The 47,627-nt window shown below is 63.8% G+C and carries 39 protein-coding genes and 1 pseudogene (1 of these 40 running past the window's edge); 19 read left to right on the forward strand and 21 right to left on the reverse strand.

Annotation, left to right across the window (positions count from 1 at the left end; genetic code table 11):
* A protein-coding gene (locus tag PCO31110_RS06195; protein WP_174979329.1) for a serine hydrolase domain-containing protein crosses the window boundary here: on the reverse strand, positions 1 to 956 show its 5' portion. The gene continues 319 nt to the left of window position 1, outside the view; only the first 956 of its 1,275 coding nucleotides appear in the window; the start codon lies at positions 954 to 956; the stop codon falls past the left edge of the window.
* A 474-nt stretch (positions 957 to 1,430) separates the two neighbouring features.
* Here PCO31110_RS06195 and mprF point away from each other — a divergent pair, with 474 nt between their 5' ends.
* From mprF to PCO31110_RS06210, 3 genes are all read left to right on the forward strand, one after another.
* Positions 1,431 to 4,181, forward strand: coding sequence for a bifunctional lysylphosphatidylglycerol flippase/synthetase MprF (gene mprF, locus PCO31110_RS06200; RefSeq protein WP_246189737.1), 2,751 nt, complete (start codon positions 1,431 to 1,433; stop codon positions 4,179 to 4,181).
* Positions 4,178 to 5,941: a virulence factor family protein gene (locus tag PCO31110_RS06205; RefSeq protein WP_217427262.1), complete on the forward strand. Its 1,764-nt coding sequence runs from the start codon at positions 4,178 to 4,180 to the stop codon at positions 5,939 to 5,941. Before mprF ends, PCO31110_RS06205 begins: the two co-directional genes overlap by 4 nt.
* 162 nt (positions 5,942 to 6,103) lie before the next feature.
* The gene (locus PCO31110_RS06210; protein ID WP_150689859.1) at positions 6,104 to 7,411 is read left to right on the forward strand and encodes a solute carrier family 23 protein; all 1,308 of its coding nucleotides are present in this window, start codon (positions 6,104 to 6,106) and stop codon (positions 7,409 to 7,411) included.
* A 53-nt stretch (positions 7,412 to 7,464) separates the two neighbouring features.
* Here the strand turns inward: PCO31110_RS06210 and PCO31110_RS06215 are convergent, their stop codons facing one another.
* Positions 7,465 to 8,376, reverse strand: coding sequence for a LysR family transcriptional regulator (locus tag PCO31110_RS06215; RefSeq protein WP_150584104.1), 912 nt, complete (start codon positions 8,374 to 8,376; stop codon positions 7,465 to 7,467).
* 361 nt (positions 8,377 to 8,737) lie between these two features.
* On the opposite strand from PCO31110_RS06215, the gene PCO31110_RS06220 reads away from it, so the two are divergent.
* The 8 genes from PCO31110_RS06220 to PCO31110_RS06255 all read left to right on the forward strand — a co-directional run bounded on the left by PCO31110_RS06220 (position 8,738) and on the right by PCO31110_RS06255 (position 18,071).
* Positions 8,738 to 10,384 carry a DEAD/DEAH box helicase gene (locus tag PCO31110_RS06220; protein ID WP_010807587.1) on the forward strand — a complete coding sequence of 549 codons (1,647 nt, stop codon included), beginning with the start codon at positions 8,738 to 8,740 and terminating at the stop codon, positions 10,382 to 10,384.
* Between the two features lie 287 nt (positions 10,385 to 10,671).
* A complete protein-coding gene (panS, locus tag PCO31110_RS06225; RefSeq protein WP_036664237.1) occupies positions 10,672 to 11,625 on the forward strand; it encodes a ketopantoate/pantoate/pantothenate transporter PanS in 954 nt (317 codons plus the stop codon).
* A 278-nt stretch (positions 11,626 to 11,903) separates the two neighbouring features.
* Positions 11,904 to 12,464, forward strand: coding sequence for a DapH/DapD/GlmU-related protein (locus PCO31110_RS06230; RefSeq protein ID WP_010807585.1), 561 nt, complete (start codon positions 11,904 to 11,906; stop codon positions 12,462 to 12,464).
* Positions 12,465 to 12,543: 79 nt separating this feature from the next.
* Positions 12,544 to 13,305: a peptidylprolyl isomerase gene (locus PCO31110_RS06235; protein WP_150689860.1), complete on the forward strand. Its 762-nt coding sequence runs from the start codon at positions 12,544 to 12,546 to the stop codon at positions 13,303 to 13,305.
* Between the two features lie 377 nt (positions 13,306 to 13,682).
* Positions 13,683 to 15,068, forward strand: a complete 1,386-nt coding sequence (locus PCO31110_RS06240; protein WP_150689861.1) for a protoporphyrinogen/coproporphyrinogen oxidase — start codon at positions 13,683 to 13,685, stop codon at positions 15,066 to 15,068.
* Positions 15,069 to 15,156: 88 nt separating this feature from the next.
* On the forward strand, positions 15,157 to 15,726 hold the full coding sequence (locus PCO31110_RS06245) for an AfsA-related hotdog domain-containing protein (RefSeq protein WP_150689862.1): 570 nt from the start codon (positions 15,157 to 15,159) through the stop codon (positions 15,724 to 15,726).
* Between the two features lie 42 nt (positions 15,727 to 15,768).
* The gene (locus PCO31110_RS06250; RefSeq protein WP_150689863.1) at positions 15,769 to 16,575 is read left to right on the forward strand and encodes a fatty acid desaturase family protein; all 807 of its coding nucleotides are present in this window, start codon (positions 15,769 to 15,771) and stop codon (positions 16,573 to 16,575) included.
* A gap of 11 nt (positions 16,576 to 16,586) precedes the next feature.
* The gene (locus PCO31110_RS06255; protein WP_051126519.1) at positions 16,587 to 18,071 is read left to right on the forward strand and encodes an NAD(P)/FAD-dependent oxidoreductase; all 1,485 of its coding nucleotides are present in this window, start codon (positions 16,587 to 16,589) and stop codon (positions 18,069 to 18,071) included.
* A gap of 82 nt (positions 18,072 to 18,153) precedes the next feature.
* Here the strand turns inward: PCO31110_RS06255 and PCO31110_RS06260 are convergent, their stop codons facing one another.
* On the reverse strand, positions 18,154 to 18,972 hold the full coding sequence (locus PCO31110_RS06260; RefSeq protein WP_150689864.1) for a class I SAM-dependent methyltransferase: 819 nt from the start codon (positions 18,970 to 18,972) through the stop codon (positions 18,154 to 18,156).
* Between the two features lie 132 nt (positions 18,973 to 19,104).
* Here PCO31110_RS06260 and PCO31110_RS06265 point away from each other — a divergent pair, with 132 nt between their 5' ends.
* Positions 19,105 to 19,941, forward strand: a complete 837-nt coding sequence (locus PCO31110_RS06265) for a helix-turn-helix transcriptional regulator (RefSeq protein WP_246189738.1) — start codon at positions 19,105 to 19,107, stop codon at positions 19,939 to 19,941.
* A gap of 34 nt (positions 19,942 to 19,975) precedes the next feature.
* Here the strand turns inward: PCO31110_RS06265 and crcB are convergent, their stop codons facing one another.
* Positions 19,976 to 20,374, reverse strand: a complete 399-nt coding sequence (crcB, locus tag PCO31110_RS06270) for a fluoride efflux transporter CrcB (RefSeq protein ID WP_150689865.1) — start codon at positions 20,372 to 20,374, stop codon at positions 19,976 to 19,978.
* Between the two features lie 102 nt (positions 20,375 to 20,476).
* Complete coding sequence (locus tag PCO31110_RS06275) at positions 20,477 to 21,166, reverse strand: orotate phosphoribosyltransferase (RefSeq protein WP_010806896.1); 690 nt, start codon at positions 21,164 to 21,166, stop codon at positions 20,477 to 20,479.
* A gap of 358 nt (positions 21,167 to 21,524) precedes the next feature.
* Here PCO31110_RS06275 and PCO31110_RS06280 point away from each other — a divergent pair, with 358 nt between their 5' ends.
* Both PCO31110_RS06280 and PCO31110_RS06285 read left to right on the forward strand, forming a co-directional pair.
* The gene (locus PCO31110_RS06280; protein WP_010806895.1) at positions 21,525 to 22,763 is read left to right on the forward strand and encodes an MFS transporter; all 1,239 of its coding nucleotides are present in this window, start codon (positions 21,525 to 21,527) and stop codon (positions 22,761 to 22,763) included.
* 322 nt (positions 22,764 to 23,085) lie between these two features.
* Entirely contained in the window at positions 23,086 to 25,365 is a 2,280-nt protein-coding gene (locus PCO31110_RS06285; protein ID WP_150689866.1) for an NADP-dependent malic enzyme, read from the forward strand.
* Positions 25,366 to 25,495: 130 nt separating this feature from the next.
* Here PCO31110_RS06285 and PCO31110_RS06290 read toward each other — a convergent pair whose 3' ends face one another.
* Positions 25,496 to 29,062, reverse strand: coding sequence for an indolepyruvate ferredoxin oxidoreductase family protein (locus PCO31110_RS06290; RefSeq protein ID WP_150689867.1), 3,567 nt, complete (start codon positions 29,060 to 29,062; stop codon positions 25,496 to 25,498).
* Between the two features lie 597 nt (positions 29,063 to 29,659).
* Here PCO31110_RS06290 and PCO31110_RS06295 point away from each other — a divergent pair.
* Together PCO31110_RS06295 and PCO31110_RS06300 are read left to right on the forward strand one after the other, a co-directional pair.
* Complete coding sequence (locus tag PCO31110_RS06295; RefSeq protein WP_010806892.1) at positions 29,660 to 29,869, forward strand: hypothetical protein; 210 nt, start codon at positions 29,660 to 29,662, stop codon at positions 29,867 to 29,869.
* A gap of 219 nt (positions 29,870 to 30,088) precedes the next feature.
* Positions 30,089 to 30,577: an Lrp/AsnC family transcriptional regulator gene (locus PCO31110_RS06300; protein WP_010806891.1), complete on the forward strand. Its 489-nt coding sequence runs from the start codon at positions 30,089 to 30,091 to the stop codon at positions 30,575 to 30,577.
* An 86-nt stretch (positions 30,578 to 30,663) separates the two neighbouring features.
* Here the strand turns inward: PCO31110_RS06300 and PCO31110_RS06305 are convergent, their stop codons facing one another.
* From PCO31110_RS06305 to PCO31110_RS06370, 14 genes are all read right to left on the reverse strand, one after another.
* A complete protein-coding gene (locus tag PCO31110_RS06305; protein ID WP_370855818.1) occupies positions 30,664 to 31,251 on the reverse strand; it encodes a GNAT family N-acetyltransferase in 588 nt (195 codons plus the stop codon).
* Positions 31,252 to 31,561: 310 nt separating this feature from the next.
* The gene (locus PCO31110_RS06310; RefSeq protein WP_010806889.1) at positions 31,562 to 32,218 is read right to left on the reverse strand and encodes a TetR/AcrR family transcriptional regulator; all 657 of its coding nucleotides are present in this window, start codon (positions 32,216 to 32,218) and stop codon (positions 31,562 to 31,564) included.
* 9 nt (positions 32,219 to 32,227) lie between these two features.
* Entirely contained in the window at positions 32,228 to 33,016 is a 789-nt protein-coding gene (locus PCO31110_RS06315; protein ID WP_010806888.1) for a DUF1835 domain-containing protein, read from the reverse strand.
* A 202-nt stretch (positions 33,017 to 33,218) separates the two neighbouring features.
* Complete coding sequence (gene paaE / locus PCO31110_RS06320; RefSeq protein WP_010806887.1) at positions 33,219 to 34,307, reverse strand: 1,2-phenylacetyl-CoA epoxidase subunit PaaE; 1,089 nt, start codon at positions 34,305 to 34,307, stop codon at positions 33,219 to 33,221.
* Between the two features lie 85 nt (positions 34,308 to 34,392).
* Positions 34,393 to 34,968: a 1,2-phenylacetyl-CoA epoxidase subunit PaaD gene (gene paaD, locus PCO31110_RS06325; RefSeq protein ID WP_051126531.1), complete on the reverse strand. Its 576-nt coding sequence runs from the start codon at positions 34,966 to 34,968 to the stop codon at positions 34,393 to 34,395.
* A 44-nt stretch (positions 34,969 to 35,012) separates the two neighbouring features.
* Entirely contained in the window at positions 35,013 to 35,816 is an 804-nt protein-coding gene (gene paaC, locus PCO31110_RS06330) for a 1,2-phenylacetyl-CoA epoxidase subunit PaaC (protein WP_010806885.1), read from the reverse strand.
* Between the two features lie 59 nt (positions 35,817 to 35,875).
* A complete protein-coding gene (gene paaB / locus PCO31110_RS06335; RefSeq protein WP_010806884.1) occupies positions 35,876 to 36,172 on the reverse strand; it encodes a 1,2-phenylacetyl-CoA epoxidase subunit PaaB in 297 nt (98 codons plus the stop codon).
* 41 nt (positions 36,173 to 36,213) lie between these two features.
* Positions 36,214 to 37,221 (reverse strand): 1,2-phenylacetyl-CoA epoxidase subunit PaaA, encoded by a 1,008-nt coding sequence (gene paaA / locus PCO31110_RS06340; RefSeq protein ID WP_010806883.1) that lies wholly within the window; start codon positions 37,219 to 37,221, stop codon positions 36,214 to 36,216.
* Positions 37,222 to 37,486: 265 nt separating this feature from the next.
* Positions 37,487 to 38,743 carry an acetylornithine deacetylase gene (argE, locus tag PCO31110_RS06345; protein WP_150689868.1) on the reverse strand — a complete coding sequence of 419 codons (1,257 nt, stop codon included), beginning with the start codon at positions 38,741 to 38,743 and terminating at the stop codon, positions 37,487 to 37,489.
* A 25-nt stretch (positions 38,744 to 38,768) separates the two neighbouring features.
* Entirely contained in the window at positions 38,769 to 40,112 is a 1,344-nt protein-coding gene (locus tag PCO31110_RS06350) for an MFS transporter (protein ID WP_150689869.1), read from the reverse strand.
* Positions 40,113 to 40,223: 111 nt separating this feature from the next.
* Complete coding sequence (locus tag PCO31110_RS06355) at positions 40,224 to 41,414, reverse strand: glycine C-acetyltransferase (RefSeq protein ID WP_150689870.1); 1,191 nt, start codon at positions 41,412 to 41,414, stop codon at positions 40,224 to 40,226.
* Positions 41,404 to 42,351: an aminotransferase class IV gene (locus PCO31110_RS25980; RefSeq protein WP_246189739.1), complete on the reverse strand. Its 948-nt coding sequence runs from the start codon at positions 42,349 to 42,351 to the stop codon at positions 41,404 to 41,406. The genes PCO31110_RS06355 and PCO31110_RS25980 overlap by 11 nt, the downstream gene beginning before the upstream one ends.
* A gap of 11 nt (positions 42,352 to 42,362) precedes the next feature.
* Positions 42,363 to 42,905: a peptide deformylase gene (locus PCO31110_RS25985; protein ID WP_010806878.1), complete on the reverse strand. Its 543-nt coding sequence runs from the start codon at positions 42,903 to 42,905 to the stop codon at positions 42,363 to 42,365.
* Positions 42,902 to 44,029 (reverse strand): branched-chain amino acid ABC transporter substrate-binding protein, encoded by a 1,128-nt coding sequence (locus PCO31110_RS06370; RefSeq protein WP_150689872.1) that lies wholly within the window; start codon positions 44,027 to 44,029, stop codon positions 42,902 to 42,904. The genes PCO31110_RS25985 and PCO31110_RS06370 overlap by 4 nt, the downstream gene beginning before the upstream one ends.
* A 123-nt stretch (positions 44,030 to 44,152) precedes the next feature.
* On the opposite strand from PCO31110_RS06370, the gene PCO31110_RS06375 reads away from it, so the two are divergent.
* Both PCO31110_RS06375 and PCO31110_RS06380 read left to right on the forward strand, forming a co-directional pair.
* A complete protein-coding gene (locus PCO31110_RS06375) occupies positions 44,153 to 44,635 on the forward strand; it encodes an Lrp/AsnC family transcriptional regulator (RefSeq protein WP_010806876.1) in 483 nt (160 codons plus the stop codon).
* Between the two features lie 310 nt (positions 44,636 to 44,945).
* Positions 44,946 to 45,487, forward strand: a pseudogene (locus PCO31110_RS06380) (TonB-dependent receptor domain-containing protein); the annotation flags it as partial.
* Positions 45,488 to 45,537: 50 nt separating this feature from the next.
* On the opposite strand, the gene PCO31110_RS06385 reads toward PCO31110_RS06380, so the two are convergent.
* Positions 45,538 to 47,181: a phospholipase D-like domain-containing protein gene (locus PCO31110_RS06385; protein ID WP_150689873.1), complete on the reverse strand. Its 1,644-nt coding sequence runs from the start codon at positions 47,179 to 47,181 to the stop codon at positions 45,538 to 45,540.
* A gap of 165 nt (positions 47,182 to 47,346) precedes the next feature.
* On the opposite strand from PCO31110_RS06385, the gene PCO31110_RS25865 reads away from it, so the two are divergent.
* A partial coding sequence (locus PCO31110_RS25865; RefSeq protein ID WP_217427263.1) for a hypothetical protein occupies positions 47,347 to 47,627 on the forward strand: 281 nt, incomplete at its 3' end.

The following is a 47,627-nucleotide window of genomic DNA, read 5'->3' on the forward strand; positions in this document are numbered from 1 at the left end:
TGGCGAATGTCGAATACCTGCCACACCTTGAGCAGTGCGCCCGTCGACATCTGCCATCCGGCGAACGGCGCCAGCAGACGCCAGCTATCCGGCAGCTTGGCCTCTGTCACGCCGAGCGGTGCGAAGATGTTCTTCTCGCAGAAGTCCTTGTAATCCTCACCGGAGACGGCTTCGATCACCATGCCGAGCAGCAGGTACGAGACGTTGGAGTAGACGAAATCCGACTTGCCGCTGGAGTGCCCGGCTTCGCCCGCGTCGAGATAGTTGAAGAAATCGGCGCTGCCGCCGACGCGCCGGATCGCGAGCCCGCTGAACAGACCATTGACGGGATCGTTGAAACCGTTCGTCGCCAGACCTGCGCGATGCGCGAGCAAACGTCTCACGGTCAACTCGCGCAGCGACGGATCGAGGGGCTTGCCGTGTTGCTTCGAATAAGCGTCGAGCAGATCGCCGAGTCTGGCGTCGAGCGAGAGCTTGCCCTGTTGCACGAGCAAGGCAATGCCGATGGCCGTCACCGATTTCGACAGACTGGCGACGGGCAGTAACTGTTGAACCTCGTCGCCCGGCGTTGCCGCTTCGAGCACGCCTCCGGCATCCGATTCTGTGCGTAACCAGACGTGCGACAGGTTGTAGCGCTCCTTGAGTTGCGCGACACCCTGCGCGAGGGTCGATTGACCGATTGGGACGGCCGGTTGGATCGGCACGGCCATGCCGGACGACGGTAGCGCGACGACTGTATTGCCGGCGCTCGCAGCGCTCGCCTGTGAAGTGGATTGTGCGAGCGCATGGCTCGCGATCATCAGCGTGGCAGCGCCCAGCAGGACACCCAGGACAGCACGGCGCACAGACGCACCGCATCGGCCCATAGCGCGCACGACGGCATGCGAATTGCATCGCAATGCCAACGGCGTATTCAGACGTGCCCCTGCCGGACGGCTATGCCGTTCGACGTTCATGACAACTCCCCCCGCGCACGATGCTTCGAACCGCGAAGCGACTCTCTTCGGAGTCGGAATGGTTCGGTGTGCGCACGTGCCGCATTGCGGCGATCTTCGAAATCGAAGTTTAGGAAAAACTTCGTTCAAATGGCTATTAAAAACCCGGTATTTTACATTAAGTTGCACATATCGCGGCCTGCCGCTCATGGCTATGCGCAATCGTGCGGAGGCAACCCGCCGAGGCGGAGCACGGCGCGCCGGATGTCACCGGTATCGGACCGCCGCCATTCCCTCGCATCGCAAGAGATCGGGCGGGATCTCTCGCCACACGGGGCTCTCCGGGGACGACGGCCGTTTTGTCAGCCGTCACGGACAAGACCTGTCACGCATCGGGGTGTAAGCTATCGCCCAAACAGGCTCCGACTCGCCCATAGGCCGTAGGGGCGGCGTCCCGAAGATGGCGTCGTGCCGGCCCAAAGGCTCGACCGATACATGACTGAACCCTCCCGCGCGCGCCCGAGCCGGCCCGCAGATGCTCCTTCCCCGGTGGCGTTGCCAATGACCACCGGCGGACCCCATGCTGCGGCACCTGCCGCCGGCGGGGCGAGTGGCAGCCCGCCCGGGCCGCCCCCCATTCCACCGCTGCCACCCGCCGAGGCCGCCTGGCTCGCACTGCCAGCCCCGTTGCGCTGGCTCCGGCGTGTTCCGTGGAGCGCCGCACGGCCCTGGCTGATCGTCGCCGGTATCGCGCTGCTCGGGCTCTTCGTCTTCGACGCGCTGCATCACATGCTGCGCCATGTGCATTACGACGATATCGTTGCCGCGATTCACAACACGCCCCTGACGCGCCTGGTGCTTGCCATGCTGGCAACCCTGGCGAGCTACGCGGCGCTGACCGGTTATGACATTTCCGGGCTGCGCTTCGCCGGGGCGACGGTCAGGCGTTCGACCGTCGTACTTACCTCGTTCATCGCTTACGCGTTGGGCAACTCCGTCGGCCTTGGGGTGCTCACGGGCGGCACCGTACGGATGCGGATGTATGCGGCCGCCGGCATCGATGCGTCGAAGGTCGCGCACGCCGTGGCGTTCAACACCGGGGCGTTCGGGCTAGGCATGACGGTGTTCGGTTCGCTCGGCATGTTGTGGGGCGCATCGCGCGTCTCGGCGCTGGTGCCGATTCCGGCTTGGATGCTGCAGGCATTCGCCGTGCTGCTGCTGGCCGGGGCGGTCGCCTTTCTCATCCTGTGCGCCCGTAGGCGCACGGTGTCTCTGTTCGGCCGTTGGCCTGTGCCGCTGCCGCCCATTGACCTCGCATTGCGCCAGTTGCTGATCTCCGCCGCCGATCTGGGCATGGCCGCTGCCGCATTGTGGTGCCTGCTGCCTGCGGGCGTGGTGGATCTGCCGACCTTCGTCGTCTTCTATGCGATTGCCATGGCACTCGGTGTGCTCAGTCATGTGCCGGGCGGCGTAGGGGTGTTCGAGGCCGTGATTCTTCTCGCGACGCACGGCCACGCCCCCGTCAGTCAGGTGGCCGGGGCGCTGGTGCTCTATCGCGGCATCTACTACCTGCTGCCGTTGATGCTCGCGGCGTGCCTGCTCGCCGGTTTCGAACTGCGTCAGGGTCCGGCGGTACCGATCGGGCGAGCGGCCGTGCGGCTCTTTCCCGGCCTGCTGGCGGCGCTCACGCTCGTTGCCGGGGTGATGCTGCTGATCTCGGGCGTGACGCCGGCCACCCGCGATGCGGAAGACTTCCTGCGCGCTCATGTGCCGCTGTTCCTTGTGGAGCTGTCGCACTTGCTCGGCAGCGTGGCTGGGCTGGCGATGCTGTTCCTCGCGCGTGGTCTGCTGCACCGGCTCGATGCGGCATGGTGGGGCTCGCTCGGCCTGACGATCGTCGCGGCGGTGCTGGCAATTCCGAAGGGCATCGCGCTGTCGGAGTGCTTCGTGCTGGCCGTGCTCGCCACGTTGTTGCTCGTCTCGCGCAAGCAGTTCGACCGGCGCTCGTCGCTCTTCACGCAGACGTTCGAGCCGGGCTGGATCATTGCGGTGCTGTCGGTGCTGGGCGCGTGTACATGGCTGATGTTCATGGCGTACCGCCGCGTGGGCTACGCGAATCAGCTCTGGTGGCAGTTCACGTTCGACGGCGATGCGCCGCGCTCCATGCGTGCGTTGATGGTGGTGGCCGTGATGGGTCTGGGGCTGTCGCTGTGGCAACTGCTGCGTCAGTCCCCCGGCGCGGTGGTGCCGGCAAGCGAAGAAGAACTGGCGCGCGCGCGGGCCGTCATCCGCAAGCAAGCGGCTGCCGACGCCTGTCTCGCGCTCATGGGCGACAAGAGCTTTCTGTTCTCGCCATCGGGCAACGCGTTCATCATGTACGCGAAGCATCGCCGCTCGTGGATATCGCTCTCGGACCCGGTCGGCGATCAGAAGGAGTGGCCCGAACTGATCTGGCGCTTCATCGAACTGGCCGACGCACATGGCGGGCGCGCGGCGTTCTACAAGACGCGTCCGCAGGCGCTGCCGCTGTATATCGACGCCGGACTGCGCGCTTTCAAGCTCGGTGAGGAGGCGTTTGTCTCGCTGCCGGAGTTCAGCCTGCAAGGCTCGCGTCGCGCGAATCTGCGCCATGGGGTGACGCGCGGCGAGCGCGACGGGCTGACGCTGGAGATCGTGCCGCCCGAGGCAGTAGCGCCGTACATCGCGGAGATGCGGCGGGTGTCGAATGCATGGCTCGCGCGACAGCACACGCGTGAGAAGGGCTTCTCGCTCGGCGCGTTCGACGATGCCTACGTCGCACGTCAGCCGGTGGCGCTCGTGCGTCGCAACGAGCGGCTTGTGGCGTTCGCCACGCTAATGTGCCCCGACGTACAGCGCATCGAGGCGAGCATCGACCTGATGCGACAAGTCCCCGATGCGCCGCCGGGCACGATGGACTTCCTGTTCGCGAAACTGATGCTGCATTTCAAAGCGCAGGGCTATCAGCGTTTCGGTCTGGGCATGGCGCCCATGTCGGGCATGCAGACGCATCAGCTCGCGCCTCGCTGGCATCGCTTCGGCCGCATGATGTTCGCGCACGGCGCGCGCTTCTACAACTTCCGGGGGCTGCGCAGCTTCAAGGACAAATTCGATCCGCAATGGGAAGCGCGTTATCTGATGACGCCGGGCGGTATCGCGCCGATGTTCACGCTGGCCGACGTGGCGGCGCTCGTGGGCGGTGGCTGGAAAGGGATGATTACCAAATGACGGGGAACACGATGGTGACGCGCGGCAAGGCGGACGAAAAGCACGCGAGATCGCGTAATCGCGCGTACGACACTCACGCCCCGCGCTGGGCGCGTCGCATCGGTGTCAGTGTCGCCGCATGCGCGGTGACGATGACGTCCGCCGCCGCACTGGCCCAGGTGTCGACCCCGATGGCATCCACGGCATCGATGGCGACTGCGGCGGCAGCGGCAACGCGCCCCAATGTGCTCAAACCCGCCCCCAGGCCGGGGCCGGTCGCACAGCCCCCGGCCGCAGCGTCGAGCGTGCCTGCGCAGGTGTTGCCCCAGGCTGCCGCAGCCTCCGGCGCAGGCAACGCCGCGCCGGAGATCATGACGCATGGCCGCTTCGAGTCTGTGCCCATCTTCCGTCCGCAAGGCGAGCCGAATGCGACGGTGCTGTTCTTCTCTGACGACGACGGCTGGACGCCGCGTGCCGAACGCATGGCCCGCGCGCTCGCGGACACCGGGGCGCTCGTAGCTGGCATCGACACCGCCCGGTTGATAGCCAACTACACCAAAGACGACATTGCCTGCGTCTACGCGGCGGGCGATCTCGACAACTTTGGCCGATGGGTCGAGGCGGCGGTGAAGCTGCCCGGCTATACCCCGCCGATTCTCGTTGGCGATGGCGTAGGCGGTACGTTTGCCTACGCGATGCTCGCGCAGGCGGGAAGCGACACGTTCTCGGGCGCGTTGTCCGTCGACTTCTGTCCGGTGCTGCCGATGTCCCGGCCGCTGTGCCAGGGCGAAGGCGTGCATTTCGGACGCGGCATCACGCACACGGCAGGCGGCGCGCCGATGCGATTGCTGCCCGCGCCCGTCATGAGTGCGCCGTGGATGACGATGGGCGGTCCGATGGGCGGCCCCGCCGCGCGTGCGCCGCGCTGCTCGGATCGGGTGGCGCAGGAATTCGCCGCGCGCACGCCGAACGCGACCTGGCTCGTCGGCGGGCTCGCGGGCAGTCTGGGGGCTGTCGATACCTCCGGCACGCCATCCGCCACGGGCGCCCCGTCGATCCCTGTGCTGGCCGATTGGGTGACGCAGTACAAGAACGCATTCCGGCGTCTGAACGCGCATCACGTGGCCGGCACGGCCCGTCCGCCTGCGGCGGTGGCCGACTTGCCGGTCATCGAGGTGCCGGCCACGGGCAAGCCTGCGGCGAACATGGCTGACACCTTCGCCATCCTGCTCTCGGGCGACGGCGGTTGGGCCGGACTCGACCGCGACGTCGCCGGCGCGCTCTCCGCGCACGGCATTCCCGTGGTCGGCATCGATTCGCTGCGCTACTTCTGGTCGGCGCGCACGCCGGCGTCCGGCGCGCTCGACATCGATCGCCTCATGCGCTTCTATCAAACGCGCTGGAACAAGAAGCGCGTGATCCTCATCGGCTACTCACAAGGCGCCGACGTGCTGCCGTTCATGGTCAATCGTCTGCCCCCCGTGGCCCGCGAGCGTGTCGGGTTGCTTGTGCTGATGGGACTCGGCCAGAAAGCGGATTTCGAATTCCGTATGACCAACTGGGTGATGTCGAGCCAGAACGGTCTGCCGATTCGTCCGGAAGTGGAGCGTCTGCCTGACGGGATGGCCATGTGCGTATATGGCGCCGACGAAAACGACAGCAACTGCCCGGGGCTCGATCCCAAGCGCGTTCAGGTTGTGAAGATGCCGGGCGGTCATCATTTCGACGGCAACTACACCGGGTTGGCCGACGTCATTCTCCAGGGGGTCGGCAAACGTTGACGGCGGGCTGTCGTGCCCGGCCAACGTATCGGGGTGTGCTTTTTCTCGCCTTGCCTTCCGTGCGGGCGCTCCGTACACTGCCGCCAGTTTTCCCATCGACCCACGCGCCGCTCGTTCCACACATGTCGCACGAGGTGGCACGGCACACAGGAGAAGATCGACATGGCTGAGGGTTACTTCCCGAAGTGGCAGCAACAGGACACGGGCACCGGCCGCGTGATCGCCCCGGATGAGCGTCTGCCCTGGCCGCAGACCATCGCGATGGGGGTGCAACACGTGGTCGCCATGTTCGGCTCGACCGTGCTCGCGCCGTTGCTCATGGGCTTCGACCCGAATCTCGCGATCTTCATGTCGGGCATCGGCACGTTGCTGTTCTTCGTGCTCGTGGGCGGGCGTGTGCCCAGCTATCTCGGTTCGAGCTTCGCCTTCATCGGTCTCGTCATCTCGGTGACGGGCTATGCCGGCAGCGGTCCGAACCTGAATATCCCGGTGGCGCTCGGCGGCATCATTGCGTGCGGCGTGCTCTACGCCGTCATCGGCCTGATCGTGATGGCCGTGGGCACCCGCTGGATCGAAGCGCTCATGCCGCCGGTGGTGACGGGGGCCGTGGTGGCCGTCATCGGCCTGAACCTCGCGCCGGTCGCCGTGAAGGGCGTCTCGGCCACCAGCTTCGATACGTGGATGGCGCTCGTGACGGTGCTGTGTGTGGGGCTGGTCGCGGTGTTCGCGCGCGGCATGGTGCAGCGTCTGTTGATTCTCGTGGGCCTGTTGCTCGCCTACGTGCTCTACGCCGTGCTGACCAACGGCATGGGCCTCGGTAAGCCCATCGACTTCTCCATCGTGGCAAACGCCGCATGGTTCGGCCTGCCGCATTTCGCTGCGCCGGTGTTCAAGCCGGAAGCTATGGTGCTGCTCGCTCCCATCGCCATCATTCTGGTGGCGGAGAACCTCGGTCATATCAAGGCGGTGAGCGCCATGACCGGGCAGAATCTCGACCGCTACATGGGCCGCGCGTTCCTCGGCGACGGGTTGGCGACCATTGTGTCGGGCAGCGTCGGCGGCACGGGCGTGACCACGTATGCAGAGAACATCGGCGTGATGGCCGTCACGAAGATCTATTCGACGGTGGTCTTCGCCGTGGCGGCGGTGATCGCGCTGGTGCTGGGCTTCTCGCCGAAGTTCGGCGCGGTCATCCAGACGATTCCCGGCCCGGTGCTGGGCGGCGTGTCGATCGTGGTGTTCGGTCTGATTACGGTGGCCGGTGCGCGCATCTGGGTGCAGAACAAGGTCGACTTCTCGGATAACCGCAACCTGATCGTCGCAGCCGTCACGCTGGTGCTCGGTGCGGGCGACTTCACGCTGAAGTTCGGTAACTTCTCGCTGGGCGGCATCGGTTGCGCCACGTTCGGCGCGATCATCCTCTACGCGCTGCTGCGCGGACGCAGTGCATCGACGCCGGCGGCGATGTAATACGTTTCGTTTTCGCGCCACAGGGGTGGCGCAGTGGCACAACGGCACGACGTTTATGTCGTGCCGTTTTCTTTTGTGGCGACGGGCGCCGCCAGCCGATCGAGCAGCTGCCGGGCGTAGACGGGCAGGGCGTCGCGCGCTCGCACGCACAGCACCAGCATGCGCAGCGCCCATGGGTCCGAGAGCGGCACGATGCCGATGCCCAGCACAGCCGCCGAGCGCCGGGCGGCGCTCAGTGGCACGATACCCAGCGCCGCTCCGGCGGCCACGGCCCGGCACAGGCTGTCGAAGTCGCGCAGGCGCAGGCGGTAGTGCAGGGGCCGTCCCGCACGTTTCGCGTGGCCGTCCAGATGCTCGGCCAGTGCACTCTGTTCAGGCAGGCCCACGAACTCGCCGTCCAGTACGTCGATGAATGCCACGTCTTGCTGTGCGGCCAGCCCATGACCCGGCGGCGTGACGACGACCAGCCGGTCTTGCCGGAACGGCACCGTCTCCAGTCCCGTCAATTCGATCCAGTCGGAGACGACGCCGATGTCGGCCGCCCCTTCGAGCACCGCTTGCACGACGGCCGGACTCGTCTGCTCGCGCAGTGATATCTCGACGCTCGGATGCTCGGCGAGGAACGCGCCCAGCAGATCTGGCAGGAACTCGGACATCGCAACGGTGTTGGCGGCGATGCGTACGTTGCCTTTGAGCCCGGCCGCGTATTCGCCCAATTCGCCGCGCATTTGCTCGATCTGGGCGAGCACGCGTCGCGCGTGAGCGAGCAGTGCGCGTCCCGCAGGTGTGGGAATGACCCCCTGGCGGTGACGCATGAACAGCGCAACGCCCAGCGCCTCTTCGAGACCGCGTATGCGCGCGCTGGCGGAGGCCAGCGTCAGATGGGCGCGTTCGGCGCCGCCGGTGATGCTGCCGGCGTCGGCAACCAGCAGGCAAAGACGCAGATCGGTCAGGTCGAATCGCACGGGGCAGGCGGCAGGGCGTTGGGGCAATGGCGTCAGTGTAGCGGCTCGGCCGGGGTGTTCGCACGCGTGGTGGAATATCCGAATATTGGGCCTTGCGGACGTCCAAAAACCGATGTCGACTGACTTGGGAAAGGGCACATGGTAAACTACCCGCTTTCAAGACACGGCCGTACCCGCGACGGCCTCGCCCGCCAAGCCGCTTGATTTCATCGCCGGCGGGTCGTCTTGCCGGCGTCATCCGGCGCATCGCCCCCTATGAGCGCGATGCCCGTCGCACGCCCTACGCGGGCATTCCACCAAAAATAAACAACATCGATACGCGCGGGGACACACATCGTGGAGTCCGCGCATTGGTCTTTATATGTCTTTTGAAACGCTCGGCCTATCGGCCGACATCCTGCGTGCGGTTGCCGACCTTGGCTATACGCACCCGACTCCGATTCAACTGCAAGCGATTCCGGCCGTCCTGCAAGGCGGCGACCTCCTCGCCGGAGCCCAGACCGGGACCGGCAAGACGGCAGGCTTCACGCTGCCGATTCTGCAAATGCTCGCTTCGCGTGCGCGTCCCGCGCAGGCGAACGGCAAGCGACCCGTGCGTGCCCTCGTGCTGACTCCCACGCGCGAGCTGGCCGCACAGGTCGAGGAAAGCGTCACGCAATACGGCAAGTACCTGCGCCTGACATCCATGACCGTGTTCGGCGGTGTGTCGATGGTGCCGCAGGTCAAGCAATTGGCGCGTGGCGTAGACATTCTCGTCGCCACGCCGGGCCGTCTGCTCGATCACATGCAGCAGAAGACGGTCGACCTGTCCGGCGTCGAGATTCTCGTGCTGGACGAAGCCGATCGCATGCTCGACATGGGCTTCATCCGCGATATCCGCCGGGTGCTGGCGGTGTTGCCTGCGCAGCGTCAGAACCTGCTGTTCTCGGCCACGTTCTCCGACGAAATCAAGCAACTGGCAGATGGCCTGCTCAAGTCGCCCGCGCTCATCGAAGTGGCACGTCGCAACACTACGGCCGAGACCGTCGCACAGAAGATTCACCCGGTCGATCGCGACCGCAAGCGCGAACTGCTGGAGCACCTCGTGCGCGAGCACAACTGGTTTCAGGTGCTCGTGTTCACCCGCACCAAGCACGGTGCGAACCGTCTGGCCGAACAGTTGACGAAGGGCGGCATTCCCGCGCTCGCCATCCACGGTAACAAGAGTCAGGGCGCGCGTACGCGTGCGCTCGCCGAATTCAAGAGCGGCACGCTGCAAGTGCTGGTCGCGACCGATATCGCCGCACGCGGTATCGACATCGACCAACTGCCGCATGTGGTCAACTTCGATCTGCCGGAAGTGGCGGAAGACTACGTGCACCGTATCGGCCGCACGGGCCGTGCAGGCGCGAACGGCGAAGCCGTATCGCTCGTGTGCGTGGACGAACATCAACTGCTCACGCAGATCGAGCGCCTCATCAAGCGCACGATCGACCGCGAAGTGATTCCGGGCTTCGAGCCGGACCCGCATGCCGTGGCGCAACCGATTCGCAAGACGCAACAGGGCCGTGGCGCTGGCGGTCGTGGCGGACGCAGCGGCGGTGACGACGCGCGCCAACCGGCACGCGCCCCGCGTGAAGCCCGTGAGCCGCGCGACGCGGGCCGGGGTGCACGGCACAGCGATGAGCCGAAGCCGCGTCGCGAAGGCGAGCGCGGCGGCCGTCAGGGGGGGAATGGTGGCAACGGTGGCAAGGCAGGTACCGGCATGAACGCCGGCAATGCCGGCCAAGGTGCCCAGCAACGCCAACAGGCGCCCAAGCGCCAGGGCGATGCCCAACGCGCACCAACGCGTGCCGCACAGAATTCCGCTACGCCGCGTCAAGGTCAGGAAGGCCGCAACGCACCGAACGCTCCTCGTGTACAGGGCGGCGGTGGCGAGCGCGGCGACTTCGCCCAGCGAGGTCCGCGCCCGGCGCGTCGTGACGGCGCCGGGGGCGCGCTGCTGATGGGCAAACCCAAGCGAGACTGAGCGTTCGCAAGAGGTATTAACGGTGCGCGCGCAACTCAACATTCCGATGAACTTGAGTTGCGCGTCTGGCATTCGTCTCGCCGTCATGCGAGGTCGCGGCGCGGCCCGCGATTCGCACCGGTCAGCGTCATCCGGACGGTTCCGGAAGGCCGGGTTGCGCAAAATAAGTAAAATATTAACCTTTTGCGCCCGGCGGCTCGGGTGTGGCAGAGGCGATGATGCCGGGCGTGACCCGGCCGCACCGGCTCGTCAGCGCACGCGCCGCGTACCTGTTCTTCGAGGATTTCATGATTGCCCGTGTCACCCGGCTGTTCCCGTTGTGGGCCCTGCTGCTGTCCGTTCTCGCCTTTTATTCGCCCGGCAGCTTCTCCGGCATTACGCCGCACGTCACGGCGCTCCTGACCGTCGTGATGTTCGCGATGGGCGTGACGCTCACCTTCGACGATTTCAAGCGCGTATTCACGCGTCCTGCGCCGATTGTCGCTGGTGTGGTGCTGCACTATCTTGTCATGCCGCTGGCGGCCTGGATCATTGCGCGCGTGTTGCACATGCCGCCGGATCTGACGGCCGGTATGGTGCTCGTGGGCAGTGTGGCGAGCGGCACGGCGTCGAATGTCATGATCTATCTGGCGCGCGGCGACGTAGCGCTGTCGGTCACGATCAGCGCCATGTCCACGCTCGTCGGTGTGTTCGCCACGCCGTTGCTCACGCGCCTGTATGTCGATGCCTCGATTGCGGTCGACGTCGAGGGCATGTTGCTGTCGATTCTTCAGATCGTGGCGCTGCCGATCGGCGCGGGGCTGCTCATCAACCGCTATCTCGGTCGTGCGGTACGCGCTGTCGAAGGCTACCTGCCGCTCGTCTCGATGGTCGCTATCGTGCTCATCATCGGCGCGGTGGTCGGTGCCAATCAGGGCAACATCGCCACGGTCGGGCCGTTGGTGATGGTCGGCGTGATATTGCACAACGGACTGGGTCTGCTCGGCGGTTACTGGGGCGGACGTTTGCTGGGGTTCGACGAATCGATCTGCCGCACGCTGGCCATCGAAGTCGGCATGCAGAACTCGGGGCTGGCCGCCACGCTCGGCAAGATCTACTTCACGCCGCTGGCCGCACTGCCGGGCGCACTGTTCTCCGTGTGGCACAACCTTTCGGGGTCGCTGCTCGCGGGCTACTGGCGAGGCCGTCCGACTGGCACCGCGAACGATTCGCCGGCACCGGCCGCGCGCGCGCAACACTGAGCTTCTCATGCGCCGCACGCGGGTGTGTGCGGCGCGCAACGGGTGCACGCACCGTCATCGCGTGTATTTGCCTTTCTGTCTCTCATCGCCTACAACTTCGATATACCGTTCGCGGCGGTGAGAGAATCCGCATCACGGCGCCCGTCCGTGTTCCCTTTCCCCGCTCGCCCACTGGGCGTATTCCGACGTGGTCAGCTCAGGCAGCGATGTGTCGTGCGAGATGCGCGATGTCCTGCTGCAACCCGGCGTACGAGCGAGCGGTCCGGAGTCACTGAACAATGTTGAGAAAGAACCCGCGCGGGGATTACCCCGTGGTGCACGAGACCTCGTTCGTCGATCCCACGGCCATTCTGTGCGGCCAGATCATCGTCGGGGAGAACGTCTTCATCGGACCTTACGCGGTGTTGCGTGCCGATGAGGTCGATGAGAACGGCGGGATGGAGCCGATCGTGATCGGCGCCAACTCCAATATCCAGGACGGGGTTGTGATCCATTCGAAGGACGGCGCACGCGTTTCCATCGGCGAAAACACATCGATTGCCCATCGCTCCATCGTGCACGGGCCTTGTGTTATCGGCAGCAACGTCTTCATCGGGTTCAATTCGGTGCTGTTCAACTGCGTCGTGCACGATGGCGTGGTGGTGCGGCACAACAGCGTGGTCGATGGACGCGATATTCCCGAGAATTTCTACATTCCCTCGACCACACACATCAGCCGCGAGACCGATCTCGCGACCATTCCGAAAGTCACCGTCGACGCGCGTGAGTTTTCCGAGTCGGTGAGCCGCACGAACGTGCAGCTCGCACGTGCCTACCGTCGTATTCAGAACGAGTTCTGACGGCAGGCGATTGGCACGCGGAAAGGGACCGATGCGTGCGTATGAGCGGGGGCAATGAAGGTTTTCGTGGGAGTCCGTCATGTCTTTGAGTGTCAATGGGATTGTCATCGACGCACGCCGCGTCGCCGATGAGATCGATCTGCATCGAGACGCGGCCGATCCGGAAGCGGCTGCCCAGCGCGCGCTCGTCAGCCGCGAGTTGCTGCGCCAGCGCGCGCGCGACTTGCGGCTGCTGACCGATGCCGATGACGCGAACGCGAGCGACGACGCGATCGTCGACGCGCTTTTCACCCGCGATGTGCAGGTACGTCGTCCGACCGAAGCCGAATGCCGGGCCTATTTCCACGAACATGCGAGTCAGTTTCGCGTCGGCGATAAAGTGCAGGCGAGTCACATTCTGTTTGCGCTGTCGGCGGGCGTGCCGCTGTCCACCACGTTGCAACGCGCGCAATCGGCACTGGATGCCGTGCTCGCCGAGCCGGCCTCGTTCGAGTCGGTGGCGCAATCGATGTCGGATTGTCCGTCAGGGCGCGCAGGCGGCAGTCTGGGCATGCTTGCCCGCGGTAGCGGCGCGCCGGAGTTTGAGCTGGTGCTGTTCTGCGGTGACCGTCTGGGCGTGTTGCCGAGACTCGTGAACACACGCTATGGCTTCCATGTCGTACGTATCGAGCGCCGCGTGAAAGGGCGCATGCCGCCGTTTGAGCGCGTGGCCGAGCGTATTGCCGCGCTGTTGTACGAACAAGCACGAGCGCGCGCGTTGCGCCACTATGTGGCGTTACTTGCCGGGGCCGCCGACATCAGCGGCGCCAACGATAACGAAGGGACGCCACGCGTGCAGTAGCGACGATGCTCGCATGCCATGCATGAGTGACACGCGTCGAAAGACGGCATATGAGGTGAAGCACTGAGCGCGTAACGTTCGTTTGCAAAGTCTTTCGGTCAAGGGCCGGGTTCTGTATTCCACAGAACCCGGCCCTTTCTGTTTGTGCGCGAAGGCACGCGTGCAAACCGGCATCGCGTCGTCGAACGGCCCTGGAAATTCCAACGGGATGCAAAGGACACGACGTTTATCAAGTGACTGTGACAGTTCACTATGAGTAAACGCGCTATGGGATTACAGCGGTTTGTTTCATTCACCTATGCTTAGGATGTCGTGATATTCGAGTGTCATTGTCACGACACTTGAAGCATGTCCCATGAACATGCGGGGGCTCTACGATGACATCCACTGCGGCATGCGCCGTCGTTGGCGGCGGCATATCCGGCATTGCGACGGTGCACTATCTGCGCAAGGCCGGCATTCCTGCTGAGTTGATCGAACGGCAAGCGACGGTGGGCGGCCGGATCTGTTCCGCCACGCTCGACGGTTGCCGGATCGATCTGGGCGGCAAGAACATCGGTCGGCACTACGAGCGTTTTCGCACACTCGCCCACGAACTCGGTCCATTTGCGTTCGAGCCTTTCGGCATCAACACGTCACGTATCCGGAATGGCCGGATTGTCACGCTGGACAGCACGCGTCGCCTGAGTAGTACCTTCGCATACATGCGGGGCTGCCCGCCGGCAGACGCCTTGCGCCTCGGCGGACTTTGCCTGCGAGTGTGGCTCGATGCGCGCAACCGGTTTCTTGACAGCCCGTCATTCGCAAGTCTGGCCAGACACTACGACGACTCGCCGCTCAGTTCGCACTTCAGCCCGGAATTTTGCCGCGCCGTCGTGCGGGCAATGTCGGTACGAATGAACGGCGCGGAGCCCGACGAGATCTACCTTGGCAACTTCGGCACCCACCTGGGGATGTGGCTCGATACCTACGATCAGTTCAAGGACGGCATGGGTGCCTTCGTCGACGCGGCAACCGCTTCGGTACAGGTCCGCTGCGAGGCTCGCGTCGAGCGTATCGCGGTTCGCAACGGCCGGGTCTGCGGTTTGTCGGTGCGTCACGCCGACGGCCGCACCCGTGACATGGAATACGACCACGTGGTGCTTGCGACGCCAGCGGGCGTCAGTGCCGACCTGCTTCGTGAGCACGATGCGGTACTCGCGGCAGCATTCGACGGGATTCGCTACTTCCCGGTGCTGGTTCTGGTGGCGATGTATCGCCGGCCAATATTCTCAGCCCAGGTGCGGGGCCTGTCATTTGGTCCGGACCAGGCGTTGAGCAACGCTGGCGCCTATGGCGTCGATCGGCTGGACATGGTGCGTTATACGTTCAGCGGTCGTAAGGCACGCGAGCTTATCGAACGTGCCAGGCATGCCGATAGTGTCGATGATTCGCATGCCGAAGCGTTGATGGATATCGCCGAGGCGACCCTGCGCCAATACGTCCCGGTGGAGCGCTCGGACCGGCGGGATGTCGTCGCCCATCTGTTCGACCCGGGGCTGTGCGCCTACGCGCCGCACCACTATCGGTTGCGGGCATTGCTGGAGGACCGTCGGCACATGATCGACGGTCTCTCGTTCGCTGGCGATTATTTGCGCGGCGCGTCGATCGAGGCTTGCGTGTTTTCAGCGCAGGAGGCGGCGTCTCGCATTGTCCAATCGCTTCTCGAACACCGCAGAAGCCGACCCCCCGGCGTTGGGTACAGCGGCTACGCATCGACGTAACGTTACGTCCACTCCCCCCCCAGCTCGCCCGTCGCGGTTCGCGACGACGGGCATTTCACCCCCCCGAAAGCCCTTGAACGGAGTCGCCATGAACCTTCAGCCCCCCTTGACGAGCCGTGTTGCCGGTCTGCCCGGTGGTAACGGTACCGAAGCACTCGCGATGCCCAGGACACTGGATCACACACTGGTCCACAAGTCCGATCCGGCCAATGTATTCGTGGCGTCGATCATGCGCACCGACGCCACACCCGACGGATACGACTGCTTTATCGCGACCCTTCATATCGACCCGAGTCATCCCTTCTTCTTCGAACATCCCCTCGACCATGTACCGGGTCTGATGCTGATCGAAGCGAACCGACAGGTCGGGACGGCAATCTCACACCGCTTCTATGAGGTTTCGCACGATCTGGCCTTTGTTCTGAATTCGCTGGACGTGGTATTCGAACACTTTGCCGAATTGAGCGCTCCTCTGTTGGCACGATTCGTCATTGTCGCCAAGGCCTACCGGCGCGATCACCTGTCTGCCCTGACTTGCGAAAGTCAGTGGCTGCAATTCGATCGTCCGGTCGGCACGATGAATGCGCGCTGGAGCTTCTCACCACCGGCGTTGCTCGCCCGGCTGCGCCGTAACGCCGCCGCCGGCGAAGTCCATTGAGGCGCGCTCGCCTATCGAGGTCGAGCGGCGCAAGGAGGCATCATGAGACATCTCGCCCGTTGGCTAGGGTTGCATTATCAGGAGGATCTCGCTCCGCTTGCGCTGGTGGCGGGAACCGCGGCGGCGCAGGTGACAGGTTACCTATTCGCGCATGAACTGAGAACGGCGATCGCGTGGGCGGCACTGCTGTTGCTGCCCCAGATCGCAGTATCCACTGCAGTGCATAACCAATCGCACGTGGGCATGTTCTCGAGCGGATGGCGCAATCGGGTGCTTGAACTTGTGATGTGGCTGGAAACCGGCATGTATGCCGCGAAGTTCCGGCTGCATCACAGCCGGGGCCATCACCTGCATTACACCGAGCCGGAACGCGACCCGTCACGCTGGATAGATGCCGGCGGCCGGCGGATGTCGCGGCTTGCTTACATCGCTCACTATTTCTTCACGTACAACTATCACGTGCTGCGCATCGGGCGCACGTGCAAGCGTCTGCGTCAACGTTGCCTCGGGCAAGTGGCAGCCAGCTACGTTGTGCTAATCGGGTTGCTCCTTCACGACCCGCGCAACGCGCTCATCTTCTTCGTCGCACCGATTGTGCTGGTATGGCTGAACTTCATTCACATGACGTACGACGATCATATCGATCTCTACTCGCGAGATCCGTTCAAGGCGTCGCATACGAAGGCCAACATCTGGCTCAATCTCGTGTTTTTCAACAATGGGTATCACCTCGCGCATCACGTGCGTCCGGGGTTGCATTGGAGCCGGCTTCCCGCGTTTCATCGGCAAATCGAGCATCAGATCGATGTGCCGGCATCGCAGAGCGGATTGAATCGCTGGTTCCGATAACGAGGCACGCCATGACTTCAACGACGTCGGTAGGGGCTATGCCCTGCGGCACAACGTCCGCCGCAACGCGCGCGATTGTTATCGGTGGAGGAGTGGCCGGGCTGCTTGCGGCGCGGGTGCTGACCGGGCACTTCGAAGAGGTGTGGCTCGTCGACCGCGACGAATTGCCCGGTGCACCGGGGCCGAGGGCCGGCGTGCCGCAAGGTCAATTTGTGCACCAGTTGCTCATGCGAGGGCGGCGCACGCTGGAGGCCCTGTTTCCCGAGCTTGGCCAAACGTTGCTGGACGCAGGCGCCGTGCCGCTCGACTGGTATCGGTCGGTACGCTGGTTCTCGGCGGCGGGTTGGATGCCTGCGGCGGGCGAGGGTTTCGTGACCTGGTCGACGAGCCGCGACCTGCTTGAGTTCGCGGTGCGTCAACGCGTGCTGGCCGAGCGGCGCGTCAGTGTCCTGCCAGGGTGCGAAGTCACCGGCCTGAGTCTCGACGCCGGGCAGACGCACGTTTGCGGTGTCACGATTCGACAACGTCCCGGCGTATTGGCGGGTTGTCCCGGTGGTGTCACGACACTGCCTGCCGCTTTCGTCGTCGACGCCAGCGGCCGAAATTCGCACACGCCCTCGTGGCTGCGCGCGGCCGGCTTCGACATGCCGCGAGAGACCGTTGTCGATGCCCGCGTCGGCTATGCGAGCCGCCTGTACGCGGTGCCGAAGCGCTCGCCATGGCGGGATTGGCAGGCGTTGGTGGTGCATGGCCGTCCGCCCGACTGCCCGCGCAGCGGCACGATTTTTCCCATTGAGGGAAATCGGTGGATCGTTACCTTGACGGGTGTCGGCGGCAACTATCCGCCCGGTGACGAAGACAGCTTCGTTGCTTTCGCGCGCAGTCTGCGAGTGCCGGCGCTCCACGACGCCATCGCCGCTGCCGAACCCATATCGGCGATTCGCCGATTTCGCCAGACGGAGAACCGGGTGCGGCACTTCGACGAGATGACGCGCTGGCCCAGAGGCTTCGCGGTACTGGGCGATGCCGCCTGCTGCTTTAACCCGGTGTATGGGCAGGGCATGACTGTGGCTGCGCTGAGTGCGGTGGCGCTCGATGCCCATCTGTACGTACTTCGCAGTGCTGACGCTGCGCCGGGGAGTCTGACGTTGCAACGCGTGCTGGCGCGTGTCGCACGGCATGCCTGGACGTTCTCGACCGGTGTCGATTTGCGTCAGACCGGGCAGAGAGGGGCGGCGCATTGGCGTGCGCGGCTCATGCAACGCTACGTGGAGTTACTGCTCGGGCTGGCGGTAGACGACGCGGCGATATACCGCCGGTTTCTGCACGTCATGCACATGGTGGAGCCGCCGAGCGCACTTTTTGCGCCATCGGTCGCGGCTCAGGTCGCATTCAAATTCGTCTCTCGGCAGATCGCGCCCGCTCTCGCCCCGAGGTGCGCGGCGTCACCGGGGAAGTCCGATGTGATCGGCGTCAAAAAAGCGGGACCGAAGTGACGCCAGACGGTTGGGGTGCCCGGCGTGGGTGTCGCACTCACGCCGGGCTTTGCGCTTTTCACTTTCCGATGACCCGGAATCCTCAGCCGACAACCAGTTCGAGCGTGAGCGTGTCGAGCGTGAACGATCCGTCGTCCTGAATCTTGAAGTGACGGCGCACGTCGTCGGCCATCGCCGCCTGCAACGCACGAATGGCCACTTGCATCGGCACCGGCGTGCGCATGCGTGTCGTCCAGGTCTTGAAGTCGAGTTCGAGCGTGCGCGGCGTGAGCGACGCCACCGAGAAACCCGCACTTGCTGCCATCGTCATCCATTCGCTCGCCGCGTAGTCGCGCACGTGTGACGTGTCGCGCAGCACTTCCACCGCTTGCAGATACGTATCGAACAACGGCTGGCCGGTCGAGGCGACGTCGCAGATCACCACACGACCGCCCGGCTTGAGTACGCGGCGCATCTCGCGCAGCGCCGCGCCCACGTCGGCCCAGTGATGCGCACTGTAGCGGCTGAAGACGAGATCGAAGCTGGCGTTGCCGAACGGCAGCGATTCGGCCGCGCCGAGTTGCGTGTCGACGTTCGTCAACCCGCGCTTCGCAGCCTCGCCCGCGACCACGCCGAGCATATCGGCCGACAGATCGTAGGCCACCACGCGCGCGGCATGCGGCGCGGTGAGGAAACTCACATGACCCGCGCCGCAGCCCAGGTCAAGCACCTGCGCCCCCGGGTGCGCGCGCACGATCGCAACGAGTTGCTCCAGATCGGCCCCCTGCGCGTGATTGGCGCTCGTCAGATAGGCGGACGCCTGCGGGCCGAACTGGCCGGTGACGACGGCGTTATGTGCGCTGTGCGCATTGCCGGTGTTGTGTGCCGCAGCGGAGTCGGTGGGGGGATGGGTATCGCTCACGGGGAGTCTCCTTCGTCTATGGGGTGGGGGTGTCGGATTCGGCGATGTTGGGCTCAGGGGGCTTGCGCGACATCGATGGGTCTCACGATAATGGCTCACCAATACCGGTACAAGTTGCCTATTTATCCTGGTATGAAAACTACCCCTGTGCCAACATCCGGCACCCTGCCGGCAGTGCCGTCCTCACCTGCCGATGATGCGCGCCAGCGCCGGGCGCTGGGAGATTTTCTGCGCGCGCATCGCGAGCGGCTGACCCCGGCGGCGGTCGGACTGCCGTTGCTTGGGCGGCGCCGCACGCCGGGGCTGCGACGCGAAGAGGTGGCGCAGTTATGCGGATTGTCGTCGACCTGGTACACGTGGATCGAACAGGCGCGGGAGGTGTCGATTTCGGCAGGCGCGCTGGCCTCGGTGGCCAGCGCGCTGCGGCTTTCGCGTGCCGAACGGGCATATCTCTTCGATCTGGCGGGCAAACGCGATCCCGAGCGCGGCGCGGCGCCGTTACCGCATCACGCGGCGGCGCAGGTGCAGGCGGCAGTCGCCGCCGTGGCGGCGCCTGCCTATGCGCTCGACCGGTGCTGGGACGTCCTCGCGTGGAACGATGCTGCCGCAGACATCTTCCGGGGCTGGCTCGATATGCCCGGCGCGAAAAATCTGCTGCGCTACATCTTCCTCGACGCGGGCGCACTGACGTTGATTCAGGCGTGGGAGAGCCGTGCGCGACGTGTCGTGGCGGAGTTTCGCGCCGAATGCAGCGCATATCTCGACGACACCCCCGTGCGTGCGCTCACAGACGCCCTGCAACGCGAGAGCAGCGTGTTCGCCGCGCTCTGGTCGCAGCAAGATGTCGTGGAGCGCGAGGGCGGCAGGCGCGGTTTTCATCACCCTGTGCGCGGAGACATCGACTTTGCGCAGGTCACGTTCCGTTTATCGGGGCACGACGACGTCAAGCTCGTGATGTTGCTGCCCTAGCACGACGGCCGCGACGGCAATGTCGCCAAGTCCGTCAGATGGCGGGGCGCAGCCACTGCACGAACAGTGTGGCGCTTGCCATGCCGAGCAGCGTCATGATGAGCGAGCCTCCAACGTGAACGATCACGATGAGCGATGCCCAGCCCATCTGCCCTTCGCGCAGCAGCGTGGTGACTTCGGCCGAGAAGGTGGAGAACGTGGTGAGGCCGCCGAGAAAGCCGGTGACGATCAACAGACGCGACTCGACCGGGATCGATGGAAAGTGACTGAAGAGCGTGACGGCGATCCCGATCAGATAGCCGCCGCCGAGATTGGCCGCGAGGGTGCCGAGCGGGAGTGTCGGCAAGATCGCATTGAACTGCACGCTGAGTGCCCAGCGCAACAGCGCGCCGAGGGCAGCCCCGATGCTGATGGCGATGACCGAAGCAAACATGGGTGACTCCTCTGCAAAGCGGATGCAGAAAAAAAACGGCCAGCCCTTTCGGACTGGCCGCTTTCGCCTCTCAAGCGAAGACTGCGGGCATTGCCACAGGACTCAGTCCTTCGGGAACGACGTGGCGCCGCCGTGCGCGCCCGACCACTCGGCCGGTGCATGCAGGAATTTCTCGACTTCGTCGAGCGTCTTCGTGTCGAAGTGGTTCTGCTGCTTGGCAACGCGCAGCACATCCCACCACGTCGCGAGCGAGTGCAGTTGGACGTCGATGTCCTTGAGCACCTGACGGCTCTCCGGGAAGATGTCGTAGTGGAAGATCACGAACACGTGATTCACGCTCGCACCGGCTTCGCGCAGCGCCTTGCAGAAATTGATCTTGCTGCGACCGTCGGTCGTCAGATCTTCCACGAGCAGCACGCGCGAGCCTTCCGGCAGATCGCCTTCGATCTGTGCATTACGGCCGAAGCCCTTCGGTTTTTTGCGCACGTACTGCATCGGCAGCATCAGCTTGTCGGCGATCCAGGCCGCGAACGGAATGCCTGCGGTCTCGCCGCCGGCCACTGTGTCGAATTGCTCGCAGCCGACGTCCTGAATGATGACGGCCTCGGCGAAGTCCATCAGCGTACGGCGTACACGCGGGTACGAGATCAGCTTGCGGCAGTCGGTGTAGACCGGGCTGGCCCAGCCCGAGGTGAAGATGTACGGCTTCTCGGCGTTGAAATGCACCGCGCCCACTTCGAGCAGGATCTTGGCGGTGATGTCGGAAATCGCCTGGCGGTCGATGCCAATCATGATGCGGTTCCTTAGCGTAGCTGCCCGCCGTGGGGCGTGCAGCCAGGAGTCATGGGTAAGTCGGCGGGGCGCCGCAGCGCGTAGGGCACTGAGGCAAAACGCCGTCTAAGGCGGCGGGTCTGCACGTCTTGCGACGACCGGCCGGCGCTTAAACCTGAATTATGCCACAAGTTTCAGCAGATGCGAGGTCAATTATGCACTGAGCGTATATTTTCAACCCAAGAAATACGCGCGGTGTGCCCGCACGGCGCATATGAGAAATCATCTCCGATAGATGAGTCCAAAAAAAGAGACAGTTGCCGAGCCTTTATGACAGGCATACACTCACGCCGAAAATTCAGACCCGTCGGACGCGCTCATGCCAAACGATTCCTCGCCCTCGCTTGCGGCTTCTGCCGTACCGCAAGACACCGCCTACGCGAACCGTGCCCTCTGGGCCTCGGCCATCGGCTATGCCATGGACGGCTTCGATCTGCTGATTCTCGGCTTCATTCTGCCGGCCATTGCCGCCGACCTCGCGCTGTCGAGCGCGCAGTCGGGGGCGCTCGTCACGTGGACCCTCGTGGGCGCCGTCGTGGGCGGCATTGTCTTCGGCATGCTCTCCGATCGTTATGGCCGCGTACGCGTGCTGTCGTGGACGATTCTGCTCTTCGCCGTGTTCACCGGCCTGTGCTCGCTCGCCCAGGGGTATTGGGATCTGCTGGCGTACCGGACGATCGCCGGCATCGGTCTGGGGGGCGAGTTCGGCATCGGCATGGCGCTTGCGGCGGAAGCCTGCGCGCCGGAGCGTCGTGCACGCGCCTCGTCGTTCGTGGGGCTGGGATGGCAGGCCGGGGTGCTCGCCGCCGCGTTGCTCACGCCGTTGCTGCTGCCGGTCATCGGCTGGCGCGGCATGTTCGCTGTGGGTTTGCTGCCCGCCGTCGTGTCGTTCGTCATGCGTCGCACGCTCGGCGAGCCCGAGATGTTCCTCGCCCAACAAAAGCAGCCGCGCGAACACGCGCCGCTCAAATTGCTGGTCAAGGATTGCGCCACCACGCGCGCGAGCCTCGGCGTGGCGATTCTGTGCTCGGTGCAGAACTTCGGTTACTACGGCCTGATGATCTGGATGCCGTCGTACCTGTCGAAGACGTTCGGTTACTCGCTCACCAAGTCCGCGATGTGGACGGCGGTGACGGTGCTCGGCATGGCGTTCGGCATCTGGCTGTTCGGCCGGTTGGCCGATCGCTTCGGCCGCCGCCCGACGTTCATCGGCTATCAGATCGGTGCGGTCGTGATGGTGTTTATCTACGCCCAGTTGCAGTCGCAGTTCGCGTTGCTGATCGGCGGTGCGGTGATGGGGCTGTTCGTGAACGGCATGATTGGCGGCTACGGCGCGCTGATTTCGGAGCTGTATCCGACGGCCGCACGTGCAACGGCGCAAAACGTGCTGTTCAACATCGGCCGCGCCGTCGGTGGTTTCGGACCGCTCGCGGTGGGGGCGCTGGCGGCCGCCTATTCGTTCAAGATGGCGCTCGTTTTGCTCGCCAGCATTTACGTGCTCGACATTCTCGCCACGCTTTTCCTGATTCCGGAGCGTCGCGGCGAGGCGCTGAAGTAGGGCGCGATGGCGGTCAATCGCCCGCGCGGCAGGCGCCGCGTGCGGCATCATGCTTTTGGCGCAAGGTGTACACTTTGCGTCCTGCGGTGCGTCCGGCGCACCGTAAGTCTCACGATCCGGGCGCGCATCGGCGCGGCATGCCGGATCGGGGAAGCGGCGGCCATCACGCTGCCGCGTAGCGAAGAAAACCGTCGACGACACAATCGTCGAGTCCCTCCGGTTGTCTCTTCCCCGCCGTGATCCGTGAAAAGACGGTTGAGTCCGGACGCTGCCCGCATGCGGCACGGGGCCCGGCCGTCGCCCTGTCATTAGGTATCGAGATATGGATGAAGAACTGAAACAAAGCGCCCTGGCTTACCACGAGAATCCGCGTCCGGGCAAAATCTCGGTGACGCCGACCAAGCCGCTGTCGAACCAGATCGACCTGTCGCTGGCCTACTCCCCCGGCGTGGCCTACGCGTGCGAGGCCATCGCCGAAGACCCGCTCGCCGCCAACCGTTACACGTCGCGCGGCAACCTCGTCGGCGTGATCACCAACGGCACCGCAGTGCTCGGCCTGGGCAACATCGGTCCGCTCGCCGCCAAGCCGGTGATGGAAGGCAAGGGCTGCCTGTTCAAGAAGTTCGCCGGCATCGATGTGTTCGACATCGAACTCGCCGAACACGATCCGGACAAGCTCGTCGAAGCCATTGCCATGCTCGAGCCGACGCTCGGCGGCATCAACCTCGAAGACATCAAGGCGCCCGAGTGCTTCTACATCGAGAAGAAGCTGCGCGAGCGCATGAAGATCCCCGTTTTCCACGACGATCAGCACGGCACCGCCATCATTGCCTCGGCCGCTATCCTCAACGGCCTGAAGGTCGTGGGCAAGGATATCGGCAAGGTGAAGCTGGTCTGCTCGGGTGCCGGCGCTGCCGCCATCGCCTGCCTGGATCTGCTGGTGAACCTCGGCCTGAAGAAAGAGAACATTCTGGTTCTCGACTCGAAGGGCGTGATTCACGCCGGCCGCGACAAGCTCGATGAGAGCAAGGCGCGTTACGCCGTCGCCACCGAAGCGCGCACGCTCGCCGACGCCTCGAACGGAGCCGACGTGTTCCTCGGTTGTTCGACCGCCGGCGTGCTCACGGGCGACATGGTCAAGACCATGGGCCCGAAGCCGCTGATTCTCGCACTCGCCAACCCGGAGCCGGAAATCCGCCCGGAAATCGCGAAGGCTGCGCGTCCGGACTGCATCGTCGCGACCGGCCGTTCGGATTACCCGAACCAGGTCAACAACGTGCTGTGCTTCCCGTTCATCTTCCGCGGCGCGCTCGACGTCGGTGCGACCACCATCACGGAAGAAATGAAGCTCGCCACCGTGCGTGCCATCGCCGAACTGGCGCAGGAAGAAGAGCAAAGCGAAGAAGTCGCGCGCGCCTATGAAGGCCAGTCGCTCGAGTTCGGTCCGGAATACATCATTCCGAAGCCGTTCGATCCGCGCCTGATCATCAAGATCGCACCCGCCGTGGCGCAAGCCGCGATGGACTCGGGCGTGGCCACGCGTCCGATCGCAGACATGGACGCCTATCGCGAACAACTCGGCACGACCGTGTATCGCACCGGCTTCATCATGCGCCCGGTGTTCGCCGCCGCCCGTGCCCGCTTCGGCAACGACGCCGCCCGCATCGTGTTTGCCGAAGGCGAAGACGAGCGCGTGCTGCGTGCTGCCCAGTTCGTGCTGGCCGAGGGCATCGCCAAGCCGATCATCATCGGCCGTCCGGCCGTGGTGGAAATGCGTTTGCAGAAGATCGGCTCGAAGCTCAAGCCGGGCGTCGATTTCGAGATCGTGAATCCGGAAGACGATACGCGTTATCAACGCTGCTGGCAGGAGTATCACAACCTCGGCGCGCGTCACGGTGTGACGCCGGAAGTCGCCAAGGCGGCCATGCGCAAGGACAACACGCTGATCGGTGCGATTCTCGTGCGTCTGGGCGAAGCCGACGGCATGATCTGCGGCATGATCGATACGTACCACCGCCATCTGGATGTGGTCGATCAGGTGATTGGCCGCGCGGCCGGTGTCGAGAACTACGCCGCCATGAACCTGTTGATGCTCGAAAAGCGCAACCTGTTCATCAGCGACACGTACGTCAACGAGACGCCGACGTCGGAGCAACTCGCCGAGATGACCGTGCTCGCCGCGAAGGAAATCGAGCGCTTCGGCATCGCCCCGAAGGTGGCGCTACTCTCGAACTCGAACTTCGGCAGCGTGAAGTCGGCATCGGCACAACGCATGGCTCGCGCCTGCGAACTGCTCGCCGCGCGCGCACCGGCGCTGGAAGTCGACGGCGAAATGCACGGCGATGCCGCGTTGTCGGAGACGGTGCGTCGCGCCGCGTATCCGGCGTCGCGTCTGTCGGGCGAAGCGAACCTGCTCGTCATGCCGAACGTGGAAGCGGCGAACATCACGTACAACCTGCTCAAGATGACGGGCGGCGAAGGCGTGACGGTCGGCCCGTTCCTGCTCGGCTGCGCCAAGCCGGTTCACATCCTGACGCCGGCCGCCACCGTGCGCCGTATCATCAACATGACGGCCGTGGCTGCGGCCAACGTCAGCCGTTGATGATCGGGGCGGACATGGCGCCGGGGTGATCTCCGGCGTTACTGTGCGCCGACTGCGCAAAAGCGCATAAAAAATCCCGCCAGACGCTCACGCGCTGGCGGGATTTTTGTTGGACTGCCGACTCAGCGGATCAAGCGGCCACGCGATGCGAACTGCCATCGCGGAACTGCGCCAGCAGCTTCGTCCATTTGATACGCGTGGCGGCGAGGTTCTGCTCCTTGATGTGCCCGTAGCCGCGAATCTCCTGCGGCAGCTCCGCCAGTTGTACGGCCAACGACAGGTTGCTCTCGTTCAGCCGCGACACCAGTTCGCTCACCAGCGTTTCGTACTCGCCGATCAGGGCCCGTTCCGTGCGGCGCTCCTGCGTGCGGCCGAAGATGTCGAACGCCCCGCCGCGCAGTCCCTTGAACTTCGCCAGCACACCGAACGCCTTCATCATCCACGCGCCATAGGCCTTTTTGACGAGATGGCCCTTGTCGTCGTGCTTGGCCAGCGACGGCGGCGCCAGGTGGAAGCGCAGCGTGAAGTCGCCTTCGAACTGCTCGTTGATCTTCTTCATGAATGCCGGGTCGGTGTAAAGCCGCGCCACTTCATACTCATCCTTGTAGGCCATGAGTTTGTAAAGCGCCCGGGCGACGGCTTCGGTCAGCGGCATTTGCATGCCCTCTTGCGTGAGCGGCGTTTCGGCGGCGCGCACACGGTCGACGGTTTGCTTGAAGCGTTCTGCATAAGCGCGATCCTGATACGCCACCAACTGGTCGTAACGGCGCTGGATCAGCATATCCAGCGCGCGCGGCGTATGCAGCGTAATCAGCTTGCCGCCGGCGGCAGACGACTCCGGCGTCTCGTTCTGCTGCGCCAGCCGACGCACCGACGCCAGATCGTGTGCGGCGCGACGGCCCCACTCGAACGCTTGCTTGTTCTTCTCGACCGCCACACCGTTCAGTTCGATGGCGCGCATGAGAGCGGCGTGCGAGAGCGGCACCCATCCCTTTTGCCATGCGTACCCGAGCACGAACGGGTTCGTGTAGATGGTATCGCCGAGCAGACGCAGCGAGAGGTGGTTCGCGTCGACGAAGTCGACGCTGTCGCCGGCCGCCGCACGAATATCGTTCTCCGTGCTTGCGCCGGGGAAGCGCCAGTTCGGATTGCGGATGAACTCGGCCGTCGGTGTGTGCGCGCTGTTGACCACGATGTTCGTCACGCCGTGCTGCACGCGTGAGAGCGTGTCGTCGCTCGCCGTCGTAATGGCGTCGCACCCGATCACTACGCGGGCGTCGCCCATGGCGATGCGTGTGGCGTGAATGTCCTCCGGTTGCAGTGCGATCTGCACGTGGCTCGTCACCGCGCCGCCCTTCTGCGCGAGGCCGGTCACATCGAGCGTCGTGACGCCCTTGTTTTCCAGATGCGCCGCCATGCCGAGCAGGCCGCCGATGGTCACCACGCCGGTGCCGCCCACGCCCGTCACGAGAATGCCGTACGGGCGCGTGATCGCCGGCAACGGTGGTTCAGGCAGCGGCGGCAGACCGCTGCTGTCGACCTGCGCCGTCTTGGGTTTGCGCAGTTGACCGCCTTCGACCGTCACGAAGCTCGGGCAGAAGCCGTTCAGGCACGAATAGTCCTTGTTGCAGGTCGACTGGTTGATCTGACGCTTCGTGCCGAATTCCGTTTCCAGCGGCTCGACCGACAGGCAGTTCGACTTCACGGAGCAATCGCCGCAACCTTCGCAAACGGCTTCGTTGATGACCACGCGCTTTGCCGGATCGGGGTACGCACCGCGTTTGCGGCGGCGGCGCTTCTCGGTGGCGCAAGTCTGGTCGTAGATCAGGATCGACGTGCCCTTGACCAGCCGCAGCTCGCGCTGCACGCGATCCAGTTCGTCGCGGTGATAGACGGGGACGTCGCCAACGAGCTTCACGCCGTCGTACTTTTCGGGTTCGTCGGTCACGATGACGATCTTCGCCGCACCTTCGGCATCGACCTGCGCCACGATCTGCGGCACGGAGAGCGTGCCGTCGACGGGCTGGCCGCCGGTCATGGCGACCGCATCGTTGTACAGAATCTTGTAGGTGATGTTGACCTTCGAAGAGATCGCCGCCCGAATGGCGAGCAGCCCCGAGTGGAAGTACGTACCGTCGCCGAGGTTGGCGAAAATGTGTTCGTCGCACGAGAACGGCGCCTGCCCGATCCAGGGCACCCCTTCGCCGCCCATTTGCGAGAAGGTGTCGGTGCGGCGATCCATCCACACGGTCATATAGTGACACCCGATGCCGGCGATGGCGCGCGACCCTTCGGGCACATTGGTCGACGTGTTGTGCGGGCAGCCCGAGCAGAACCACGGCTTGCGTTCGACTGCGATGCGCGGCTTGGCGAGCGCTTGCTCCTTCGCCTCGATCACCCGCAGGCGTGCGGCGATGCGCTCGCGCACGTCGCTCGGCAGCTCGAACTTCTCAAGGCGCGTGGCAATCGCTTTGGCGATCAGCGCGGGCGAGAGTTCATAGTGCGCGGGCAGCAGCCAGTTGGCCATCGGCACGGACCACTCGCCACCGGCGCCGTCCTTTTCGTCGAACTTGCCGTACACGCGCGGACGCACGTCGTCGCGCCAGTTGTACAGCTCTTCCTTGATCGCGTATTCGAGGATCTGACGCTTCTCCTCGACGACCAGAATCTCCTGCAGGCCTTGTGCGAACGCGCGCGCACCCTGCGCTTCGAGCGGCCACACGCAACCCACTTTGTACAGGCGAATGCCGATGCGCTGGCACGTGGCTTCGTCCAGCCCCAGATCGGCGAGCGCCTGACACACGTCGAGATACGCCTTGCCGCCGGTCATGATGCCGAAGCGCGCGTGGGGCGAATCGATCATCACGCGGTCGAGCTTGTTGGCGCGTACGTAAGCAAGCCCCGCGTACCACTTGTAGTCGAGCAGACGCGCTTCCTGCACCAGCGGCGGGTCGGGCCAGCGGATGTTCAGGCCGTCGGGCGGCATGATGAAGTCGTTCGGCAGATGGATGTCGACATTGTGCGGATCGATCATCACCGAGGCGGACGACTCGACCACGTCCGTCACGCACTTCATCGCGATCCACAGGCCGGAGTAGCGGCTCATTGCCCAGCCGTGCAGACCGTAGTCGAGATACTCCTGAACGTTCGACGGATACAGCACGGGAATGCCGGCTGCCTTGAAGTCGTGCTCGGACTGATGCGCGAGGGTGGAGGATTTGGCGGCGTGGTCGTCGCCCGCGAGCACCAGCACGCCGCCATGCTTCGATGTGCCCGCCGAGTTGCCGTGCTTGAACACGTCCATGGAGCGGTCGACGCCGGGGCCTTTGCCGTACCACATGGAGAACACGCCATCGAACTTGGCAGGGTACAGATTGACCTGTTGGGAGCCCCACACGGCAGTGGCGGCAAGGTCTTCGTTCAGGCCGGGCTGGAAGACAATGTGATGGCTCGCGAGGTGCTGTTTCGCTTTCCATAGCGACAGATCCAGACCGCCGAGCGGTGAGCCGCGATAGCCCGAAATGTAACCCGCGGTGTTGAGCCCGGCGGCGGCATCGCGCGCCTGCTGCAACATCGGTAGCCGGACCAAAGCCTGGATGCCGCTCATGTAAGCGCGACCGCGCTCGAGCGTGTACTTGTCGTCGAGCGTGACCGATTCTAGCGCGGCCAGCAAACTCGGGTTGACGGGGGCGTTCATGGGGTGTGCTCCTCACTCTCACTGATTTTGGGATCGCCAAAACTTCCTGCCCCTCCCGCTCTCGTGAAGCAGGACGGCAGCGGTGAATGCCGGCCTCTGAATATCGCTTTACCCAGGTGTTCACTTGCGTGAGATCACCCGTCGAGCGGGGCCTTTTATCGTGATACTGATGCCAGTCGGACTTATGTTAGCACCGGTGTCAGGGCGGTGCCTGACGGGTAGGGTGACGTTTCATAGGTGACCGATCGGGGGCAGTATAACGAGGATTATGACGTTTACGTAAACGTCAGATGGATGGCGTAAACCCTCGTCCGTCGTTTCCGCCTTTGCCTCCTTATGCCACCCGCAGGTGCGACGTCGAGACGCATGGCCGCTTTCGGATTTCGCCTCAAAATGGCGGCATTGTGTCGCGATTATGTCGGCAAACGTACGTTTGTCGGTGTCTTCTGACACGAGGGTAACAACGTGTAACGGTTCGGCGTCGGCGGGAACAGACTGGGCAGAATGCCCACTAACGCTTTACCCGACACGTTGGGTACGTTCTTAGCGCACAGTCTGTGCGCCTAGCAATATAGCGATACGCAAGAAGGAGTCACTGTGAATCAACGAAACATTGCCAAATTCCTGCTGGTTTCCGCTTCGTTTCTGACCTTGGAAGTGAGCGTTGCTCGCGCCGACGAAATGGCGCGCGACAAAACGGCCGAACCTACCCCGATGACGCAGCAGCGAACCACGCAACAGCCGCAGCGTTACGAAGGCCCGCTCGACCAGCGCACGATCGATCCGCGAGAATTCCAGCGCCGCTAATGCGGCCCGATCCATGCTGAGTGCGTTGCCGTATCGGTGACACGCTCCGACCCACCAGGGCGCCGCCTGACCAGGTTGGCGCCTTTTTCTTTGTCTGTGGCGCTTCAGAGCGGGGCGAGGCTGTAATTTCCCGTAATCGTCTTGCTGGGGCGATGTCTTCCTGAAAATAAAGATGCTGCGCAATAATATTGCGCACACATACAAATAATGGGGAGAAAAATGTCGAAGCTGGAACTGGATAAGATCGATCGCCGGATCCTCGCCCTGTTGCAAAGCAATGGCCGGCTGTCCAATCTCGAAATTGCCGAGCAGGTCAGGCTGTCCCCGAGTCCCTGCCTGCGGCGCATCCGGCGTCTGGAGGAGGCCGGTGTCATTCGCGGCTACGTTGCGCTGCTCGAGCCAACGCGGCTCGGACTCGGCCTGCTCGCCTACGTCAACGTACGGCTCGACAAGCGGCATCCCGGTGACGGAGAGGGCGGCTCGGTCATCGAGCACTTCCGCCGCGTGGTCGAGACCTGGACGGAAGTCGTCGGCTGCTACGCGATGGCCGGCGACATGGACTATTTGCTGCGCGTGCATGTGCGCGACATGGCGCACTTCTCGCAATTCATGCAGACGCAACTGATCGTGCATCCGAGCGTCGTCGACGTCAAAACGAGCTTCGTGCTCGATCAGCTCAAGGAGACGACGGCGCTACCGCTGCCGTGAACCGGCGAACGCCGTCATTGTGACGAAGACAAAAAACCCGGCCAATCGACCGGGTTTCTTTTTTTGCGGGACGGCCGACGTGTCGGTCAGGCAGCACGCTCGTTCGGCAGGAGTGCCCCGAACAGGCGGCGGGCGTCGCGAAGCTGACGCTTGACCGCGTAATCGAAGGCGGCGACCTGATCCTGCATCATTTCCGAGAGCATCGACTGCGTGTCGGCCGGCGGCAGGCTCAAATAAGCATCGGCTTCGCCGTAAGCGAAGTTGATCTCCATGCCGGCCTTCTTCGCAATGCGCATCATGCGGGCGTTGCGCGAGAGGCAGTGCATATACAGCGTGTCGACGCGCTTGTTACGGCAATGGATGGCGGCACGCTCGAACAGACGTGAGCCGATGCCACGGCCACGAGCCGATTCGAGCACCGAGACGCCAAACTCCGCGACACGGCCGTTCTTGCCTTCCGGCAACTGGGCGACGTGGGCAACGGCGACGAGCGCGAGATTATCGTCGTAGACACCAAATACGCTGTCACGCGAGAAATCGAGGCTGGCGACGTAGCGAGTGATCACGTCGTCGCTGACGGCCTGACCGAAGCGCAGCAGGCGGTCTTCTTCGCCGAGCGCCAGAAAGTGGCGCTGGAGCCGGTGGATGTCGCCGGACGTCAGCTCACGAATCATCACGCTCGACCGCTCGTTGGCGGCAGTCGTCGCGCGGGCGACTTCGGGCGTGGGGTTCGGGGCAGTCATGGCGTAATCCTTGGGTATTCTTTAGTGCGTGTACTGAATTGTGCGACGCAAAAGAATTATACCTGATTGAGTAGGTAAAAACCCTAGGAAATAAATGCCTGCCGTGGAGGGAAATACCTAAGTCACTGAAGAGTGGCGTCTTTTCTCGATGTGGCTCTCGACGACGCTCGATGAGAGGTTGTTGCGAGGCAACAAAAAAAGGCGACGCATCGCCTTTTTTTGTAAGTGATTACTTGCTTCGTTAGGTGCGTGAGGGCGTAGCTGCGGTCGGGATGGCGGCTTCGATACCGCCGGGCAGCGGCGCGACGAGTCCGTGTTCGAGCACCGCGATGACCTCATTGGCGAAATCGCGGTACCGCATGCGGCCACCGGGTTTGAGCCATGTGAAGGTCCAGTTGATCATGCCGAACAGCATCATCGTGAGCGCGGTCTGATTGTGCTTGGCGACCCGGTCGGGGAACGCACGCGAGAGTTGACGGGCAAACGCGGCCACCACGTCACGCTGACGGTTGAGCACGATCTCCCGTTGCTCATCGTTGAGGAACTTGACGTCGTTGAGCAGCGCGATATGGCGCGTCTGCGACGTCTCGTACTCATCGAGAAACGCGCGAATCAGTTCGTGGAACGTATCGCGCTCGGACAGCCCGCGGCGTTGCCCAAGCGCCTCGACCTCGGTGACGATCAGCATCAGGCGCTTGGTATAGCGCTCTAGCAGATCGAACAGAATGGCGTCTTTGCTCGCGTAGTAGTGATACAGCCGGGCCTTGGACGTGCCGCATGCGGCGGCCAGCTCGGACATCGACGTGCTCGGATAGCTCGCGTGGGCGAAGGCCTCGGCGGCGACGTCGAGAATCTGTTCGCGCTGCGATTCATGATCGGGCGCTTTGGTACGTGCCATAAACGGGGGTTACTCCAGTCGTAGATCGCACGCGGCGGGCGCCGTGGTGTCGCCGCGCAACGCGAGTCGGCCTGCCGCACCGAGTTCGCGGCAGCGCCACAACAGAAAACTGTCGGTCGCAAAAAAGCCTTCGATGCGAGGCATCGTCTCGCCGAGGAACGCGGCCATCGGCGTCCAGGCAACGGGTGCCTGGGCCAGAATCTGGTCGTCGATCTCGGCGAATGTCGCGCCTTCGAAGGTGTTGTGCATCCAGCGGCGCACCTGCGTGTTCACTTGTTTGAGCGCCCGCCATTCCAGCGACAGACGGCCAATACGTAATAGCGAAATCGGGGCGATGCGCGCGAAGCGTTCGGCCAGCACTTCCGGCGCATACATGCCGACGCTGGTACGCCGTTCTGCGATGGGCGGTGTGCCGGGCGTTGCCAGGTCGCTGCCGCGCAGCACGACCTCGTTCAGACGGGCGGGTGTGTTGCGCAGCATGAATGCCACGCGGCGCAGCGTGAGTTGATCCGACGCGCTGTCGCCATGCCAGCAAACCACGGCATTGTCGCCCTCCACCAGACGTTGTAGCGATGCTAGTTCTTCGCGCAGCTCGCTGGCGTAATCGCGACCGGCAGACGGCAGCACGCGTTGCCAGAAGGCGGCCCGCTGCCGCTCGTTCTCGTCGACCTCGCGCAACGGGCCAAGGGCCAGATCGTCACGCAGGACAAGCACGGGGTCGGCGCGATGCGCTAGCGCCATCGCCGCACGCAACTGCTGCGCGGCGATATCGCCACAAACGACATGGATGGTATTCATGCCCGGTAGTTTACGGTATTCCCGCACCCTCGGGTTGACGCTCCCGTAATGCCCGAAATCATCGGCGCATTGGCGGGATTTCACGCATGTTCCGGCCGCGTGGAAGTGACGTTCCCACGGCGTGGCAAGCACGCATTCGACATGCCGGAGCCGTTGATGCGGTGGCTCCGGCGCACCGGTTCAGCGCAGGCCGGATGCCGGCTCAGCGCTCGTCGTAGCTCACCACGACGCGCTCGGTGAGCGGACGTGCCTGGCAGGTCAGTACGAAACCCTGCTCGACTTCGTAGTCTTCCAGCGTGTAGTTCTTGTCCATCGCCACTTCGCCCTCGAGTACTTTCGCACGGCACGTGCAGCACACACCGCCCTTACAGGCATAGGGCAGCGACAGACCGGCGGCCAGCCCTGTATCCAGAATGCTCTGACCTTCATACGGCTGGCGCAGGCGACGTTCCTTGCCGTCCATCACCACGACCAGTTCCGCCATCGGCGTATCTTCCGTGATGACGACCGGCTTCGCTGCGGCTTGCGGCGAGGGCACGCCGAACCGCTCGACGTGAATCTTTTCCTTGGCGACGCCGGCGGCGGCGAGCGCAGCTTCGGCGGCGTCCATCATCGGGCCCGGGCCGCAGATGAAGGCTTCATCGATGCTCGACGCCGGAATGAGCGTCTCGATGAAGGCGGTGCACTTGTCCTGATCGAGCAAGCCGTTGAACAGCTCGACTTCCTGCGCTTCGTCCGAGAGCACGTGATACAGGCGCAGACGGCCCAGATACGTGTTCTTCAGGTCTTCGAGCGCTTCGGCGAACATGATCGCGGGCACCGAACGGTTGCCGTAGACCAGCGTGAACTGACTGTCGGGCTCGGCAGCCAGCGTGGTCTTGATGAGCGCGAGCATCGGCGTGATACCCGAGCCGCCGGCGAAACCGACGTAGTGCTTCGCGTTGTTTGCCGCCAGACGCGTGAAGAAGCGCCCATCCGGCGTCATGACATCGATCTGCTGTCCCGGTTTCAACTGGTCGTTCGCGAAGTTCGAGAACTTGCCGCCCGGCACGCGCTTGATGCCCACGCGCAGTTCGCCCGTGGCTTCGTACTCGGGCACCCCGACGCAGATCGAGTAGGAACGACGGGCTTCTTCGCCATCGATCTCGGTCTTGAGCGTGAGGAACTGGCCTTGCGTGAAACGATAGGCGTCGCGCAACGCGTCCGGCACCGTGAAGGCGATGGAGATGGCGTCGGCGGTTTCGGGCCGGATTTCGCGGATGGTCAGCGAGTGGAATTGCGGGGTCGTCATCGTGGGCTTCCTTGCCGCCCGGCTGCGGGTGCCGACGGGCGGAGTGTCGGCATCGCTATGCGCGAAGCGGGATCAGTCGGGTCAATCAATAGGGCTTGAAGTAGTCGAACGGCTCACGGCACGTACGGCAACGGTAATGCGCTTTGCAAGCGGTCGAGCCGAAGGCCGATACGACTTCCGTGTCGGCCGAGCCGCAATGCGGGCACGGCACACCGTCCTTCGGCCGGCCGTAGAACGTGATCTTGCGTGGGGCATCGGCGGCTACGGCATGCGCGCCCGTGGGCGGGGCAATGCCGTAGCTGCGCAGCTTCTCGCGGGCTTCGGGGCTGATCCAGTCCGTCGTCCATGCGGGTGCGAGCACCGTCTTGACGTGCCACGGGCCGAGGCCCGCGCGCGTCATGGCTGCGGCAATGTCTTCGGCGATCTGCTGCATCGCCGGACAGCCCGAGTACGTGGGGGTGATCACGATCTCGAACGCGGTGTCGCCGCTGTCGTTCGCAACGACGCGCACATCGCGCAGAATGCCGAGTTCCCGGATCGACACGACCGGAATCTCCGGATCGGGCACCGCTTCGAGCGTCTGCCATGCGAGTGGCAGCGACGCCGCCGAGGCCGGCGTGAGCACGCCGGGCGCGACAGGCGGTGTGAGCGGAAGATTCATGGTCGTATCGGTGTCCAGAGCGGCAAACGAGCGCATCGCGAGGCTTACCAGGTCGCGCCGGGATGCTGGCGTGCCAGCCCCTGCATCTCGCCGAGCAGATAGCTCATGTGCTCGGAGTGACGACCCAACTTGCCGGTGCTTTCGAACGCGCCGCCGACCGGTGCGGTGAGCGTGGCTTCGGCGAGCGCGTCGTTCACCGTGGCTTGCCACGCGTCCTTCAGGCTGGCCATCGTGACGCCCGTACCAGCGGCAGCCACGGTGTCTTCGAGCGTGTCGTGCTTGAAGATCTCGTTCATGTACGGCACCAGATAATCGAGCGCGGCCTGCGCGCGGCGGTGCGATTCCTCGGTCCCGTCGCCGAAGCGCACGAGCCAGTCGCGCGCGTGATGCAGGTGGTAATGCGCTTCCTTGATTGACTTGGCGGCGATGGCGGCAAGCTCGGTGTCGGCCGACTGTGTGAGCGCTTGCCACACTTCGACCATCAGGGCCGAGTAGAGGAAGTTGCGCACGATGGTCACGGCGTAGTCGCGCTCGGCGGCAGTCGTGCCGGCGGTCGGGCCATAATGGGGCAGCTCGACGAGCGTCCAGTTACGGAACGAGAATTCGTCGCGCCAGAAGGCGTAGTCGTCTTCCTGCTTGGTGATGCCGGTGAGATCGGTTTCGACCTTGGCGGCGTGCTGATAGAGCATGCGCGCCTGACCGATGAGATCGAGGCTCAGGTTGGTGAGCGCGATGTCTTCTTCCAGCACGGGGCCGTGACCACACCACTCCGCGTTGCGCTGACCGAGGATCAGCGCGTTGTCGGCGAGGCGCAGCAGATAGGACAGATGTTCCTGCGTCGGTTTCATGTTCTGGGGTCTCGCATGGGGCGCGCCGTGGGCATGGAGTTGCATGGGCGCGCTGCCGCTTACATGTGGTTCACTTCTTCCGGCAACTGGTAGAAGGTCGGATGGCGGTAGATCTTGTCGGCGGCCGGATCGAACAGCTCGGCCTTGTCTTCCGGGGCCGACGCCGTGATGGCGTTAGAGGGCACGACCCAGATGCTCACGCCTTCCTGACGGCGCGTGTAGACGTCGCGCGCCATGCGCAGCGCCATCTCGGCGTCGGCGGCGTGCAGACTGCCGCTGTGCTTGTGCTCGAGGCCCATCTTGCTGCGTACGAACACTTCCCAGAGGGGCCATTCCTTGTTGCTTGCTTGCGTCATGATCGTTCCTGATGTCTTGTGAGGGGCTGGCCGGATGCGGCTCACGCGGCCTGTTTTTCGGCGCGCTGGCGCTGCTTGGCGGCGTGCGCCAGGGCAGCGTCGCGCACCCAGGCGCCTTTCTCGTGGGCGGCCACACGGGTGCCGAGACGTTCCTTGTTGCACGGGCCTTCACCGCCCACCACGCGCCAGAATTCGCTCCAGTCGATCTCGCCGTAGTCGTGGGCGCGGCGGCTCTCGTTCCACTTCAGATCCGGATCGGGGAAGGTCACGCCGAGCACCTTGGCCTGTTCGACGGCGGCGTCGACAAACTTCTGGCGCAGATCGTCGTTCGAGATGCGTTTGATGCCCCACTGCATGGTTTGCGTGCTGTGGATCGACTCCTTGTCACTCGGGCCGAACATCATGAGCACCGGCCACCACCAGCGGTTCACGGCTTCTTGCACCATGTCGCGTTGGGCTTGCGTGCCGCTCATCATCGAGAGAAGGGCGTCGAAGCCCTGACGCTGGTGGAACGACTCTTCCTTGCACACGCGAATCATGGCGCGCGCGTACGGACCGTACGAACAGCGGCACAGCGGCACCTGATTCATGATGGCGGCGCCATCGACGAGCCAGCCGATCACGCCGACATCGGCCCACGTGAGCGTTGGGTAATTGAAGATGCTGGAGTACTTGGCCTTACCGGCGTGCAGCGCGTCGATCATCTGGTCGCGCGACGTGCCGAGCGTTTCGGCTGCGGAATACAGGTAGAGGCCATGACCGGCTTCGTCCTGCACCTTGGCGAGCAGAATCGCCTTGCGCTTGAGACTGGGCGCGCGCGAGATCCAATTGCCTTCCGGCAGCATGCCGATGACTTCGGAGTGTGCGTGCTGCGAGATTTGGCGCACGAGCGTCTTGCGGTACTCGGCGGGCATGTAGTCCTGCGGCTCGATCTTCTGATCGGCAGCGACACGCGCGTCGAAGCGGGCTTGTTGCTGCTGCTCCGCCTCGCTCAGGGCGCGCACGCCCTTGGGGCTGTTGCCGGCCAGATCGATGGCTTGCGTATACATAGAGGAAGGCCTCCGCGGCATGTGGGATATGGACGCATTATAAACCGACCGGCCGGTCGGTCAATAAATGTTTTCCATGATATGGCGCGGGTGTCGTTTTCCACGGGACTTGAGATTTTTTCAGTGGAAATGAGACTGCGGGGCGCGGCAGGAGGGGGCGCTGGAGCCCGCCTAACAGGACGCCAATTGAGGGTTCCTCCCGCCGCAACCAGTCGAACGGCAACTGATGGCCTGAATAAGGCTATGGGACGTAACGTTAAACGCCTTATTTCTCATATAACAACTGGCCGTGTATCCCCGCCAGCGAGGCCGTCAGTTTCGACAGGAAGCGCTCGCACCGGGCGATTTCGGCAAGTGCGACGAACTCGTCCGGCTGGTGGGCCTGAGCGATGCTCCCGGGGCCGCAAACGATCGTCGGAATGCCCGCGCGCTGGAAGAAACCGGCTTCGGTCCCATACGACACCTTGCGCGCGGGCGTGTCCGGAACCAGCGCGCGCATCAGGCGTAGCAGGGGCTGGGTTTCGTCCGCCTGCATCGACGGTGGCGCCGCGATTTTCGTGAATCGGATCGTTGCCTGGGGATGCACGCGTTGCATTTCCGGAACGAGCGTCTGGGCGGCGTAAGCCTCGATCCGGGCGAAGACCGCGTCTGCATCCACGCCTGGAAGGTTACGGTACTCGAAGACGAACTCGCAGTCGGCCGGCACAGTGTTCAGGGCGATGCCGCCTTTTATCGTGCCGGTCTGTGCGGTACTGAACGGTACGTCGAAGCCCTCATCATAGGGGCCGTGCGCCGCAAAGGCGTTTGCCAGGTCGCGAATGTGGCAGATCACACGCGCGGCGTACTCGATGGCATTGACGCCCGTGGGTGCGAGCGACGAGTGCACGGCATGCCCTTGCACGCAGCAGCGGTAGATGTTGATGCCCTTGTGCGCAACGATCACCTGCATGCCGGTCGGTTCACCGACGATACAGCCTTGCGGATGAATGCCGCGACGGGCCATGGCCGCGAGCATCGGGGAAATGCCGAGGCATCCGACCTCCTCGTCGTAGGTGAACGCGAGATGGATCGGCGCCCCCGGCGGCGCATCGCACCACGCGGGCACCCGACTCATGACCGTGCCGATGAAGCCTTTCATGTCGCAAGCCCCGCGGCCATACAGCCGGCCTTCACGCAATTCAGGCGAGAAAGGCGGACTCTGCCAGTGCTGAGCATCGACCGGTACGACATCGGTATGCCCGGAAAGCACGACGCCGCCCTGTGTGTTGCCGTCGCGCCCGGGCAATGTGGCGAAAAGATTGGCTTTCGCGCCGCTGCCATCGTAATCGAGCCAGGCATCTATGCCCTGCGCGCGCAGGGTGTCGCGTAGAAGTTCGATCAGCCCGAGATTGGATTGGCGGCTCGTCGTGTCGATGGCGATAAGTCGTGAAATCCAGTCGATGGCGGCCGTCGAGGCCGCCGGCGTGTCTTCGTCTCTCTCGGGTGTGAGCACAGACGCCAAATGGGGGAGGTGCGTATGCATGAGGTGTCCTCGCGCACTAGTCAAATCAGGACAGGGCGGTACGAACCGTTTCGCGTGAGAGCCGGGTTGCGACGAGACTCGCAACCGCGCCAGCCGCGATGTACCACGTGGGCGAGAGCGGATTGCCCGTCATTCCGATCAGCCAGGTCGCGACGAAGGGGGCGAAACCGCCGAAAATCGTGACCGAAACGTTGTAACTGAGCGAGATGCACGTGGTGCGCACCGCGCCGGGGTATAGCTCGGCCTGCCAGGCGGGCGCCGGGCCGGTCATCATGGCCATGAAGGCGGCGAGCAGGCACAACGCGCCGATGACCGGCAGGAGATGTGCGTGTGCGGACATGAAGGCGAAGAGCGGGTAAGTGCCGAACAGCACACACAGCGCGCCCGCACTCATCAACGGGCGCCGGCCCCATCGGTCGGACAGGTGCCCCATGACGGGCGAGAGCATCATGAAGCACGCGATCTGGAGACTGGCGGCGATCAGTGCCTCGCTGGCGGGCAGGCCCAGCGTGCGGGTCAGATAGATCGGCATGTACACGAGGTAGAGATAGTTCGTGACGGTCCAGCCGATGGTGAACAGACTCCCGATGCCGAGGTTGCGGCGGTGCTTGCGAAGTGCTGTGCCGATCGGGGACGTCGAGATGACGGGCCCACTCTGCCGGACATTTGCCGGGACCGAGGTGCGTGGCGACTCGTCGACATTTCTCCGCAGCCAGAAGCCGAAGACGCCAATGACGAACGCTCCCAGCACGAAGGGAACGCGCCAGCCCCAGTCGTTCAGAGACTGGGCCGGCATGAGCCAGGTCATGGCCCCGGCGCTGAGCGAACCGAGCAGCAGGGCCACAGCGAGGCTGGCCTGTTGCCAACTGCCGTACAGGCCACGCCGGTGCCGCGGTGCATATTCGACGATGAAGCTGGTAGCCCCGCCCCATTCACCGCCCGAAGCGAAGCCTTGCAGGATGCGCGCGATCACGATCGTCAAAGACGCGACCACCCCGGCGGTGTCGAAGCCGGGTGTGAGTCCGATCATCGCTGTGCCGATTGCCATGAGCACAATCACCACGAGCAGCGAGGCCTTGCGTCCGGCACGATCCCCATAAACACCCAGAATGGCCGCGCCCAGCGGACGCGCCACGAAGCCGACGCCGAATGTGGCGGTCGCGACCAGGAACGAGGTGGCTTCACTCGCCGCCGGAAAGAAGTGATGGGCGATCTGCGGGGAGAAGTAGGCGTACAACACGAAGTCGTACCACTCCAGGATATTGCCGAGCGACGCGGCGACAACGGCCCGTCTGGCCTGCGTGGGCGCGACTGTCGTCGTGGCGCTGTTAGCCCAGTAGTCATGCGTTTGCAACGGGTTCGAGTTCATGAGCAACCTAGGAAAGAGAGAGGAACATGCGCGCCGGGGCACCCGCAATCCGACGTTCGCCACGTTCGGGGCGGCGCTATCGGTAACGCGTAAGGATCTAAGCGCGAACGCTTAGCGGCGCATTGCGCGGAAGGCTTCGATGACGCGATCCAGATCGGCATCCGTGAGTGCAAGCGACACTTGGAGTCGCAGTCTCGCGGCGCCTTCGGGAACGACGGGGTAAGAGAACGCCTGAGCCAGAACGCCGCGCTCTGCGAGTGCGGCAGAGGCGGTCCTTGCAAGCGCTGCGTCGCCGAAGATCACGGGCACGATCGGATGATCGCCGGGAAGGACGTCGAAGCCCGCCTGCGTCAGGCCACGACGCAGGTACGCGCTCATGGCGCCCAGTCGCGCGAAGTCGATCTCGCCGCCTTCGATCAGGTCTAGCGCCCGGACGGCGGCCGCCGCAATCGCAGGCATCAGCGCATTGGAAAACAGATAGGGTCGGCCGGTCTGACGCAATGTATCGACGATGACGCCGGGTGCTGCGACAAATCCACCGGCCGCCCCGCCCAGCGCTTTCCCCAATGTGCCCACCTGTACGTCGACGGCCGACATCTGTCCCTGCACCTCGGCGGTACCACGGCCGGAGGCGCCGATCACGCCGATGCCATGCGAGTCGTCCACAATGAGCAACGCCTTTCGTTCGCGGCACAACATGCCGAGGGCGCCTAGCGGGGCCTGTGTACCGTCCATGGAAAACACGCCATCGGTGACCAGCAGCCGGGCCACTGCCTCACCGGCTTCGTCGAAGGCGCGGGCGGCGGCGCTTACGTCGCGGTGGGCATAGCGGAACCGGGCGGCTTTGCTCAGACGTATGCCATCGATGATGCTTGCGTGGTTCAGTGTGTCGGACAGCACGGCGTCGTTTTCATCCAGCAGCGCTTCGAACAGGGCACCGTTGGCATCGAAAGCCGAGGGGAATAGGGCGCAGGCCTCGGCCCCGAGAAACGCGGCGAGCCGGCGCTCCAGTTCCCAGTGCAGGGCATGGGTGCCGCTGATGAAGCGAACCGAGGCCATGCCGAGCCCATAGCGGTCGACGGCCTCGCGTGCGGCGTCGACAATGCGCGGATCGTTAGCGAGTCCGAGGTAGTTGTTGGCGCACAGGTTGATATAGTCGCGCGTCGCACCCCCCGGTGCGGCGCGCGCCTTGACATGGCCACCTTGTGCGGATTCGATCGCGACTTCGTGCTTGATCGCATGTCGCGCCGCCAGCGTGTGGCAACGTGCATCGAGCCGAGAACGGAGGGTCTCATTGAGCATGATTCGCCTCGTCGTAGTCGACCGTCAAGGTCCAGGCCGGATCGTCGTGCCACTCCCAATAGGTGCGGAAGATCGTTTGCGTCAGGTCGCCTGGCGCTCCGTTGCCGACGCTCACGCCGTTCAGGCGCGTGACCGGCATGATGCCCCCGGCGGTGGAGGTGATGAAAATCTCATCGGCGTGGCGCAACTGATCTTCGCTGACGTTGCCCGAATGCACGGCAATGCCGAACCGCTCGGCGATGTCGAACACGGTGCGGCGCGTAATGCCATGCAGCACTCCGTGCTCGGGGGTGTACAGCGCGCCGTGACGCACGGCGAAGATATTGAAGCCGGGGCCTTCGGCGACGTTGCCGTTCATGTCCTTGATGACGACGGTTTCCGCCCCGGCATCGAACCCCTGGAACTGGGCCGTAACAAGATCGAGCCAGTGGTAGTTCTTGACCTGCGGATCGACCGACTCGGGGGGAATGCGGCGCACGGTATCGATCAGATGCAGGTGAAGGCCTTCCTTAAGCTGGCGGGCATTGGCGACCGATCCGTAGGGCACGGCGAACGCGACGAATTGGTTCGCTGCGTCGCGCGGGTCGCGGCTGAAGGTAGGCGAGAGGCCGCGCGTGCAGAGCATCTCGACGTACGCGTTACGCAGTCCCGCGCGTCTGACACACTCGACGAGAATATGGCGAAGTTCATCGTCGCTGTACTTAACGGATAGGCGCAGCCTTTCCAGCGAGCGCCGAAAGCGCGCGATATGCAGATCCAGCCGGAAGAACTTGCCATTCCATACGTGAACGGTGTCGTAGGTGACGTCGGAGTGCAGCAGTCCCCAGTCGAGTACGGAGATACGGGCTTCCGACATGGGCAGGTACTGGCCGGCCATGTAGGCGGTGCCGGTGGGGTAGGTCAGGCCGTCGATGCGGCCAACGTCGGGTTGGGTCATCGTGTCGCTCATTACGATTGGGGGAAGTAGTCGACCTGAGCGGCAAATGCCGATCGGTTCGTTTCAAAAACACTACGGTGGACGAATGCGTTCTCACCCACGGCGCGGTCGAACGACAGCTTGCCGTCGAGATGGTCGATTTCGTGCTGCATCAGTTCGGCTTCCGCGCGACTCAGGGCTTCCTTCAGGTGCGTTTTGCCGGCCATGTCGGTAAAACGCACTGAGATCGAGGCGAAGCGCTCCACCCGAACCAGCATCTCCGGGAAGCACATGCAGTCGTCCCACAGTGTCATGCGTTCGTTACTGGCCCATACGATCTCGGGGTTGACGATCACGTCGGGCCAACCCGACATGGCCAGGCCGATCATGCGTTTGGCAATGCCGATCTGGGGGGCTGCAATGGCGCGTCCGAAGCCATGTTCCGCACGAAAGGCGTGTATCGCGGCGCCGAGGGCTGCGGCCTCACGCACGACGACGGGGTCGTTGACGTTGGCGACTTGCGCGGCCACCTCGCGCAGCGCAGGCGATCCGACGCGCAATATGCCGACGGTCATTTCGATACCTCGGTCAAAGCCATTTTTTTGCCTCCTTTGTAAGTGGATATGGTGGCGGCCGGCTCACGCAGGTCGCCGTGTTCGTCAAATGCAATCTGCCCCGTGACGCCGCCGAACGACACGCGATGCAGGGCGTCGGAAATCTTTGCAGCGTCCGTGGATTGTGCGGCGAGGGCAGCACGATAGATCGCCATCATGGCGTCGTAGGCGTAGGGCGCGTACAACTGCACGGGCTCGCCGTATTTCGCCTTGAATTTGGCGGCGAATGCTTGTCCGCCCGGCATCTTTGCGAGGCTGCGTCCGCCGTCCGCGCAGAACAGGTTGCCGTCGAGCGCGGCACCGGCTAGCCGGATCATTTCGGCGGTGCATAAACCGTCGCCGCCGACCAGCGGCGCGCGAATCGAGTACTGCCGCATTTGCTTGAGCATCGGCCCGCCCTGGGCGTCCATTCCGCCGAAGAAGATGGCGTCGGGGTTCTCGCGCTTGATCCGCGTGAGAACGGCGGTGAAATCAAACGCCTTGTCGGTGGAAAACTCGCGCGCGACGATCGTGGCGCCAGCCTTTTCCGCCTGGCGTGCAAATACTTCGGCAATGCCCTGGCCGTAGGCGGTACGGTCGTCGATGACGGCAATGCGCCGTGCGTGCAACTGACTGGAGACATATTGCGATAGTGCGACACCGAGGAAGTCGTCGTTGGCGAGCATGCGAAACGTGGTGCCGAAGCCCAGGCGCGTGAATTCGGGGTTGGTGGCCGACGGCGTGAGTTCCGCGATGTGCTGTTGTGCGTAGATGCGCGCCACGGCGATGGAGGTGCCGGAGTTCTGGTGACCGATCACGGCACTGACGTGGTTGTCGGCAAAACGCTGGGCAACGGTAGTGGCGGTGCGCGGATCGGCGGCGTCGTCTTGGGCGTCGAGTGCGAACTGTACGGGTTTGCCGGCAATGACCGGGTGTTGGGCGTTGATCTCGTCCATGGCCAGGCGAATGCCGCGTTCGCTGTCTTTGCCGAAGTGCGCCTGTGCGCCGGTCAGCGCACCGGCATAGCCAATGGTCACGATGGTTTGCGCATGCGCAGCCAGCGCGCAGAGTGCGATGGCGGTAGCGGTTAAGTGCTTCAGGGGCATGGTTTTCTCCATGGAATCGATCGGAGGCTGATGCTACGATTCTAGGGAGGTCGCACGAAATCCAATATTCGCGTGGGGTATGTTTGCTTAACTGGATTTCTTTTTCGGGGGTATTTGCGAAATATGGGGCAAGATCAGGCCGAACCGCTTGACGATTTCGATCTGCGCATTCTGGCAATGCTGCAAGTCGACAACCAGATCAGCAACCAGTCGTTGGCCGCCGCCGTCAACCTGAGTCCGCCGGCCTGCCTCAGAAGGGTGCGACGACTGCGCGAAGAGAAATACATCCAGAAGGACATCTCGGTTGTCGATCCGAACAAGGTGGGGCTACCAATCATGATGTGGGTGCTTGTTCAGGTCGAGCGGGAGCGGCTCGATCTGCTCGATGAATTCAAGCGGTTCTTGCAGACCGTTCCAGAAGTGATGCAATGTTATGTGGTCACTGGACGCGCCGATTTCGCGATGATGATCGCGGTGCGCGACATCGATCACTATGAAGAATTCGCAACGCGCGTATTTCGGCAAAATCCAAACATTCGTCACTTTGAAACGATGGTCGTGATGTCGCGGGTGAAATTCGGAATGTCGTTGCCGATTGGGGTGTGAGGATCGACGTCTTCATTGCCAACCCATCGAATGCGTCTTCATGTCCCTGATGCCTGCCTTGCTCGCTCGGGTGGCATCCGTCTCACTTTTTTGCGCAGATGGCAGTGCAAAAGTTTGAATTACCTCTGCTGCCGGCGATCAGCGACTGGCAGATTGCGTCGAATCCGGCACGAGCCGAAGCGCTCGAACTTCAGTGCCAGACGTTGCCAGCGAAATTTTGGACGAGTGTGAAGGGGCCGGTGCCAGAGCGCGTGATCGTGAATCTCAAAAGGCTGTATCAGGAGAATGACTTCCGCGATGCGATGGCGAACATGCGATCGCAAGTCCGGCCACGGTGTCGGCGAGCGACAGCGATCAGACCGATACGCTGCACGATGCGTCGCTCTTCTTCCAAGACGCCATCCACGTGACCGATCGCTGGATCGTCGTGGGCGGGCTGCGTTTGCTGACGTACAGCCAATTGGCGGGAAAGGGGCGCCCGTTCCAGGTCAATCGAACCTTAGCGACGCGAAGTGGCTGCCGCGCGCGGGCGTCATCTACAAGGCGACGAGTTATCTGTCGCTGTACGGCAGCTATTCGGAGTCGCTCAAGCCGACGTCGACCACCGCGCCGGAACACGCCAAGTCGTACGAAGTCGAGGCGAAGCTCGACATGCGCTTCACGCTGCCGGCGTATTTCGTTGCCGATGTGTTTGCCACGTACGACACGAAGATCGGCCATCACCCGGTGCACTATCAGTTGAACGTCAAGAACGTCTTCAACAAGACGTATTAGCCGTCGAGCGCGAGTCAGTATTTCGTCGCTATTGGCGATGCGCGTTCCGCTACGCTTTCGGCAACGGTCGAGTTCTGATCGGCGCTTGTCCTTGCTGGGATGGGGGAGGTTGCGGGGCGGCGCTCGGCTCAGAGCAGATCGTCGCTCGGCAGCAGCATGAAGGCGCCCGCCGCCGAGTTGCGCCAGAAAGACGCATAGGGCTCGACGTCGAACGTACGGGGCTGACCGTTTTCCTCCCCGACCCAGCGCAGCGCGGGCATGGTGGGCGGCGTGGGTGTGGGCGGCGTTGCGCCGGGCGGCGCCAGTTCGACCCGGAAGCTGGAGCGGGCCGACGCTGCCCGTTCGAAGATGCCTGCCATGCGTTCGGCAAATTCCGGGCTGTGGATCACGATCGCCAGCTCGGTGTTCAGACGCGCCGAGCGCGGGTCCAGATTGAACGAGCCGAGAATGACGTCACGGCGGTCGATAACGTACACCTTGCCGTGCAGCGTCGCGCGCGATGAGCCACCGAACGTGATGCGCCGTGGCGAGAGTCCGCCGCCGTCGGCGCGGATCGGTTTGAATTCGTACAGTTCGATGCCCGCCTGAAGCAGGGCTGGGCGATAGCGTGCGTAGCCGGCGTGGACTGGCACGACGTCCGTCGCCGCGAGGGAGTTCGTCAGCACGCGCACCTTGACGCCTCGCTGGGTGAGCGCGGAGAGGAATCGAACGCCGCCTTCCAGTGGCACGAAGTATGGCGAGACGATCAGGACTTCGCGCTTGGCGTTGGCGGCCAACTGGCGCAATTTGGCGCCCGGTGCGCTCTTGGTGTCTGCGGCTGGGGTCTCCAGCTTGTCGGGGCTGTCGACGGCGAGTTCGGCGGGGGCCCAGAAGAGCGGCCGCTTGCCGTTGCGCAGACTCTCGGCGAGCGGCGGCTGGTGCAGCGCTTCGTGGCTCGCGGGCACGCTGTCGGCGTCTTGCCAGTGACGCGCCAACGCTTCGCGTGTGCCGTCCAGCGTCTGCTGATCGATCGTCGATTGCACCTGCTTCAGCGGATATGACTGGGGGCTGGTCCAGAAGTGATCGAAGCTGCGGGAAACGGCGTCGACGACCGGACCGGCGCACAGCAGATCGAAATCGCGGAAGGAGAGCTCGGGATTGGCGTCGAAATATTCGTCTCCCAGATTGCGCCCGCCGACGATGGCCACTTGATTGTCGGCGACCAGCGCCTTGTTATGCATGCGGCGATTGAGCTGATTGAACTGAGTGAGCAGATTGCCTGCGCGCTCGAAGAGCGTCGTGTCGAGGGTGCCGAACGGATTGAATACGCGGATCTCGATGTTTGGGGTCTGATCGAGCACGGCGAGGGTGGGGGCTGTGTGGCGGCGATTGATGTCGTCGATCAGCATGCGAACGCGTACCCCTCGGGCGGCGGCATCGAGCAGCGACTGGAGCAGCAGGCGTCCAGTAATGTCTTCGCCCGCGCTGTAGTACTGAACGTCCAGACTATGCTGGGCGGACTGAACGAGTGCGAGACGGGCGGTGAAGGCGTCGGAGCCGGTCGCCAACAATTGGAAGCCGGACTGTCCGGGGTGGGCGAGGGCGCTGGGGGCCAGAGCGCTGGCGAGCGTACCGGGTGTGGCGGCCGGCGTGTGGGATGTCCACTGGGATGGCAGGGGGGGCGGGCGCACCGAACTGCAGGCGACGACGAAGAGTGCGAGCGGCAGAAACGCGAGCCGGCGCCACTGCAGGAGGCGACGGCGGTGCGACCGGAAGACGCGAGAAAGGCACATCTCGAACGCTCTATCTATAGAAAAGAAGGGGGCGACATCGACGCTGACGCCGCCTTTCCATATAGGCAAGCTTTCGGGAAGCATATGCGATTTCATTGGTTGCGTCGCCCGTAGATGCCCGGATACAGTGAATCCGTCTCCTCCATGTGTCCTGTCCCATGGATCTTGGCCCGCTCACGACGCGGGCCTTTTTTTGCCCTTTTCAAATTATTTTCACAAAAGGCTTGCCAGGGTTCGGGGTTTTCACTAATATCTCGTCTCTCGCAACGACGGCGACGCAGCGAAAGCGGCGAAGCGGATTGGGGCGACGGGCTGGAAAGCCCGGTGGTCAGAGGGTTTGGCGCTGGTGAGTTGCTACGGCGACGAGCGAAGAAAGCGAAAAAAACTGTTGACGACGACGAGAAGCTGCGACATAATCTCACTTCTCTGCTGCTGATGCAGCGACG

Source organism: Pandoraea communis (assembly GCF_902459745.1).
Lineage (GTDB): Bacteria > Pseudomonadota > Gammaproteobacteria > Burkholderiales > Burkholderiaceae > Pandoraea > Pandoraea communis.

Coding starts and splice junctions, on each gene's coding strand:
- mprF (WP_246189737.1), top strand. CDS start 1,431: ATGACTGAACCCTCCCGCGCGCGCCCGAGCCGGCCCGCAGATGCTCCT.
- PCO31110_RS06205 (WP_217427262.1), top strand. CDS start 4,178: ATGACGGGGAACACGATGGTGACGCGCGGCAAGGCGGACGAAAAGCAC.
- PCO31110_RS06210 (WP_150689859.1), top strand. CDS start 6,104: ATGGCTGAGGGTTACTTCCCGAAGTGGCAGCAACAGGACACGGGCACC.
- PCO31110_RS06220 (WP_010807587.1), top strand. CDS start 8,738: ATGTCTTTTGAAACGCTCGGCCTATCGGCCGACATCCTGCGTGCGGTT.
- panS (WP_036664237.1), top strand. CDS start 10,672: ATGATTGCCCGTGTCACCCGGCTGTTCCCGTTGTGGGCCCTGCTGCTG.
- PCO31110_RS06230 (WP_010807585.1), top strand. CDS start 11,904: ATGTTGAGAAAGAACCCGCGCGGGGATTACCCCGTGGTGCACGAGACC.
- PCO31110_RS06235 (WP_150689860.1), top strand. CDS start 12,544: ATGTCTTTGAGTGTCAATGGGATTGTCATCGACGCACGCCGCGTCGCC.
- PCO31110_RS06240 (WP_150689861.1), top strand. CDS start 13,683: ATGACATCCACTGCGGCATGCGCCGTCGTTGGCGGCGGCATATCCGGC.
- PCO31110_RS06245 (WP_150689862.1), top strand. CDS start 15,157: ATGAACCTTCAGCCCCCCTTGACGAGCCGTGTTGCCGGTCTGCCCGGT.
- PCO31110_RS06250 (WP_150689863.1), top strand. CDS start 15,769: ATGAGACATCTCGCCCGTTGGCTAGGGTTGCATTATCAGGAGGATCTC.
- PCO31110_RS06255 (WP_051126519.1), top strand. CDS start 16,587: ATGACTTCAACGACGTCGGTAGGGGCTATGCCCTGCGGCACAACGTCC.
- PCO31110_RS06265 (WP_246189738.1), top strand. CDS start 19,105: ATGAAAACTACCCCTGTGCCAACATCCGGCACCCTGCCGGCAGTGCCG.
- crcB (WP_150689865.1), bottom strand. CDS start 20,374: ATGTTTGCTTCGGTCATCGCCATCAGCATCGGGGCTGCCCTCGGCGCG.
- PCO31110_RS06275 (WP_010806896.1), bottom strand. CDS start 21,166: ATGATTGGCATCGACCGCCAGGCGATTTCCGACATCACCGCCAAGATC.
- PCO31110_RS06280 (WP_010806895.1), top strand. CDS start 21,525: ATGCCAAACGATTCCTCGCCCTCGCTTGCGGCTTCTGCCGTACCGCAA.
- PCO31110_RS06285 (WP_150689866.1), top strand. CDS start 23,086: ATGGATGAAGAACTGAAACAAAGCGCCCTGGCTTACCACGAGAATCCG.
- PCO31110_RS06290 (WP_150689867.1), bottom strand. CDS start 29,062: ATGAACGCCCCCGTCAACCCGAGTTTGCTGGCCGCGCTAGAATCGGTC.
- PCO31110_RS06300 (WP_010806891.1), top strand. CDS start 30,089: ATGTCGAAGCTGGAACTGGATAAGATCGATCGCCGGATCCTCGCCCTG.
- PCO31110_RS06305 (WP_370855818.1), bottom strand. CDS start 31,251: ATGATTCGTGAGCTGACGTCCGGCGACATCCACCGGCTCCAGCGCCAC.
- PCO31110_RS06310 (WP_010806889.1), bottom strand. CDS start 32,218: ATGGCACGTACCAAAGCGCCCGATCATGAATCGCAGCGCGAACAGATT.
- PCO31110_RS06315 (WP_010806888.1), bottom strand. CDS start 33,016: ATGAATACCATCCATGTCGTTTGTGGCGATATCGCCGCGCAGCAGTTG.
- paaE (WP_010806887.1), bottom strand. CDS start 34,307: ATGACGACCCCGCAATTCCACTCGCTGACCATCCGCGAAATCCGGCCC.
- paaD (WP_051126531.1), bottom strand. CDS start 34,968: ATGAATCTTCCGCTCACACCGCCTGTCGCGCCCGGCGTGCTCACGCCG.
- paaC (WP_010806885.1), bottom strand. CDS start 35,816: ATGAAACCGACGCAGGAACATCTGTCCTATCTGCTGCGCCTCGCCGAC.
- paaB (WP_010806884.1), bottom strand. CDS start 36,172: ATGACGCAAGCAAGCAACAAGGAATGGCCCCTCTGGGAAGTGTTCGTA.
- paaA (WP_010806883.1), bottom strand. CDS start 37,221: ATGTATACGCAAGCCATCGATCTGGCCGGCAACAGCCCCAAGGGCGTG.
- argE (WP_150689868.1), bottom strand. CDS start 38,743: ATGCATACGCACCTCCCCCATTTGGCGTCTGTGCTCACACCCGAGAGA.
- PCO31110_RS06350 (WP_150689869.1), bottom strand. CDS start 40,112: ATGAACTCGAACCCGTTGCAAACGCATGACTACTGGGCTAACAGCGCC.
- PCO31110_RS06355 (WP_150689870.1), bottom strand. CDS start 41,414: ATGCTCAATGAGACCCTCCGTTCTCGGCTCGATGCACGTTGCCACACG.
- PCO31110_RS25980 (WP_246189739.1), bottom strand. CDS start 42,351: ATGACCCAACCCGACGTTGGCCGCATCGACGGCCTGACCTACCCCACC.
- PCO31110_RS25985 (WP_010806878.1), bottom strand. CDS start 42,905: ATGACCGTCGGCATATTGCGCGTCGGATCGCCTGCGCTGCGCGAGGTG.
- PCO31110_RS06370 (WP_150689872.1), bottom strand. CDS start 44,029: ATGCCCCTGAAGCACTTAACCGCTACCGCCATCGCACTCTGCGCGCTG.
- PCO31110_RS06375 (WP_010806876.1), top strand. CDS start 44,153: ATGGGGCAAGATCAGGCCGAACCGCTTGACGATTTCGATCTGCGCATT.
- PCO31110_RS06385 (WP_150689873.1), bottom strand. CDS start 47,181: ATGTGCCTTTCTCGCGTCTTCCGGTCGCACCGCCGTCGCCTCCTGCAG.